At 56.1% G+C, this 57,671-nt stretch carries 49 protein-coding genes, 4 tRNA genes, 1 other RNA gene and 1 pseudogene (1 of these 55 running past the window's edge); 40 read left to right on the forward strand and 15 right to left on the reverse strand.

Going from position 1 to position 57,671, the window contains the following annotated elements; all coding sequences use genetic code 11:
- Nucleotides 1–258 precede the first annotated feature (258 nt).
- Nucleotides 259–1,191, reverse strand: a complete 933-nt coding sequence (locus tag N1689_RS21095; protein WP_222924763.1) for a sugar kinase — start codon at nucleotides 1,189–1,191, stop codon at nucleotides 259–261.
- Nucleotides 1,192–1,472: 281 nt separating this feature from the next.
- On the opposite strand from N1689_RS21095, the gene pdeH reads away from it, so the two are divergent.
- Both pdeH and N1689_RS21105 read left to right on the forward strand, forming a co-directional pair.
- Nucleotides 1,473–2,246 carry a cyclic-guanylate-specific phosphodiesterase gene (gene pdeH, locus N1689_RS21100; RefSeq protein ID WP_161733867.1) on the forward strand — a complete coding sequence of 258 codons (774 nt, stop codon included), beginning with the start codon at nucleotides 1,473–1,475 and terminating at the stop codon, nucleotides 2,244–2,246.
- A 63-nt stretch (nucleotides 2,247–2,309) separates the two neighbouring features.
- Complete coding sequence (locus N1689_RS21105) at nucleotides 2,310–4,370, forward strand: AsmA family protein (RefSeq protein WP_260060148.1); 2,061 nt, start codon at nucleotides 2,310–2,312, stop codon at nucleotides 4,368–4,370.
- Here the strand turns inward: N1689_RS21105 and ppiC are convergent, their stop codons facing one another.
- Nucleotides 4,371–4,652: a peptidylprolyl isomerase PpiC gene (ppiC, locus tag N1689_RS21110; RefSeq protein WP_008926423.1), complete on the reverse strand. Its 282-nt coding sequence runs from the start codon at nucleotides 4,650–4,652 to the stop codon at nucleotides 4,371–4,373.
- Nucleotides 4,653–4,727: 75 nt separating this feature from the next.
- Here ppiC and rep point away from each other — a divergent pair, with 75 nt between their 5' ends.
- Nucleotides 4,728–6,749 (forward strand): DNA helicase Rep, encoded by a 2,022-nt coding sequence (gene rep / locus N1689_RS21115; protein WP_161733871.1) that lies wholly within the window; start codon nucleotides 4,728–4,730, stop codon nucleotides 6,747–6,749.
- A 42-nt stretch (nucleotides 6,750–6,791) separates the two neighbouring features.
- Here the strand turns inward: rep and gppA are convergent, their stop codons facing one another.
- Nucleotides 6,792–8,276 carry a guanosine-5'-triphosphate,3'-diphosphate diphosphatase gene (gppA, locus tag N1689_RS21120; RefSeq protein ID WP_161733873.1) on the reverse strand — a complete coding sequence of 495 codons (1,485 nt, stop codon included), beginning with the start codon at nucleotides 8,274–8,276 and terminating at the stop codon, nucleotides 6,792–6,794.
- A 6-nt stretch (nucleotides 8,277–8,282) separates the two neighbouring features.
- Complete coding sequence (gene rhlB, locus N1689_RS21125) at nucleotides 8,283–9,575, reverse strand: ATP-dependent RNA helicase RhlB (RefSeq protein WP_150013289.1); 1,293 nt, start codon at nucleotides 9,573–9,575, stop codon at nucleotides 8,283–8,285.
- Nucleotides 9,576–9,691: 116 nt separating this feature from the next.
- On the opposite strand from rhlB, the gene trxA reads away from it, so the two are divergent.
- From trxA to N1689_RS21215, 18 genes and pseudogenes are all read left to right on the forward strand, one after another.
- Nucleotides 9,692–10,024 carry a thioredoxin TrxA gene (trxA, locus tag N1689_RS21130; RefSeq protein ID WP_003851963.1) on the forward strand — a complete coding sequence of 111 codons (333 nt, stop codon included), beginning with the start codon at nucleotides 9,692–9,694 and terminating at the stop codon, nucleotides 10,022–10,024.
- A 352-nt stretch (nucleotides 10,025–10,376) separates the two neighbouring features.
- Nucleotides 10,377–11,636, forward strand: a complete 1,260-nt coding sequence (rho, locus tag N1689_RS21135; protein WP_003851960.1) for a transcription termination factor Rho — start codon at nucleotides 10,377–10,379, stop codon at nucleotides 11,634–11,636.
- Nucleotides 11,637–11,916: 280 nt separating this feature from the next.
- Entirely contained in the window at nucleotides 11,917–12,996 is a 1,080-nt protein-coding gene (wecA, locus tag N1689_RS21140) for a UDP-N-acetylglucosamine--undecaprenyl-phosphate N-acetylglucosaminephosphotransferase (protein WP_161733875.1), read from the forward strand.
- A gap of 5 nt (nucleotides 12,997–13,001) precedes the next feature.
- A complete protein-coding gene (gene wzzE, locus N1689_RS21145; protein ID WP_256497782.1) occupies nucleotides 13,002–14,075 on the forward strand; it encodes an ECA polysaccharide chain length modulation protein in 1,074 nt (357 codons plus the stop codon).
- Nucleotides 14,076–14,085: 10 nt separating this feature from the next.
- The gene (wecB, locus tag N1689_RS21150; RefSeq protein WP_161733877.1) at nucleotides 14,086–15,216 is read left to right on the forward strand and encodes a non-hydrolyzing UDP-N-acetylglucosamine 2-epimerase; all 1,131 of its coding nucleotides are present in this window, start codon (nucleotides 14,086–14,088) and stop codon (nucleotides 15,214–15,216) included.
- The gene (gene wecC, locus N1689_RS21155; protein WP_222924761.1) at nucleotides 15,213–16,472 is read left to right on the forward strand and encodes a UDP-N-acetyl-D-mannosamine dehydrogenase; all 1,260 of its coding nucleotides are present in this window, start codon (nucleotides 15,213–15,215) and stop codon (nucleotides 16,470–16,472) included. Before wecB ends, wecC begins: the two co-directional genes overlap by 4 nt.
- 84 nt (nucleotides 16,473–16,556) lie before the next feature.
- A pseudogene (locus N1689_RS21160) lies at nucleotides 16,557–16,676 on the forward strand (glucose-1-phosphate thymidylyltransferase 2 RmlA2); the annotation flags it as partial.
- Complete coding sequence (gene rffC / locus N1689_RS21165) at nucleotides 16,654–17,361, forward strand: dTDP-4-amino-4,6-dideoxy-D-galactose acyltransferase (RefSeq protein ID WP_222924758.1); 708 nt, start codon at nucleotides 16,654–16,656, stop codon at nucleotides 17,359–17,361. The pseudogene N1689_RS21160 and the gene rffC, both read left to right, overlap by 23 nt.
- Nucleotides 17,348–18,478, forward strand: a complete 1,131-nt coding sequence (gene rffA / locus N1689_RS21170) for a dTDP-4-amino-4,6-dideoxygalactose transaminase (protein WP_033784417.1) — start codon at nucleotides 17,348–17,350, stop codon at nucleotides 18,476–18,478. Before rffC ends, rffA begins: the two co-directional genes overlap by 14 nt.
- Complete coding sequence (gene wzxE / locus N1689_RS21175; RefSeq protein ID WP_161733884.1) at nucleotides 18,478–19,728, forward strand: lipid III flippase WzxE; 1,251 nt, start codon at nucleotides 18,478–18,480, stop codon at nucleotides 19,726–19,728. The genes rffA and wzxE overlap by 1 nt, the downstream gene beginning before the upstream one ends.
- Nucleotides 19,725–20,792 (forward strand): TDP-N-acetylfucosamine:lipid II N-acetylfucosaminyltransferase, encoded by a 1,068-nt coding sequence (locus N1689_RS21180; protein WP_260060155.1) that lies wholly within the window; start codon nucleotides 19,725–19,727, stop codon nucleotides 20,790–20,792. The genes wzxE and N1689_RS21180 overlap by 4 nt, the downstream gene beginning before the upstream one ends.
- On the forward strand, nucleotides 20,789–22,132 hold the full coding sequence (wzyE, locus tag N1689_RS21185; RefSeq protein ID WP_260060157.1) for an ECA oligosaccharide polymerase: 1,344 nt from the start codon (nucleotides 20,789–20,791) through the stop codon (nucleotides 22,130–22,132). The genes N1689_RS21180 and wzyE overlap by 4 nt, the downstream gene beginning before the upstream one ends.
- A 25-nt stretch (nucleotides 22,133–22,157) precedes the next feature.
- A complete protein-coding gene (wecG, locus tag N1689_RS21190; RefSeq protein WP_260060158.1) occupies nucleotides 22,158–22,898 on the forward strand; it encodes a lipopolysaccharide N-acetylmannosaminouronosyltransferase in 741 nt (246 codons plus the stop codon).
- Nucleotides 22,899–23,056: 158 nt separating this feature from the next.
- Nucleotides 23,057–23,133 (forward strand) — tRNA-Arg (locus N1689_RS21195).
- A gap of 98 nt (nucleotides 23,134–23,231) precedes the next feature.
- A tRNA-His gene (locus N1689_RS21200) sits at nucleotides 23,232–23,307 on the forward strand.
- A gap of 16 nt (nucleotides 23,308–23,323) precedes the next feature.
- Nucleotides 23,324–23,410, forward strand: a tRNA-Leu gene (locus N1689_RS21205).
- 20 nt (nucleotides 23,411–23,430) lie between these two features.
- A tRNA-Pro gene (locus tag N1689_RS21210) sits at nucleotides 23,431–23,507 on the forward strand.
- A gap of 32 nt (nucleotides 23,508–23,539) precedes the next feature.
- A non-coding RNA gene (locus tag N1689_RS21215) (RtT sRNA) lies at nucleotides 23,540–23,669 on the forward strand.
- A 1,151-nt stretch (nucleotides 23,670–24,820) separates the two neighbouring features.
- Here the strand turns inward: N1689_RS21215 and hemY are convergent.
- Genes hemY through hemC form a run of 4 tightly spaced genes read right to left on the reverse strand, consistent with a single transcriptional unit; the run spans nucleotide 24,821 to nucleotide 28,845 of the window.
- Complete coding sequence (gene hemY, locus N1689_RS21220) at nucleotides 24,821–26,017, reverse strand: protoheme IX biogenesis protein HemY (RefSeq protein ID WP_161733892.1); 1,197 nt, start codon at nucleotides 26,015–26,017, stop codon at nucleotides 24,821–24,823.
- 2 nt (nucleotides 26,018–26,019) lie between these two features.
- On the reverse strand, nucleotides 26,020–27,153 hold the full coding sequence (gene hemX, locus N1689_RS21225; RefSeq protein WP_161733894.1) for a uroporphyrinogen-III C-methyltransferase: 1,134 nt from the start codon (nucleotides 27,151–27,153) through the stop codon (nucleotides 26,020–26,022).
- Between the two features lie 25 nt (nucleotides 27,154–27,178).
- On the reverse strand, nucleotides 27,179–27,907 hold the full coding sequence (gene hemD, locus N1689_RS21230; RefSeq protein ID WP_150013259.1) for a uroporphyrinogen-III synthase: 729 nt from the start codon (nucleotides 27,905–27,907) through the stop codon (nucleotides 27,179–27,181).
- Nucleotides 27,904–28,845, reverse strand: coding sequence for a hydroxymethylbilane synthase (hemC, locus tag N1689_RS21235; RefSeq protein ID WP_161733897.1), 942 nt, complete (start codon nucleotides 28,843–28,845; stop codon nucleotides 27,904–27,906). The genes hemD and hemC overlap by 4 nt, the downstream gene beginning before the upstream one ends.
- 317 nt (nucleotides 28,846–29,162) lie before the next feature.
- Between hemC and N1689_RS21240 the strand changes: the two genes are divergently transcribed.
- The 9 genes from N1689_RS21240 to N1689_RS21280 all read left to right on the forward strand — a co-directional run bounded on the left by N1689_RS21240 (nucleotide 29,163) and on the right by N1689_RS21280 (nucleotide 39,961).
- Nucleotides 29,163–31,721: a class I adenylate cyclase gene (locus tag N1689_RS21240; RefSeq protein WP_161733899.1), complete on the forward strand. Its 2,559-nt coding sequence runs from the start codon at nucleotides 29,163–29,165 to the stop codon at nucleotides 31,719–31,721.
- 147 nt (nucleotides 31,722–31,868) lie between these two features.
- On the forward strand, nucleotides 31,869–32,069 hold the full coding sequence (locus tag N1689_RS21245; protein WP_010257328.1) for an LPS translocon maturation chaperone LptM: 201 nt from the start codon (nucleotides 31,869–31,871) through the stop codon (nucleotides 32,067–32,069).
- 28 nt (nucleotides 32,070–32,097) lie between these two features.
- Nucleotides 32,098–32,922, forward strand: coding sequence for a diaminopimelate epimerase (dapF, locus tag N1689_RS21250; RefSeq protein ID WP_033734938.1), 825 nt, complete (start codon nucleotides 32,098–32,100; stop codon nucleotides 32,920–32,922).
- On the forward strand, nucleotides 32,919–33,623 hold the full coding sequence (locus N1689_RS21255; protein ID WP_013359688.1) for a DUF484 domain-containing protein: 705 nt from the start codon (nucleotides 32,919–32,921) through the stop codon (nucleotides 33,621–33,623). The genes dapF and N1689_RS21255 overlap by 4 nt, the downstream gene beginning before the upstream one ends.
- Nucleotides 33,620–34,525, forward strand: a complete 906-nt coding sequence (xerC, locus tag N1689_RS21260) for a tyrosine recombinase XerC (protein ID WP_161733901.1) — start codon at nucleotides 33,620–33,622, stop codon at nucleotides 34,523–34,525. Before N1689_RS21255 ends, xerC begins: the two co-directional genes overlap by 4 nt.
- Nucleotides 34,522–35,238 carry a 5-amino-6-(5-phospho-D-ribitylamino)uracil phosphatase YigB gene (yigB, locus tag N1689_RS21265; protein ID WP_161733903.1) on the forward strand — a complete coding sequence of 239 codons (717 nt, stop codon included), beginning with the start codon at nucleotides 34,522–34,524 and terminating at the stop codon, nucleotides 35,236–35,238. The genes xerC and yigB overlap by 4 nt, the downstream gene beginning before the upstream one ends.
- Nucleotides 35,239–35,392: 154 nt before the next feature.
- Nucleotides 35,393–37,555, forward strand: coding sequence for a DNA helicase II (uvrD, locus tag N1689_RS21270; protein WP_033734817.1), 2,163 nt, complete (start codon nucleotides 35,393–35,395; stop codon nucleotides 37,553–37,555).
- 302 nt (nucleotides 37,556–37,857) lie between these two features.
- A complete protein-coding gene (corA, locus tag N1689_RS21275) occupies nucleotides 37,858–38,811 on the forward strand; it encodes a magnesium/cobalt transporter CorA (RefSeq protein WP_161733905.1) in 954 nt (317 codons plus the stop codon).
- Between the two features lie 97 nt (nucleotides 38,812–38,908).
- A complete protein-coding gene (locus N1689_RS21280) occupies nucleotides 38,909–39,961 on the forward strand; it encodes an AbrB family transcriptional regulator (RefSeq protein WP_260060168.1) in 1,053 nt (350 codons plus the stop codon).
- On the opposite strand, the gene rarD is transcribed toward N1689_RS21280, so the two are convergent.
- Both rarD and N1689_RS21290 read right to left on the reverse strand, forming a co-directional pair.
- A complete protein-coding gene (gene rarD / locus N1689_RS21285; RefSeq protein ID WP_222924753.1) occupies nucleotides 39,932–40,831 on the reverse strand; it encodes an EamA family transporter RarD in 900 nt (299 codons plus the stop codon). The genes N1689_RS21280 and rarD overlap by 30 nt on opposite strands.
- Before the next feature lie 23 nt (nucleotides 40,832–40,854).
- The gene (locus N1689_RS21290) at nucleotides 40,855–41,325 is read right to left on the reverse strand and encodes a thioesterase family protein (RefSeq protein WP_013359695.1); all 471 of its coding nucleotides are present in this window, start codon (nucleotides 41,323–41,325) and stop codon (nucleotides 40,855–40,857) included.
- Nucleotides 41,326–41,519: 194 nt separating this feature from the next.
- Between N1689_RS21290 and pldA the strand changes: the two genes are divergently transcribed.
- From pldA to N1689_RS21310, 4 genes are all read left to right on the forward strand, one after another.
- Nucleotides 41,520–42,398, forward strand: a complete 879-nt coding sequence (gene pldA / locus N1689_RS21295) for a phospholipase A (RefSeq protein WP_061061281.1) — start codon at nucleotides 41,520–41,522, stop codon at nucleotides 42,396–42,398.
- Nucleotides 42,399–42,422: 24 nt separating this feature from the next.
- Nucleotides 42,423–44,252, forward strand: coding sequence for an ATP-dependent DNA helicase RecQ (recQ, locus tag N1689_RS21300; RefSeq protein WP_161733911.1), 1,830 nt, complete (start codon nucleotides 42,423–42,425; stop codon nucleotides 44,250–44,252).
- A 12-nt stretch (nucleotides 44,253–44,264) separates the two neighbouring features.
- Nucleotides 44,265–44,888, forward strand: a complete 624-nt coding sequence (rhtC, locus tag N1689_RS21305; RefSeq protein WP_150013235.1) for a threonine export protein RhtC — start codon at nucleotides 44,265–44,267, stop codon at nucleotides 44,886–44,888.
- A gap of 211 nt (nucleotides 44,889–45,099) precedes the next feature.
- Nucleotides 45,100–45,909 (forward strand): DUF1460 domain-containing protein, encoded by an 810-nt coding sequence (locus N1689_RS21310; protein WP_161733959.1) that lies wholly within the window; start codon nucleotides 45,100–45,102, stop codon nucleotides 45,907–45,909.
- A gap of 69 nt (nucleotides 45,910–45,978) precedes the next feature.
- Here N1689_RS21310 and rhtB read toward each other — a convergent pair whose 3' ends face one another.
- Nucleotides 45,979–46,602 (reverse strand): homoserine/homoserine lactone efflux protein, encoded by a 624-nt coding sequence (gene rhtB / locus N1689_RS21315; RefSeq protein ID WP_161733913.1) that lies wholly within the window; start codon nucleotides 46,600–46,602, stop codon nucleotides 45,979–45,981.
- Between the two features lie 112 nt (nucleotides 46,603–46,714).
- Between rhtB and pldB the strand changes: the two genes are divergently transcribed.
- Nucleotides 46,715–47,707, forward strand: coding sequence for a lysophospholipase L2 (pldB, locus tag N1689_RS21320; protein WP_253420678.1), 993 nt, complete (start codon nucleotides 46,715–46,717; stop codon nucleotides 47,705–47,707).
- A gap of 52 nt (nucleotides 47,708–47,759) precedes the next feature.
- Complete coding sequence (gene yigL / locus N1689_RS21325) at nucleotides 47,760–48,560, forward strand: sugar/pyridoxal phosphate phosphatase YigL (RefSeq protein WP_033784698.1); 801 nt, start codon at nucleotides 47,760–47,762, stop codon at nucleotides 48,558–48,560.
- Between the two features lie 46 nt (nucleotides 48,561–48,606).
- On the opposite strand, the gene glpT is transcribed toward yigL, so the two are convergent.
- The gene (gene glpT / locus N1689_RS21330) at nucleotides 48,607–49,947 is read right to left on the reverse strand and encodes a glycerol-3-phosphate transporter (RefSeq protein ID WP_222924750.1); all 1,341 of its coding nucleotides are present in this window, start codon (nucleotides 49,945–49,947) and stop codon (nucleotides 48,607–48,609) included.
- Nucleotides 49,948–50,321: 374 nt separating this feature from the next.
- Between glpT and N1689_RS21335 the strand changes: the two genes are divergently transcribed.
- Entirely contained in the window at nucleotides 50,322–51,185 is an 864-nt protein-coding gene (locus N1689_RS21335; RefSeq protein WP_161733919.1) for a carboxylate/amino acid/amine transporter, read from the forward strand.
- Between the two features lie 511 nt (nucleotides 51,186–51,696).
- Here N1689_RS21335 and N1689_RS21340 read toward each other — a convergent pair.
- Complete coding sequence (locus tag N1689_RS21340; protein WP_010257278.1) at nucleotides 51,697–52,176, reverse strand: DUF1456 family protein; 480 nt, start codon at nucleotides 52,174–52,176, stop codon at nucleotides 51,697–51,699.
- Nucleotides 52,177–52,259: 83 nt separating this feature from the next.
- The gene (gene metR / locus N1689_RS21345) at nucleotides 52,260–53,186 is read right to left on the reverse strand and encodes an HTH-type transcriptional regulator MetR (protein ID WP_161733921.1); all 927 of its coding nucleotides are present in this window, start codon (nucleotides 53,184–53,186) and stop codon (nucleotides 52,260–52,262) included.
- A gap of 144 nt (nucleotides 53,187–53,330) precedes the next feature.
- Between metR and metE the strand changes: the two genes are divergently transcribed.
- The gene (gene metE, locus N1689_RS21350) at nucleotides 53,331–55,601 is read left to right on the forward strand and encodes a 5-methyltetrahydropteroyltriglutamate--homocysteine S-methyltransferase (protein WP_222924748.1); all 2,271 of its coding nucleotides are present in this window, start codon (nucleotides 53,331–53,333) and stop codon (nucleotides 55,599–55,601) included.
- A gap of 50 nt (nucleotides 55,602–55,651) precedes the next feature.
- On the opposite strand, the gene N1689_RS21355 is transcribed toward metE, so the two are convergent.
- Nucleotides 55,652–56,485 carry a dienelactone hydrolase family protein gene (locus tag N1689_RS21355; protein WP_161733925.1) on the reverse strand — a complete coding sequence of 278 codons (834 nt, stop codon included), beginning with the start codon at nucleotides 56,483–56,485 and terminating at the stop codon, nucleotides 55,652–55,654.
- Between the two features lie 304 nt (nucleotides 56,486–56,789).
- Between N1689_RS21355 and udp the strand changes: the two genes are divergently transcribed.
- Nucleotides 56,790–57,551 carry a uridine phosphorylase gene (udp, locus tag N1689_RS21360; RefSeq protein WP_161733927.1) on the forward strand — a complete coding sequence of 254 codons (762 nt, stop codon included), beginning with the start codon at nucleotides 56,790–56,792 and terminating at the stop codon, nucleotides 57,549–57,551.
- 92 nt (nucleotides 57,552–57,643) lie between these two features.
- Nucleotides 57,644–57,671: the 5' end (the start) of a tetratricopeptide repeat protein gene (locus tag N1689_RS21365; RefSeq protein WP_260060179.1), read on the forward strand. Its footprint extends 1,241 nt past the window's final position; 28 of the gene's 1,269 nt are visible here — the first part of the coding sequence; its start codon is at nucleotides 57,644–57,646; its stop codon lies beyond the right edge, outside the window.

Here is a 57,671-nt window from a genome sequence, read left to right on the forward strand (position 1 = left end):
CGGGAGCGTTTTTGAACAACGCAACGCGTTGGCCCGGCAACGGGCGCACCTCAGGGATGAGGTGCGTAATCGCGCGGACCGAACGTGTCAGGGATGACATTTTTTGCGTCTTTCCGATCTGACCCGGTTTCCTGTGCAGGCTCCTTCTCACCGCGACTCAGCCAGACATAACCAGCAGCGCAAAAAAATGCGCCCAAGGGCGCATTTTCCGTCATCTATATTCGCAGATAGATCTTCACGACGCTAACTGCTACAGCATCACTCTGGCATCGCCGCTGCCGGAATAATCGCACCGCGATGCTGAATCACGGTGCTGGCGGTCAGGTGTCCGCGCTGCGCGGCGGCCTCTGCAGAAGCGCCCGTCAGACGGCGCGCCAGATACCCGGCACTGAATGAATCGCCAGCGGCCGTCGTATCGATTACTCTCTCTTTCGCCAGACGTACCGCAGGCACCTCAATCAGCGGCGCATCGCCGATAGCGACCAGACATGACTCTGCACCCCGCTTAATGACGATTTCGCTGGCACCGGCCTGACGGGTACGCGAAATAACGTCATCGAGCGGCTGCTCGCCCCACAGCAGATGTTCATCATCCAGCGTCAGGAAAGCGATATCGGTACAGTTCAGCATGGCGCGATATGCAGCCTGCGCGCTGGCGCGGTCGGCCCATAAACGCGGGCGGTAGTTGTTATCGAAAATCACCCTGCCGCCATTCGCCTGGCAGCGGGCCAGCAGCGCCATCAGCTTCTCACGACTTGCCGGCGGCAGAATCGCCAGACTGATGCCGCTGAGGTAGAGATAATCGTAGTGCGACAGCTGTTCGGCTATCTCTGCGGATTGCGGGCTGTCGAGCCAGTAACGCGCGGCAGCATCGCTGCGCCAGTACCAGAACGTACGCTCGCCGTCGGCATCGGTTTCAATCACATACAGGCCCGGCATCTTATTATCGAGGCGCTGAATCAGGTCCGTATTCACCTTCTCCTGCTGCCAGGCTGCGATCATCTGATCGCTGAACGAATCCGTCCCCAGCGCGGTGACATAATCGACCCGCAACTGCGGCTCATCAACCTGGCGGGCGAGATACACCGCCGTGTTAAGGGTATCGCCGCCAAAGCCTCGCTTAATGTTCTCACCCTTTTCGGACAGCTCAATCATGCATTCGCCGATAATGGCAATTTTCTTCTGCGTCATGGTTTCAGACCTGTAGTGAAATATCGCCTTAGTCTCGCGTCTGGTATGGCAGACGTCAATGGTTTTAAAACGGTGTTTTAATTTAACTTAAGGCGCAGAAAAGCCGCGATCCGGGCGATAAGAGCGGCTAATTTCGGCCTGTTTTACCGATTATGCTAACGAAACGGCTGGTAAACTCTCCGTTTTCATACGGCCGCCCCATTCATCTCATTATCACAGGCATTTACGATAATCGCTTGAGTCTCCCGTTTTGGGGACGTATTACCAACCAGGAAAATAGCATGGTGATGGAGAATATTAGCCAATGGCTGCCGTCTTCAACCGACCTTAATCTCCACACGGAAACGCCGCTCTTCTGGCAACAATGTCATCGACGCTATCGGTTTCAGCCGATTTATCGGGTAACAGGTCGGTTACTGGCGATTGAACTGCTGACCGCCGTTTATCATCCCATGGCGCCGGAAAGGAATCTCTCGCCTGAAGCCTGGTTTGCCGGACTCGATATCGCTCAGCGCCTGAACGTAGTGTATGAGCAGCTCGAGCTCCTCGCAGAATGGACTGCATTTTTCGAACACAATGATGTGGTCGCCTCGGTCAACATAGACGGTCCCTCACTGCTGGCCATTCAGCACCGACCCGCTATTCGTCGCCTCATTGCCAGCCTGCCATGGATACGCTTTGAACTCACCGAGCACCAGGCGCTGCCGCAGGAGGAGAAAGTAGCGAAAATACCTGAACTGGGGCCGCTGTGGCTGGATGACTTCGGTTCGGGTATGGCGAATTTCTCGGCGCTGACCGAACTGAAATATGATTACATCAAGCTGTCGCGCGACCTTTTTACTATGCTGGGCACCACCAATGAAGGGCGCAGCCTGTTTTCGATGCTGCTGGCGCTGATCAATCGCTACTGCAACGGCGTCATTGTTGAAGGCGTGGAGACGGAAGCGCAGTGGCAGCAGGTTAAAGCATCCCCCGCTATCGCGGCCCAGGGCTACTACTTTTCGCGACCTGTCCCATTTTCTGAACTGAATCATCTCACTATCCAGCTTCCCTGATGCCGTTGCTCGCCGTCTCGACTATCTTTAACGCAGACCGTGAATGTGCAAGGAGAAAGCGTAATGTCGCGTACCGGGAAAATAGTCAGCTGGGTAGCAGGAATTCTGGTGTTATTAATCGTGGTGATTATCGTCGTCATCGCCACCTTTGACTGGAATCGCCTGAAACCCACCATCAATCAGAAAGTCTCTACCGAATTAAATCGCCCCTTTGCGATACGGGGAGATTTGGGTATCGACTGGGCGAGAAATCGCGACGAGGCAGGCTGGCGGCGCTGGGTGCCATGGCCGCAGGTGCATGCGGAAGATATTATGCTGGGCAATCCGCCAGATATTTCTGACGTCACCATGGTGCATCTGCAACGTGTGGATGCCACGCTGTCACCGCTGTCGTTGCTGCATAAGGAGCTGTTCATTCCATGGATTAAGCTGCAGCGGCCCGATGCCCGATTGATCCAGACTGCAGATAAAAAGAACAACTGGACCTTTACGCTGGCCGAAAGCGACAAAGATGAGAAGAATGCCGCGCCATCGGCCTGGTCCTTCCGTCTGGATAATATTCTGTTCGATCAGGGCCAGATTCGTTATCGCGATGCCGTTAACCGTGCAGATGTGACGGTGCAGGTCAATCCGCTAGGCAAACCGGTGCCTTACGCGCAGATCGCCGGCGGCAACGACCAGCAGAAGGGCGCGGGCAACTTTGTCTTTGGCTGGAAGGCCAGTGGCACCTACAACAACGAGAATCTCAGTGGCGACGGCAAAATCGGCGGCATGCTGTCGCTGCGCAGCCAGAACACCCCGTTCCCGATTCAGGCCGATGTGCGCAATGGCTCCACGCGCGTGCAGGTTACCGGTGGTCTGCAGGATCCAATGAACCTCGGCGGGCTGAATGTGCGACTGCGCTTCTCGGGCGATACGCTGGCGAATCTCTACGGCCTGACCGGCGTCCTGTTGCCTGACACACCGCCTTATGAAACTGACGGCCATCTGATTGCTAAATTCAATGGCGAAAAAGGTGCGGTCTACCGTTATGAGAAATTCAACGGACACATTGGCGACAGCGATATTCATGGCTCCCTGATTTACACGCAGGGCAAACCCCGTCCAACGTTGACCGGTGAACTGACCTCGGAGCAACTGCGCATGGCCGATCTGGGGCCGCTGATTGGCGTGAACTCTGGCAAAGGCAGTGAAAAAACCGCACAGGCCAAAGCCCGTCGCGGTGAGAAATCGAATCAACCCGCCGACCGCGTGCTGCCGCACGATAAATTTGAGACCAAAAACTGGGACGTGATGGATGCCGATGTGAAGTTCAGCGGCAAACGAATCGAACACAGTAATTCACTGCCGTTAAGCGATCTCTACACCCACTTACAGCTGAAAAGCGGCGATCTGCTGCTGGATCCGCTGCGCTTTGGTGTGGCAGGTGGCAGTCTCAACAGCACCATCCGACTGGAGGGCGATCGCTCGCCGATGCGTGGTCGGGTTGACCTTCATGTACGTAAGCTGCAGCTGCGTCAGCTCTTCCCGACGGTGGACGCAATGAAGAACAGCCGTGGTCAGCTCAATGGCGATGCCAGCTTTACCGGCACCGGTAACTCAGTGGCCGATCTGCTGGCGACCAGCAATGGTCAGCTTAAGCTGCTGATGAATGATGGGCTGATCAGTCGCAGCCTGATGGAGATTGCCGGACTCAACGTCGGTAACTACGTGGTGGGCAAGCTGTTTGGCGATGACCAGGTGCGTATCAACTGCGCCGCGACCGATCTCAGACTGCAGAATGGTGTGGCGACCCCGAACCTGTTTGTATTTGATACCGAGAACGCGATTATCAATGTGTCAGGCAACGCCAACTTCGCCAGTGAGAGACTGGATCTGTCGGTGAATCCGGAGAGTAAGGGCATCCGCATCGTGACGCTGCGCTCCCCGCTCTACGTGCGCGGTACCTTTAAAAATCCTGATGCAGGCGTGAAAGCAGGGCCATTGCTGGCCCGCGGTGCCGCTGCTGTGGCACTGGGTGCGGTCGTCGGCCCGGCAGCGGCGCTGCTGGCCATGATCTCGCCAAGCGATAACGAAGACAATCAGTGCAGCACCGTCCTGCAGCAGATGAAGCAGAAGAAGTAACTAGTTGCGGTAGAGCACTTTGATAATGTGATAACCAAAGCCGGTCTTTACCGGCCCGTAAGGCGTCAGCAGCGGGCAGGTAAAGACCGCTTTATCAAAGGCCGGCACCATCTGTCCCTGACGGAACTCGCCCAGATCGCCCCCCTTCCGGCCGGAAGGACAGGTAGAGTGCTTCTTTGCCAGCTCCTGGAAATTGCCGCCTTTCGCCAGTTTCGCCAGAATCTCTTTTGCCAGCGCTTCCTCTTTGACCAGGATGTGTAAAGCCGCCGCGGTTTTCGCCATGTTGGTATCTCGCTTGTGTATAATTGCCGCCCAGTATAAACCCCTTTCTTTTGATTCAATCAGGCGATTTCTTTTATGCGTTTAAACCCCAGCCAACAACGTGCCGTCGAATTTGTTACCGGTCCCTGTCTGGTGCTGGCGGGCGCGGGATCAGGCAAAACCCGCGTGATTACCAACAAAATCGCCCATCTGATTCGTGAATGCGGCTATCAGGCGCGCCATATCGCCGCAGTAACCTTTACCAATAAAGCCTCGCGCGAAATGAAAGAGCGTGTGGCACAGACGCTGGGCCGCAAAGAGGCGCGTGGCCTGCTGATCTCGACTTTCCATACGCTGGGACTGGAGATCATCAAGCGCGAGACGGCGGCGCTGGGCATGAAGTCCAACTTCTCACTGTTCGACGATCAGGATCAGCTCGCCCTGCTAAAAGAGCTGACCAAAGAGTGGCTGGAAGAGGATAAGACGCTGCTACAGCAGCTCATCTCCACCATTTCGAACTGGAAAAATGATCTGATCGATCCGCAGGGCGCCGCCGCGCTGGCGCGCTCGCAGCAGGATAATATCTTTGCCCACTGCTATGCCCTCTACAGCCAGCATCTGAAGGCGTGCAACGTACTGGATTTTGATGACCTGATCCTGCTGCCGACGCTGCTGCTGCAGCGTAATCAGGAAGTGCGCGAGCGCTGGCAGCAGCGTATCCGCTATCTGCTGGTGGATGAGTATCAGGACACCAACACCAGCCAGTATGAACTGGTTAAGCTGCTGGTTGGCGCACGCGCGCGCTTCACAGTAGTCGGCGATGATGACCAGTCGATCTACTCCTGGCGCGGCGCACGGCCGCAGAATCTGGTGCTGCTGAATCAGGATTTCCCGGCGCTGGAGGTGGTGAAGCTGGAGCAGAACTACCGTTCTTCGCAGCGCATACTGAAAGCGGCAAATATCCTGATTGCCAATAATCCGCACGTCTTTGAAAAGCGCCTCTTTTCGGAGCTGGGGCAGGGTAGCGAGTTGAAAGTGCTTACCGCCAACAGCGAAGAGCATGAGGCGGAGCGGGTCACTGGCGAACTGATCGCGCATCACTTTATCAACAAAACGCAGTACAAAGATTACGCGATTCTCTATCGTGGTAACCATCAGTCACGGACCTTTGAAAAGTTTCTGATGCAGAACCGCATCCCTTATCGCATCTCTGGCGGCACCTCCTTCTTCTCACGTCCTGAGATTAAAGATCTGCTCGCCTATCTGCGTGTGCTGACCAATCCCGAGGATGACAGCGCGTTTCTGCGGATCGTCAATACGCCGCGCCGCGAGATTGGCCCGGCGACGCTGCAGAAGCTCGGTGAGTGGGCCAACCTGCGGAGCAAGAGTCTGTTTAACGCCAGCTTTGATGTCGGTCTGGGGCAGACGCTGAGCGGCCGTGGTCTGGAGCATCTGCAGCGCTTCACCCACTGGCTGAATGAGATTATCCAGCTGAGCGAACGTGAGCCGGTGAATGCCGTCCGCGATTTGATTCGCGGCATCGACTACGAAAGCTGGCTATTCGAAACCTCCGGCAGCCCGAAAGCCGCCGAAATGCGGATGAAAAACGTCAATACGCTGTTTCAGTGGATGACTGAAATGCTGGAAGGCAGCGATATTGATGAGCCGATGACGCTGGCGCAGGTGGTAACGCGCTTTACCCTGCGCGACATGATGGAGCGCGGTGAAAGTGATGAAGAGCTTGATCAGGTGCAATTGATGACGCTGCATGCCTCTAAAGGTCTGGAGTTCCCCTATGTATTCCTGGTGGGCATGGAAGAGGGACTGCTGCCGCATCAGAGCAGTATCGATGAGAACAACATCGAAGAGGAGCGTCGCCTGGCTTACGTGGGGATCACGCGGGCGCAGAAAGAACTGACTTTCACCCTGTGTCGCGAGCGCCGGCAGTATGGCGAGTTAATCCGGCCTGAACCAAGTCGTTTCCTGCTGGAGTTGCCCCAGGACGATCTGCAATGGGAGACCGAGCGCAAAGTGGTCAGTGCGGAAGAGCGGATGAAAACCGGGCAGAGTCGGGTCGCCGGGTTGAGAGCAATGCTCGATAAGGCGAAGAAGAGTTAAACCTCGCAGGAGGCGAAGGAGATTCGCCTCACGCGGGTGCCATTACGACAGGGTTAACAACCAGTGGACGTAAGACTGATAGTGGCTTTCCTGCTCCAGCAGTTCGCTGCGCAGCGGATGCGCCTCCAGCCAGCCTGCGGGCAGGGTCAGATGCAGGGCATCATCGTCTGCCAGTAACCGCACTGCAGGCAGAGTGTCGTCGCGACGGCGGGTGGAGAAAATAATCGCCAGCCGCAGCAGACGGCACATCCTTTCCGCCAGGCGCGGCGGCAGCGCGTTTTGCTGAGTCAGCAATGCCAGATCGATGCTGCCGCTCTGATTTTGCAGTAAACAGGCCAGCAGCTTCTTCTGTGCCGGTGTGAAGCCGGGAAGGTCGAGGTGACGCACCAGATACGCCGCGTGCTGCGGCGCATGACGGAAGTCGACGCTCAGGCCAATTTCGTGGATCGCGCAGGCGCTGAGCAGCAGCTCACGACAGCGCTGATCCAGCTTCCACGGCGTGGAAACCTGACCGAAAAAGCTCTCTGCCAACTGACGCACGCGGTCTGCCTGTTCGACATCGATGCTGAAACGGCGCTGAACGTTGTGCAGCGTGCGGGTACGGATATCGCGGTCAATCGGCAGATGCAGCATGCCGTAAACCAGTCCTTCCCGCAGTGCACCACCTGCCAGCGTCATGCTATCAATGCTGAGCGCCTGGAAGATAGCGATCAGGATCGACAGGCCGCTGGGGAACACCAGTGCCCGTTCCAGCGTCAGTCCTTCAATTTCCAGCTCTTCCAGTTTGCCGCACTGTATAGCGCGCTGCTTCAACTGCTGCAGTTTATTCAGCGTGATGCGCTCATCCATACCCTGCGCCACCATAATCTCCTGCAGCGCCTGAACCGTGCCGGATGCCCCGACACAGGCCTGCCAGCCCTGCGCACGCAGTTGCGCGGCAATCGGCTGGATCATCTCACGGGCCGCCTGTTCAGCCTGGTCGAAGTTCTCTTTTGCCAGATGACGATCGCTGAAGAAGCGCTCCAGCCACGTCACACAGCCCATCGACAGGCTGAACAGCACTGATGCGTGTGAACCGTCGCCGGTAGCCAGTTCGGTACTGCCGCCGCCGATATCGACCACTAAGCGCTGGTCGGAACCGCCGGTAGTGTGGGCCACGCCCTGATAAATCAGGCGCGCCTCTTCTTCACCGCTGATGACGTTGATGGTACAGCCGAGAATCTGCTGGGCGGTGTTGAGGAAGGTCTGCGCATTGGCAGCCAGACGCAGCGTGGCGGTCGCCACCACGCGAATCTGATCGGGGGGAATATCCTGCAATTGTTCAGAGAAGAGTCTGAGGCATTGCCAGCCACGCGACATCGCATCGGCTGACAACAGGTTATTTTTATCCAGACCGGCAGCAAGGCGAACCTTGCGCTTAATTTTTGCGACGGTCTGAATACTGCCAGAAACTTCGCGCACCACCAACATATGAAAGCTGTTAGACCCTAAATCGATCGCTGCATAAAGTGACGACGCGCTGAGCATGGTGGCCTAACCTGAACGTTTGCGGTTATTGTTGCGTGGAGCACCGCGACGATTGGCGTTATTCCCTCCGCGACGCTGGCCATTGCCGGTACGGCTGCGTTGCAGACGTTTAGGCGGCGGTAAATCGGTTAACAACGCCTCGCTGCTGTACTTGCTGACAGGAATGCTGTGGCCAATGTACTCTTCAATTGAAGGCAGGTTCAGCGCGTACTCTTCACAGGCCAGGCTGATAGAGTGTCCGCTGGCGCCTGCACGACCGGTACGGCCAATACGGTGAACGTAATCTTCACAGTCATCTGGCAGATCGTAGTTAAAGACGTGCGTCACAGCCGGAATGTGCAGACCGCGAGCGGCCACATCGGTGGCGACCAGAATATCCACATCACCTTTGGTGAAGTCATCCAGAATGCGCAGGCGTTTCTTCTGAGCCACGTCGCCGGTCAGCAGACCAACACGGTGTCCATCGGCAGCCAGGTGGCCCCAGATATCTTCACAGCGGTGCTTGGTATTGGCGAAGATAATGGCGCGATCGGGCCACTCTTCTTCCAGCAGGGTCTGCAGCAGGCGCATTTTCTCTTCGTTAGACGGATAGAAAAGCTCTTCCTGAATGCGATGGCCGGTTTTTTGTTCCGGTTCCACTTCCACATATTCAGCACTGTTCATGTGCTCAAACGCCAGTTCACGGACGCGATAAGAGAGCGTCGCCGAGAACAGCATACTCAGACGCTGCGTAGCAGGCGGCATGCGACGGAACAGCCAGCGGATATCTTTAATAAAGCCGAGATCGAACATGCGATCGGCTTCGTCCAGTACCATGACCTGAATGGCACCGAGGTTGACATGATTCTGCTTCGCGTAATCGATCAGGCGGCCGGTGGTTGCCACCAGAATATCAACGCCCTGTTCCAGCACTTTCAGCTGTTTGTCATAACCGTCTCCGCCATAGGCGAGACCCAGTTTCAGGCCGGTTGAGGCGGTAAGGGGTTCGGCATCCGCATGAATCTGCACAGCAAGTTCACGCGTCGGCGCAAGAATTAAAGCCCGTGGCTGGTTAACCTGACGACCTTCCGCCGCAGGATGTGAGAGAAGATGATGAAACGTTGACGTCAGAAACGCCATCGTTTTGCCGGTACCGGTTTGCGCCTGGCCTGCAACATCACGCCCTGAAAGCGTAAAAGGCAGAGCTAACGCCTGAATCGGCGTGCAGTATTGAAAGCCTTTACTATCAAGGGCTTCCACCACTTTTGGGTGCAGGGCGAAGTCGGAAAACTTCTGTTCAGTTAAGTGTGTTTTGCTCATAGTGTGGTAGAATATCAGCTTACTATCGCTTTACGAAAGCGTATCCGATGAAATAAAGTCAACCAACATTGGTATATATTACGCCAATTCGCCAGGCATAATCTTTGGAGTAAAATATGAGCAGCGATAAAATCGTTCATCTGACTGATGACAGTTTCGACACCGACGTGCTGAAAGCCGACGGCGTTACACTGGTAGATTTCTGGGCTGAATGGTGTGGTCCTTGCAAAATGATCGCGCCCATCCTTGATGAAGTTGCAGAAGAGTATGATGGCAAGCTGACCATCGCTAAGCTGAATATTGATGATAACCCAGGCACGGCGCCGAAATATGGCATTCGTGGTATCCCGACGCTGCTGCTGTTTAAAAATGGCGAAGTCGCCGCGACCAAAGTGGGCGCGCTGTCTAAAGGCCAGCTGAAAGAGTTCCTGAACGCCAACCTGGCGTAATTCAGGGCTGAACGTCCGGCAGTGGTGAATTTATCTCCTGCTGCTGGACGTTCGCTTTCGGGCGTGCTAAGTTACCAATACTGCATTACGAACTTACCTTGTAGTTTGCATCTAAAAGTTTTCCCTTGTTGAACCCTGTCGCCCTGTACCTTATAAAGATAGAACGGTTCAGCAATCTTACGGTTAGCTCCAACTCTGGCATCACATTCGGACATCTGCCTGCATACCGATCGCCATTTCATACGATGATCGTCGGGAAGAGCTGAAAAGAGCCATTAACGGCATGGATTAATTGCCATACCACTCACGACAAACATTCCGAGTATTACCCCGAGTTTAAGAACCCATCACTATGAATCTTACCGAATTAAAGAATACGCCGGTTGCTGAGCTGATTACTCTCGGCGAAAATATGGGGCTGGAAAATCAGGCTCGCATGCGTAAGCAGGACATTATCTTTTCAATCCTGAAACAGCACGCGAAAAGCGGCGAAGACATCTTTGGTGATGGCGTGCTGGAGATTCTTCAGGATGGATTTGGATTCCTCCGTTCCGGAGACAGCTCCTACCTCGCCGGCCCTGATGATATCTACGTTTCCCCCAGCCAAATCCGCCGCTTTAACCTCCGCACTGGTGACACCATCTCTGGCAAAATCCGTCCACCAAAAGAAGGTGAACGTTATTTTGCGCTGCTGAAAGTTAACGAAGTTAACTACGATAAGCCGGAAAACGCGCGTAATAAGATTCTGTTCGAAAACCTCACGCCGCTGCACGCAAATAAACGTCTGCGTATGGAGCGGGGTAATGGCTCAACGGAAGATTTAACCGCTCGCGTACTCGATCTGGCATCGCCGATTGGTCGTGGTCAGCGTGGTCTGATCGTGGCGCCGCCGAAAGCCGGTAAAACCATGCTGCTGCAGAACATTGCGCAGAGTCTGGCGTACAACTACCCGGATTGCGTGCTGATGGTGCTGCTGATTGACGAGCGCCCGGAAGAAGTGACCGAGATGCAGCGTCTGGTGAAAGGCGAAGTTATTGCCTCAACCTTCGATGAGCCCGCTTCGCGCCACGTTCAGGTTGCTGAAATGGTGATCGAGAAGGCCAAGCGTCTGGTTGAGCATAAAAAAGATGTCATCATCCTGCTCGACTCCATCACACGTCTGGCGCGTGCCTACAACACCGTGGTGCCTGCTTCAGGTAAAGTCCTGACTGGTGGTGTGGATGCCAATGCCCTGCATCGTCCAAAGCGTTTCTTTGGTGCTGCACGTAATGTGGAAGAGGGCGGAAGCCTGACCATCATCGCGACCGCGCTGGTTGATACCGGTTCTAAGATGGATGAAGTCATTTACGAAGAGTTTAAAGGTACCGGTAACATGGAACTGCATCTCGCTCGTAAAATTGCTGAAAAACGCGTCTTCCCGGCGATTGATTACAACCGTTCTGGTACGCGTAAAGAAGAGCTTCTCACCTCTCAGGAAGAGCTGCAGAAGATGTGGATCCTGCGTAAAATTATTCACCCAATGGGCGAAATCGATGCAATGGAATTCCTCATCAACAAGCTGGCGATGACCAAAACCAATGATGAATTCTTCGATATGATGAAGCGTTCATAATCTGATACTGCCAGGCCGGACCACAGATTCGGCTTTTTTAGTTCAAATGCGCAGAAAATCGACCTTACGCCACGTCCCGACGTGGCGTTTTTCATTTGTGAGCTATAGGATTGAACACTGACAGGAGCATTTATAATGACTGTGGTAGTGATGGCGAATTTATGACCATTCGTCTGTCTCTTTATGCAGAATTCGGAATCCGACACAGCACCAGGCGCGCTTTTTCGCGTATTGTGGTGCGGGATGTTAGCTGAGAGCGTTTAACGTGAATTTACTCACTATGAGTACTGAGCTTGGTTTAATTTTTCTCTTTTCCCTGGCTTTCCTCTTTTTTGCTCGAAAAGCAGCTAAAAAAATTGGTTTGGTTGATAAGCCTAACTCACGTAAGCGCCATCATGGCGCGATTCCGTTGGTGGGCGGCATTTCCGTGTTTGCAGGTATCTGCTTTACGTTTGCCATTACTAATTACTATCTGCCACACGCGCTGCTCTATCTTGGCTGCGCCGGTATTCTGGTGCTGGTTGGTGCACTGGATGACCGCTTCGATATCAGCGTCAAATTCCGCGCGGTTGTGCAGGCCATTGTCGCACTGGTAATGATGTTTGGCGCAAAGCTCTATCTGCTCAGCCTGGGCTTTATCGTCGGTCCGTTCGAGCTTATCGTGGGCCCCTTCGGCTATGTGCTGACGCTGTTTGCCGTCTGGGCTGCGATCAACGCCTTTAATATGGTAGACGGGATCGATGGCCTGCTGGGCGGACTCTCCTCGGTCACCTTTGCCGCAATGGGGATTATCCTCTACTTCGACGGCCAGACGAGCCTGGCGATGTGGTGTTTTGCGATGATTGCCGCCACGCTGCCCTATATTTTGCTTAACCTCGGCTTCCTGGGGCGTCGCTTCAAAGTCTTTATGGGCGATGCCGGCAGCACCATGATCGGCTTCACCATTATCTGGATTCTGCTGGAAACAACGCAGGGTCTGAGCCATCCCATTACACCCGTTACCGCACTTTGGCTGATAGCCATTCCGCTGATGGATATGGTGGCGATTATGTATCGTCGCCTGCGCAAAGGCATGAGCCCGTTCTCGGCTGATCGTCAGCACATCCACCATCTGATTATGCGTGCCGGTTTTACCTCGCGTCAGGCCTTTGTCCTGATTACCGTTGCGGCGGCCATCCTCGCCGGTATCGGTGTACTGGGTGAATATCTGGCGTTTATCCCGGAGTGGGTGATGCTGCTGCTGTTCCTGGGCGCTTTTATGGTTTATGGCTACTGCCTGAAACATGCGTGGCGCGTGGCGCGACGCGTCCGGCGTATCAAGCGTCGTCTGAGCCATCATCGCGAAGCAAAAAATAAATGAACCCGATGCTGAAAAAGGATACCTCTGCCATGCCTGCTGACGTTGTGGACAACGAACTGGATATTCGCGGCCTGAGCTGCCGTTTATGGCGTGGTAAACGCTGGATTGTCGGGCTGGCACTGCTGTTTGCTCTGATCGCCTGGCTGGCTACGCTGCTGCTGAAACAGGTCTGGAGCACCACGGCGATCACCGATCGCCCGACGGTGAACATGCTGGGCTCTTACTATGCACAGCAGCAGTTCCTGACCAATCTGGATGTGCGCAACAATGCCCTGACGCTGGCTGCGCCGTCACCGACGGTCATGGATCAGGTTTATCAGGAGTTCACCATGCAGCTTGCCTCCTGGGATACGCGTCGGGAGTTCTGGCAGCAAACGGATTACTACAGGAACCGTAAAACCGGCAATGCGCATAACGATGCCGCGCTGCTCGACGATTTAATTGGCAACATCCTGTTCACGCCCGCTGACGCGGCACATAACCTGCCCGATAACGTCAAACTTAAAGCGGAAACCGCGGGCGACGCCAACAATCTGCTGCGTCAGTACATCGCCTATGCGAGTGAGCGCGCCGCTCGTCACCTGAATGATGAGTTAAAAGGTGCCTGGCGGGCGCGTACCGACCAGTTGCAGGCGCAGGTGAAACGTCAGGAAGATGTGGCTAACGCTGTATTCCAGCGCCAGCAGCATCGGCTGGAACAGGCGCTGAAAGTTGCGAGCCAGCAGGGTATCAACGAGAAACAGACGCGCGAAGCGGGTGAGAATCTGGCAGACAGCGACCTGTTCCTGCTGGGCCAGCCCGTTTTACAGGGACAGCTCGATACCCTGCGCGCCACCGGTCCGGGGTTTGATATCAGCTATGATCAGAACAGAGCAATGCTGACCACGCTGCAGACCGGGCCAAAACTGAATAGCCAGTTCCAGACCTACCGTTATCTGCGTACGCCGGAAGAGCCGGTATCACGGGACAGTCCGCGACGTCTGTTCATGATGATTATGTGGGGTGCCGTTGGGGCATTAACAGGCGCGGGTGTGGCGCTGGCACGTCGTCCGCGTCTGATGTCAGACACGCATGATTGAGAGAAACAGTGTGAAAGTTCTGACCGTATTTGGTACTCGTCCGGAAGCGATTAAAATGGCGCCGCTGGTGCAGGCGCTGTCGCAGGATCCCGCTTTTGAATCGCGACTGTGCGTGACCGCACAGCATCGCGAAATGCTCGATCAGGTGCTGCGTCTGTTCAAGCTGGAACCGGACTATGATCTCAATATTATGCGTCCTGAACAGGGACTGACCGAGATCACCTGCCGCATTTTAGAAGGCATGAAAACCGTCCTGCTCGACTTTAAACCGGATATCGTGCTGGTGCATGGTGACACCACCACGACGCTGGCGGCGAGCCTGGCGGCTTTTTATCAGCAAATCCCCGTCGGGCATGTGGAGGCGGGTCTGCGTACCGGCGATCTCGCCTCGCCGTGGCCTGAAGAGGGTAACCGTAAGCTCACCGGCCATCTTGCCCGCCTGCACTTCACGCCCACCACCCGCTCGCGTCAGAACCTGTTGCGGGAGAATCTGCCCGATGCGCGCATCGTCGTCACCGGTAATACGGTCATTGATGCGCTGCTGTGGGTGCGCGATCGGGTGCTGGACGACAGCAATCTGAACGCACAGCTGGCGGCGCGCTATCCGTTTCTCGACCCGGATAAGAAACTGGTGCTGGTTACCGGACATCGGCGTGAGAGCTTTGGCGGCGGTTTTGAACGTATCTGCAGCGCGCTGGCGCAGGTTGCCCGCCAGCATCCCGAGGCGCAGATTGTCTATCCGGTACATCTCAATCCCAATGTCAGCGAGCCGGTTAACCGGATACTCAGCGGCATTGAGAATATCATTCTGATTGAACCGCAGGAGTACCTGCCTTTTGTCTGGCTGATGAACCGCGCCTGGCTGATCCTTACCGATTCCGGCGGCATTCAGGAGGAAGCGCCTTCACTGGGCAAGCCGGTGTTGGTGATGCGCGACACCACCGAGCGCCCTGAAGCCGTCGATGCCGGTACCGTCAAACTGGTCGGGACGGATATTGCCAGAATCGTGGCCAGCGTCAGCGAATTGCTGAGCGACGACGAGGCCTGGCAGGCGATGAGCCATGCCCATAATCCGTATGGCGATGGCAAAGCCTGTGGTCGTATTTTACAAGCCTTAAAAGATAACCGAGCCGAATTATGAGTTTTGAAACCATCTCTGTGATTGGACTGGGATACATTGGGCTGCCGACGGCAGCCGTTTTTGCCTCAAAGGGAAAAAAAGTGGTGGGCGTGGATATCAATGCGCGCGCCGTAGAAACCATCAATCGTGGCGCGATCCACATTGTGGAACCCGATTTAGATCAGGTGGTGCATGCGGCTGTTGCGCGTGGCGACCTGCGTGCCACCACGCAGCCTGAAGCCGCTGACGCTTTTCTGATCGCCGTACCGACGCCATTCAAGGATGATCATCAGCCCGACCTGCGCTTTGTAAAAGCTGCGGCGGAGTCGATTGCACCGGTTCTGAAAAAGGGCGATCTGGTGATTCTGGAGTCGACCTCGCCGGTGGGCAGCACCGAACAGATGGCCGACTGGCTGGCTGCGGCACGTCCCGACCTGCGCTTTCCGCAGCACGGTGAGACGCCCGATATTTTTGTCGCCTACTGCCCGGAGCGCGTACTGCCGGGTCAGGTGATGGTTGAGCTGATTAACAACGACCGGGTGATTGGCGGCATGACCCCCGCCTGTTCTGTCCGCGCCAGCGAGCTTTATCGGCTATTTTTAAAAGGTGAATGCGTTGAAACTAACGCCCGTACCGCCGAGATGTGCAAGCTGACCGAAAACAGCTTCCGTGACGTGAATATCGCCTTTGCCAATGAGCTGTCGCTGATTTGTGCCGATCAGGGCATTAACGTCTGGGAGCTGATTGCGCTGGCGAATCGCCATCCGCGCGTCAACATTCTGCAGCCTGGTCCGGGCGTCGGCGGTCACTGTATCGCCGTCGATCCCTGGTTTATCGTGGCGCAGAATCCCGAATTAGCCCGCCTGATCCGCACCGCGCGCGAGGTGAATGATGCCAAGCCGCAGTGGGTGCTGGACCAGGTGAAAACCGCGCTGGCGGACTGCCTGACGCAGACCGGCAAGCGCGCCAGTGATATCACCATTGCCTGCTTTGGCCTGGCCTTTAAACCCAATATCGACGACCTGCGCGAAAGCCCGGCGGTGGGCGTGGCACAGAAGATTGCCGAATGGCACAGCGGCACCACCTGGATAGTTGAACCGCACATTGAGCAGCTTGCAGATTCTCTGGCTGACAAAGCAGAGCTGGTTTCCAGCGCGCAGGCGCTGGACCAGGCCGATATTCTGGTGATGCTGGTCGATCACCGCGCCTTCCGCGCCATTGATGCCGCCGACGTTCAGCAGAACTGGATTGTCGACACCAAAGGTGTCTGGCGATGAAGCGTTTTCTGATCACGGGCGGTGCCGGTTTTATCGGCTCGGCTCTGGTGCGCTTTATCCTTTAAACGGCTTATCTGTGTGGCCGCCTGGCGTAACAACTGGCTCAGTGATGACCAGCTGCGTGCTGCCGGTGAAGCGCTGACAAAAACCGGCTACGGCCAATACCTGCTGGATTTATTACATGTCCGTCCACGTCAGTATTAATCCCCTTAGCTGGGAAAGTGCATTCTTCGGTGTTGAGACCGTGCGGCTGGAGCCGGAAGGTGACATTCCGCTGGAGCAGGCGCTGCATCATCCCTGTGCGCTGATGCAGATGAAAGTGGCTGCCAGCGAGACGGCGTTGATTGATACGCTGCAGCAGCATCAGTTCCAGCTGGCAGAAGGCGAGGCGGACCTGACGCTGGCGATTAAAGAGACAGAACGGCAGGCGGGGATTCGCATTGCGCGCGAAGCACAGATTCCGCAACTGCGTGATGCAGCGTCACAGCTTTTCAGCCAGAGCCGTTTTCGCGCGGCCTGGTACGCACCGGACGCCAGCGGCCGTTTTTATGCGCAGTGGATTGAGAATGCGGTGCGTGGGACGTTTGACGATCAGTGTCTGGTGGCCAGTGATGCCACCGGTCAGCTGCAGGGATTTGTTTCGCTGCGCGCGGTGGATGGCGATGCTCGCATTGGCCTGCTGGGCGTAATGCCTGACGCGCAGGGTCAGGGGCTGGGTCAGCGACTGCTACTGGCGGCGGCTGACTGGGCGCGGGTAAGGCAGTTGGCTCAGCTTCGGGTGGCTACCCAGCTCAGTAATCTCACGGCGATGCGCCTCTATTTACGCAGCGGTGCCCGACTCGACAGCACCGCCTACTGGTTTTACAGGAAAGGTCATGATTCCATTTAATGCGCCCCCGATTGTGGGCACAGAAATTGAGTATATGCAGTCGGCGATGAACAGCGGCAAGCTGTGCGGCGACGGCGGCTTCACCCGTCGTTGTCAGCAGTGGATGGAGCAGCGTTTTGGCAGCAAAAAAGTGCTGCTGACTCCCTCCTGTACCGCTTCGCTGGAGATGGCAGCGCTGTTAATCGATCTGCAGCCCGGCGATGAGGTGATCATGCCGAGCTATACCTTTGTCTCAACCGCCAACGCCTTTGTGCTGCGCGGCGCGCGCATCGTGTTTGTCGATGTGCGCCCGGACACCATGAACATCGATGAAACGCTGATCGAAGCCGCCATCACTGAAAAAACCCGCGCCATTGTGCCGGTGCATTACGCAGGCGTAGCCTGTGAAATGGACACCATCATGGCGCTGGCGGCTAAGCATAAGCTGTTTGTGATTGAAGATGCGGCGCAGGGCGTGATGTCACGCTACAAAGGCCGTGCGCTGGGCACCATCGGTCATATTGGCTGCTTCAGTTTCCACGAAACCAAGAATTATACTGCCGGTGGTGAAGGGGGCGCGACGCTGATCAACGACGCCAGCCTGGTCGAGCGCGCCGAGATCGTGCGGGAAAAAGGCACCAACCGCAGCCAGTTCTTCCGGGGTCAGGTCGATAAATATACCTGGCGCGATATGGGGTCGAGCTACCTGATGGCCGACTTGCAGGCCGCCTATCTCTGGGCGCAGCTGGAAGCCGCTGAACGCATCAACCAGCAGCGGTTACGCATCTGGCAGCGTTATTATGACGCACTCCAGCCGCTGGCGGCTCAGGGCCGCATCAGTCTGCCAGTGATCCCCGCCAGCTGCGAACACAATGCGCACATGTTCTACATCAAACTGCGCGATCAGGACGATCGCCAGGCGCTGATCAACTGGATGAAAGAAGCAGAGATACTGACAGTGTTCCACTATATTCCGCTGCACAGTTCACCTGCCGGTGAGCGTTTTTCGCAATTTGTCGGTGACGATCGCTTCACCACGCTGGAAAGTGAACGTCTGCTGCGCCTGCCGCTGTTTTATAACCTGTCGGATAATAATCAGAGCACGGTTATCAGCTCGCTGCTGAGCTTCTTTTCCTGATGTCATTAGCCAGAGCCTCAGTGTGGACCGCATCGTCCACGCTGGTAAAAATTGTGTCTGGTCTGCTGGTGGTCAAACTGCTGGCAGTCAGCTTCGGCCCCGAAGGTGTTGGCCAGGCAGGTAACTTCCGGCAGTTGATCACCGTGCTGGGTGTGCTGGCGGGCGCGGGCATCTTCAACGGCGTCACCACCTATGTGGCGCAGTATCAGCAGCAGCCCGGACCACTCCGGGCAATGGTGGGCACGGCATCGGCTATGGTGCTGGGCTTCTCCGGCGTGCTGGCGCTGCTGTTTCTGCTGGCGGCAGCCCCCATCAGCACCGCGCTGTTTGGTCATGACCGCTATCAGGGCGTCATCCGCGTCGTCGCCTTTCTTCAGCTCGGCATCGCCTGGGCCAACTTTACCCTGGCGCTACTGAAGGGCTATCGTGACGCGCGTGGGAATGCGCTGGCGCTGATTCTCGGCAGCCTGACTGGCGTGGCGGGCTATCTGCTCTGCTGGTGGCTGGGCGGTTATCAGGGCGCATTGATCGGCCTGGCGCTGGTGCCAGCTTTGCTGCTGCTGCCTGCGCTACTGATGCTGAAACGCCGTGCGCCGCTACCGCTGAGCTGGCTGCGGCCACAATGGCATCCTGAGCTGGCGCGTAATCTGGCAAAATATACCCTGATGGCGCTGATCACGGCGGTGACCTTACCGGTTGCCTGGGTAATGATGCGTAACCTGCTGGCAGAGCAGGAGGGCTGGGCGCAGGTCGGGTTGTGGCAGGGTGTGACCAGCATTTCCGATGCCTATCTGCAGTTTATCACCGCGACGTTTAGCGTCTGGCTGCTGCCGACGCTTGCGCGGCTCGACAACAAACGCGACATCGCACGTGAGATTGGCCGTGCACTGCGCTTTGTCCTGCCCGCCGTGGCGGTTGCCAGCTTCGCCGTCTGGGTACTGCGTGACTTCGCCATCAGCCTGCTGTTCTCTCAGGCTTTTCGCGGGATGCGCGATCTTTTTGTGTGGCAGCTGTGCGGCGATGTTTTTAAAGTCGGTGCCTATGTTTTCGGATATCTGGTTATCGCCAAAGCCTCGCTGCGCTTTTATGTTCTGACTGAGATCAGCCAGTTTCTGTTGCTGACCCTGTTCTCACGCTGGCTGATCCCGTTACATGGCGCGACGGGTGCGGCGCAGGCCTATATGTTTACCTATATGGCTTACTTTGCCCTGTGTTGTGGCGCTTTTATTGTTTACTGCCGGAAAAAATGACTTTAATTCACGTTTTGGGATCGGACATTCCCCACCATAATCTTACGGTGCTGCGCTTTTTCAATGACGTTCTCAGCGTTGAGCAGCCTGCGGCTTTCCCACGCCATTTTATGGTGGTGACGCAGCAGCCAGAGAGCCTGTCTCCGTTCAGTGCGTTACAGATCGAGTGCTTTACCAGCAAGAAAGTGCTGGCGCAGGCGGTTTTGCAGCGGGCCAGGAATCGTCAGCAGCGTTTTTTCTGCCACGGTCAGTTTAACCCGTGGATCTGGCTGGCATTACTCAGCGGTAAGCTGCGCCGTTCCCAGCTGTTCTGGCACGTCTGGGGCGCCGACCTCTATGAAGATTCGCGCAGCCTGAAGTTTCGTCTGTTCTATCTGGTCCGCCGGATAGCACAGGGACGTGTTGCGCAGGTTTTTGCGACCCGAGGCGACCTGCATCACTATCAGCAGCGCCATCGCCGCGTTCCCGGTTCACTGCTCTATTTCCCGACCAGAATGCCGGATGCTACCGTTGAGTCTGCGCCGTCAGAGCCGTTTACGCTGCTGCTGGGCAATTCGGGCGATCCGAGTAACCGACATATTGAAGGCTTAAAGGCGATTCACGCGCAGTTTGGCGAGCAGGTGCGCATCGAGGTGCCGCTGGGCTATCCGCCGGGCAATGAGGCGTACATCAGCCAGATTCAGGCCGCAGCAAAGACGCTGTTTCCTGACGGTCAGGTGAATCTGCTGCGTGAAAATCTGGCATTTGATGATTACTTAGCGCTGCTGGCGCGCTGCCATGTCGGCTATTTTATGTTTGAACGTCAGCAGGGGGTGGGAACACTTTGCCTGCTGATCCAGGCCAACGTGCCGTTTGTTCTGACCCGCAAAAACCCATTCTGGCGTGATGTGGCTGAGCAGCAGCTTCCGGTACTCTTCAGCGAAGATACGCTGTCGCCTGCGGTGATCGCCGAGGCACGCTGGCAGCTGATGCGCTGTGATAAACAGGCTATCGCCTTCTTTGCGCCAGGTTATCTCGCAGGCTGGCGAGCCGCGTTACAGCTCAGCGAAGGGGAGTTGTCATGAGTCTTATGCAGTTTGGCGGCCTGCTGGTGGTCTATCTGCTGTCGCTGGTTTTTATTCTGACGCTGACCTGGCGGGAGTTTAAGCGCGTCCGTTTTAACTTCCATCTGTTCTTTACGCTGCTGTTTCTGCTGACCTTTTACTTCGGCTTCCCGCTGACCTCCGTGCTGGTGTTTCGCTTTAACGTGGACGTGATGCCGGTTGAGAATCTGCTGGAGGCGCTGCTGTCGGCCACAGCGTTTTACGCCATTTATTACGTCAGCTATAAAGTGCGGCTGAAACCGGCCAGCGCGCCTCCGGCTAAGCCCTGGCTGCAGATGAATCGGGTTGAAACCCACCTGACCTGTGTGATTCTGGCGCTGGTCGCGCTGGGTACCGTGACGGTGTTCTTCATTCACAACGGTTTTCTGCTGTTCCGCCTGACCGCTTATAACCAGATTTTCTCCAGCGAAGTATCGGGCGTGGCGCTTAAGCGCTTCTTCTATTTCTTTATTCCGGCGATGCTGATCCCCTACTTTTTACGGCCGACCCGCCGCAACTGGCTGCTGTTTTTGGTCGTGACGGTGGCCTTTGGTTTACTGACGTATGCACTGGTGGGCGGAACACGCGCCAATATCATTATTGCGTTTGCCCTGTTCCTGTTTATCGGCATTACCCGTGGCTGGATCACTCTGTGGATGCTGGCAACGGCGGGTGTGATGGCAATTGGGGGGATGTTCTGGCTGGCGCTGCGCCGCTATAACCTCGACGTGATGGGCGATGAAGCGTTCTATACCTTCCTGTATCTGACGCGTGATACCTTCTCGCCGTGGGAGAATCTTGCCCGGCTGCTGGATAACTACGACAAAATTGAGTTTCAGGGGCTGGCACCGCTGTGGCGTGATTTCTACGTGTTTATTCCGACCTGGCTCTGGCCCGATCGCCCGCTGGCGGTGTTGAACAGTGCCAACTACTTCACCTGGGAAGTGCTGAACAACCATTCTGGCCTGGCGATTTCACCCACGCTGATTGGCTCTCTGGTCGTGATGGGCGGCGTCTGTGCGATTCCGATCGGTGCGGTAGTGGTAGGGATGATTATTAAAGCCTTTGATGCGATCTATCAGCGTGGCTGCCTTGAGGCCAACCGGTACACCGGCGCCATCCTGCAAAGCTTCTGTTTTGGCGCGGTGTTTAACATGATCGTACTGGCACGCGAGGGCCTCGATGCGTTCGGCTCACGTGTGGTGTTTTTCTGCCTCATTTTTGCTGCCTGTCTGGGCATGGCTAAATTACTTTTCTGGTTACTGGATCGCGCAGGTTTAATTCGCGACCGCAGCAGGCGGGTGTTGCACAGCCCGCTCTGATTAACCTCTGGGATTAACGGAAGATATGACAACGTTAAATGAGACGCCGCAGTACCGTATTCGCGGCGTTGATTTGTATGGCTTCGAAAACATGCCGTCGGCGGTGAATTTTCTGATGCCGCCGCAGAGCGTACGCAGCGGTATTTTAGTGGCGATTAATGCAGAGAAGATCCTGACCGCTGAGCGGGATGAGGGATTACGCACGCTGTTAGCGCAGGCGGAATATGCGTATGCCGATGGCATCAGCATTGTGCGTTCGATTCGTAAAAAATATCCGCAGGCGTCGGTGCAGCGCATTGCGGGGGCAGATTTATGGGAAGCGCTGATGGAACGCGCCGGGCGGGAAGGGACGCCGGTGTTTCTTATCGGCGGGCGTCAGCAGGTGCTGGATGAGACCTGTAATAAGTTACGTCGTCAGTGGAATGTGAATATTGTTGGCGCGCAGGATGGCTATTTTGCGCCAGCCGATCAGGATGCGCTGTTTGCCCGAATTGCGGCCAGCGGCGCGAAGCTGGTGACCGTCGCGCTGGGATCGCCACGTCAGGAGTTGCTGATGCTGGCGTGCCGTGCGTACTGGCCTGATGCCCTTTATATGGGCGTGGGTGGAACGTACGATGTTTTCACCGGTCATGTGAAGCGCGCCCCTGAGATCTGGCAGCGACTGGGGCTGGAGTGGCTCTATCGTCTGATTCGGCAGCCGAGCCGCCTGCGCAGGCAATTAAAACTGCTTAAATATTTGCGCTATCACTGGCGCGGCGATCTCTGATATTGCTGATAAATGCCGCATTTTCAGGCATCACGAGAGTGGAAATGTACTATTTGTCGACGAAATGCACAAAGCGTAATCAAACGCGTCTTTTTATTTAAAAAGCACTAGACACGATGGGCGCTTATCTCTAGTATGCACATCCGCAACGGCGCTACGCGCCCGTAGCTCAGCTGGATAGAGCGCTGCCCTCCGGAGGCAGAGGTCTCAGGTTCGAATCCTGTCGGGCGCGCCATATCGTTTGTGCGCATGAGCTTCGGTGGTTGATTTACCGCGGTTGGCAGTAGAGATTTAAATGCTGCAGGCTTTAAACCTGTAACATTAAGAATAGTGGTGGCTATAGCTCAGTTGGTAGAGCCCTGGATTGTGATTCCAGTTGTCGTGGGTTCGAGTCCCATTAGCCACCCCAGATTTTGCTGGGAAACGCGAAGGTGGCGGAATTGGTAGACGCGCTAGCTTCAGGTGTTAGTGTCCTAACGGACGTGAGGGTTCAAGTCCCTCTCTTCGCACCAGGCAAAACAGTTAAAAAAATCGGCGAGTAGCGCAGCTTGGTAGCGCAACTGGTTTGGGACCAGTGGGTCGGAGGTTCGAATCCTCTCTCGCCGACCATTTTTAGAAACCTGTCTGAAAAGACAGGTTTTTTTTCGTCTGTAGGAAAGAGGATGAGGACCGACAGAGGAGGTTTGAGCCGAGCGTAGCGAGACAACGTTGCTTCAGCAACGGCCCGCAGGGCGCTGCTCGCAGAGCAGAGTAATCCTCTCTCGCCGACCATATTTAGAAACCTGTCTGAAAAGACAGGTTTTTTTTCGTCTGTAAAAAAGTGGATTTGAATTTCTGCTACGCACCTCATCCCTGAGGTGCGCCCGTATCCGGGCCAACGCTTTGCGTTGTTCAGAAACGCTCCCGGCGTTTTATCCGGGCGGTGGGACGCTTCCCTCCTCTGACCGTGTTCCCTGCGCGTTGGGCTTCTTCATTGCTGTAAACCCTCTGAAGCTTATGAAGTACTTAATACGTCTGCCATACGTGAAGCGAAGGGAGCATATGCCTGTAGCAAAGCATCGCGGGCCAGGGATGGGCCGCGCTGAGCCTGCCATGGATGGCGTCTTTTGCGTCTTTGCGAAAGGCGTATGCTCCCTGAAGCCCGCACAGCGGTGAGCGCGAGCCTGCGAAGGGAACACGGTCAGATCGGAAAGTCGCTAATGCCATCCATGGCCGCCCGACCCACGCGATTACGCACCTCATTCATGAGGTGCGCCCGTATCCGGGCCAACGCTTTGCGTTGTTCAGAAACGCTCCCGGCGTTTTAGCCGGGCGGTGGGACGCTTCCCTCCTCTGGCCGTGTTCCCTGCGCGTTGAGCATATTCATTGCTGTCAGAGTTACTCTGCTTTGATTCCACTAGCAATATAAGCAGGAACAACAGCGTCGTGTATTGCCGACACGTAAGTCATTGTTATTGTTAATTTCTAAGAGAGAATGACCTGACTGTCTCCATTCAGAGACAGAGAAATTTACGGCTGTCGCTTCATCCCGACACATTCTGCCGTACCTCGCTCAGGAAAGGCTTAGCCAACTTCTTAAGATATTGATTGATATAAAATTTAAAAATAAATCTTAACCTGGCACGGCTTGTGCAACACTTTTGCTGTAGATGCTCATTCCACCTCTTATGTCTGCTGATGCTACATAAACCTGGGAATGATGCAGAGCCAATTTTAGGTACCTGTTGTCTGCCTGCCTGTATCGCGTAAGCCTTACAGGGTTAACAGACACCACGTTGAGTCAGGTACCTCCCGGTTGTCTTACCGACCTGATCTTGCACCTGCCCCTGGCAGGTGTTTTTTTTTGCCTGCGCAATGCGACTGGCAGATTGCAGGCACAAAAAAGCCGGGCGAGCCCGGCTTTAACCTGTCTGACAACCGCATCAGACGTTGGGATTATTCTTCAGCGTCAGCAACAATCCTTCACGACGCATCTTTGCGGCCTCTTCCGGACGATGCAGACGATCATAGACATCTGCCAGCCATGCATAATCAAACGCATCCGGACGCTGCGCCAGCGCCTGCTGCAGCGCGTCTGCTGCCTGCTGCCATTCGCCATGACGCATCAGCAACTGTCCCAGCGTACTGTGCAGCAACGGCGTTGCGCCATGCTGTTTGATCTGCTGGCGTAATGCCTTTTCCAGCGCTTCCGGATTACCGCTTTTGATGCGAGGCATCAATAGCACCAGCCGATCGTCATAATGACGCTTGAGGCCCTCCAGCACGATCGACTGTGCGGTGTCGTGATCGTTGCACTCAATCAGATGATCCGCCATTGCCACCTGCAGGGTCGTATCCTGACGGGTTTTGCGGCTCAGCGTGCCCCACCAGCGCTTCAGGCCATCGCTGCCCTGGTCGGCCATTGCCTGATTCATCAGACCCAGCCAGGCCTGCTGCTGTAACGCATCACGATGCAGGTCATCACCGACCTGCGCTTTCTGCATAGCAGGCAGAATATCCAGCAATGCACTCCAGGCGCCCGTACGGACGTACGCCTGTTCGGCCAGGCGCAGCACTTCAGGGTGACGCGGTGCCACTTCCAGCAGGCGATCAATGCTGTGACGAGCCGCATGATCTTCGTTACGGGCCAGCTGAATACGAGCACGGGCAATTTCCACCGGAATGGTATTGCTTTCAGACAGCTCAGCAGCACGTTCAAGATGCTGATTGGCACGAATTTCATCGCCACGCTGCTGGGCGGCTTCCGCGGCCAGCAGGTAGTTCGCTACCGGTACGTCGGCGTGATCGGCATCTTTAGACAGTAATTTTTCTACCTGGCGGTGATCGCCTTCTGCCAGCTTCATCAGCGCAGACTGGGTATGACGCTGCGCGCGACGGCGTTTGCGTCCGGTAAACCAGCCGCGGGTACGCGCCCCGGTGTGCAGCACACGGCGCAGCAGCCATTCCACCGCCAGAATCACCAGCAGGCTGATGATAAGGATAATCACCAGGCCGGTAACGCTGGTTTCGATATTCCAGTTATCGGTCTGAATCAGCACGTAGCCCTGATGACCGGCAATCATCGGTCCCAGCACCACGCCCGCTATCAGCAGGATAAAGAGGATAAATACCTTAAGCATGCTTAGCCTCCCTGCTGATTAGCAGCAGCAGACGGTTGCGCCAACAGGTTCCGCACGCGGGTCTGCATAAGCTGTTCCAGCAACGGCTGACTTTCCAGGTTATCCGGCAGATCCATATTGATGTTCTGCTGGCTCAGCTCATCCAGTTGGGCAAGGAAGGCTTTGGTGGCAGCATCATTAGTGTCATACCAGGCGCGAACCCAGGCGGACACGGTATCGATAGATTGTTTATAAATCTCATCCTGATGACGTGGTACGGCCTGCGCAGCAATCAGCAGACGCGAGCGGATATTCTCACGCAGGTAAACATCCTGATTCGGGGCCAGCAGCGGCTGTGCGGTATTATCGCGGCGGCGGATAGTAATAAAGTCATCCATAAAGTTATGCCAGCTTTTCACCAGATTCTGACGCCATTCACGTACCGAACCTGAGAGTTCGCCGCCGTCACTGTCCATCGGCGTATCATCGCTGTCATTATCGGCCAGACGCAGATTATCAACGTTATTCGACAGTTGATTCAGCTTGAGGATCACGCCGTCGTAGTCGACCTGCGTAACAGAAGAGAGGTTACTGATATCCTGAGTCAGGGCGCGACGCACATTCATGACGCTGGGATCGTTCATGTCAGCCAGACTGGCATCGGCGCTTTTCAGCAATGCAGCCGCGGTAGTGACATCCTGATCGCTCCAGAGTTTGCGGCCAGCCAGTTTCACCAGATAGTCCGCCTGTGCCAGCAGCCAGCTACGCACGTCGTTGCCAGAAATCACGGCCACTTTTTCACGCAGCGTTTCCAGCGCTTTTGCTGATGCAGCCTGCTGTTGCTGTGCCCTCTGCAGGGCAGTTTCAGCGCCACTCAGTTGCTGTGTCAGCTGCTGTTTATCGCTGCTGGCCTGCTGCTGCAATGCGCTTAACTGGTCGCTCAGCTTCTGATTGGTTTGTGCCTGTAAATCAGCCTGATGTTTCCCGTTAAGGTATAAACCTGCACCCATCGCCAGCGCGATGACAATCGCAACTGCACCCAACACCATGCCACCCTTTTTCGCATTACGCGGTGGTGTGCTGTTGCTGGAAGGAGAGCGGTCAACCGCTGGGGTGGTTTCTTCAACCATGGCGGAGGAGTCTTTTTGTTCCGTCATATGTGGCACATCCCATTGTTAAAGTTCAGCGTAACGCGCGCAGCAGCGCATCGTTATCGGCACCATCGGCTACCTGAATATCCTGCCAACCCAATCCTGCGGCCAGGGTAGCCAAACGTTCACTGACGACTATCAGTCGGCAGTTGAGCAGCCATTCCTCGCGATCAACCGCGGGGAACAGCGAAAAAAGCTGTTGTAACATTTCACCACTGGTCACCACCAGCACAGAGACGCCGCGATCGCGCCAGCGGCGGCCTTCAACCGGTCCGTCATAATGCTTCTGGCAGCGCTGGTAGCAGGCAGCAAACGTTACCTCAGCACCTCGCCGGGTTAATGTTTCTGCCAGCAATTCGCGTCCGGGATCGCCACGCAGGATCAGCGCACGTTTACCGGCAACCTGCTGAAGCGTGTTTATCTGGATCAATTCCTCACTGGTTTCATGCGCATGAGGCCAGGTCACCTGCTGTCCGCTGACGGTGTGAAACGCCAGCGCGGTGCTGCGACCAATTGCATAATAGTCCAGCTCCGTGGGCCATGCTTTGATCGCGTGCTGTGCGTAGTGAATCACCTGCTGAGAAAGAATAAAGACGAGATCACCGGCACGAAGTCCGGCGAGCCTGTGAGGCAGGGAATCGAGATCAGCGCCTGGCGCAAACTCGATCAACGGCAGGCTCCACGCCTGTTTGCCAAGGGCATGCAGGCGTGACACCAGCTCTGCCGCTGCGGGTTCCGGGCGCGTCACCAGGATGGTCATGCCGGCGGCTGCCCCTGATAGACCTCTTTCAGGATTTCACGCGCGCCGCCGTTCAGCAGTTCATCGGCAAGTGAGATGCCCATCTCTTCAGCCTGAGCGCGGGGACCACGGCGTTCGCCGCTGACCATCACCCGGCCATCCGGTGCACCGACCATGCCGCGCAGCCAGAGCTTATCGCCTTCCAGCACCGCGAAACTGCCAATGGGGACCTGGCAGCCACCCTCTAAGCGGGTATTCATGGCGCGTTCCGCTCTGACACAGACTTCGGTGTCATCGTGGTTCAGTGCCCGTAACAGGTCAATCAGGACGCTATCATCCAGACGGCATTCAATGCCGACTGCACCCTGGCCCACGGCGGGCAGGGAGACTTCGGCAGGCATTGCCTGGCGAATGCGATCTTCCAGCCCCAGACGCTTCAGTCCGGCGACGGCAAGAATAATCGCGTCATACTCGCCGGCATCGAGCTTGCCGAGTCGGGTACCCACATTGCCGCGCAGCGAGCGGATCACCAGATCCGGACGGCGCGCGCTAATCTGGCACTGACGACGCAGGCTGGAGGTACCTACAACGGCACCCTGTGGCAGCGCATCAATGGAGTCATAGTGATGAGAAACGAACGCATCACGCGGATCGTCGCGCTCGCAGATGGTTACCAGGCCCAGACCTTCAGGGAAACTGACCGGCACATCCTTCATAGAGTGCACTGCCATGTCGGCACGGCCATCCTGCATTGCCAGCTCAAGCTCTTTGACAAACAGCCCTTTACCACCGACTTTTGCCAGCGGCGTATCAAGGATAATGTCACCTTTGGTGACCATAGGCACCAGCTCAACGCGCAGTCCTGGATGGGCACTCATGAGTCGTTGCTGTACATAATGTGCCTGCCATAATGCGAGCGGGCTTTGTCTTGTAGCAATTCTGAAAATTTTGTCTAACATGCTGTTAACCATTTTTATCGTTCACTGAATATCCTATCATCTCTGGGTGAATACTGTCAGTTTCAACGGATTGAAAACGGCCTGTGCGCGGTTTCAGGCCCGGTTTATCAAGCCATAGCGTGGCAACCAGTGCCGAAAAGGCGGGAAGCTGGTAAGAACGTGCTAAACTGTTAAGTAGCGCAACTTTCTTTACGGTCAATCTGCCGAGTGATAGATTGATCACGTTTCCAGCAATTATCTGCCCACTTTTTTACTTTTATAAGCGGCAGAGCGTGGAAACAGGGTGCTTAAACACTGGGACAATCAGGCGAAACGTCTTGTACCTCTACATTGAGACACTGAAACAGAGACTGGATGCAATTAACCAGCTGCGCGTTGATCGTGCGCTGGCTGCCATGGGACCCGCTTTCCAGCGCGTCTACAGTCTGCTGCCAACCTTATTACATTATCAACATCCGCAGATGCCGGGTTACCTTGAAGGTAGCGTTCCACATGGCATCAGCTTCTACACGCCTGATGAAAATCAGCGACAGCTGCTGGCCGATCTCACCGGCGACAGCGACCTGCGCCATGCCGATGCGCCGAAAGGCGAAATGCCGATCACTGCGATCTACTCTATGGGCAGTACCTCCTCGGTCGGGCAGAACAGCGTCTCGGATCTCGATATCTGGGTGTGTCATCAATCCTGGCTTGATAATGAAGAGCGGCTGAATCTGCAGCGTAAATGTACGCTGCTGCAGAAGTGGTGTGTCTCGATGGGCGTGGAAGTGAGTTTCTTCCTGATTGACGAGAACCGCTTCCGTCATAACGAAAGCGGCAGCCTGGGCGGTGAAGACTGCGGCTCCACACAACACATTTTACTGCTGGATGAGTTTTACCGTACCGCGGTTCGTATGGCGGGCAAACGCCTCCTGTGGAATATGGTGCCGGGCGAAGAAGAACACCATTACGATGACTACGTGATGTCGCTGTACGCCAAAGGCGTGCTGACCCCCAATGAGTGGCTCGATCTGGGCGGCCTCGGCACGCTGTCGGCGGAAGAGTATTTCGGTGCCAGCCTGTGGCAGCTCTATAAAAGTATCGACTCGCCTTATAAAGCCGTACTGAAAACGCTGCTGCTGGAAGCCTACAGCTGGGAATACCCGAACACACAACTGCTGGCAATGGATATCAAACAGCGCCTGCACGACGGCGAAATCATCTGCTTTGGCCTCGATCCTTACTGCATGATGCTTGAGCGCGTGACGCACTACCTGACCAGCGTGGACGATCAGCCGCGCCTTGATCTGGTGCGTCGCTGCTTCTATCTCAAAGTATGTGAAAAGCTCAGCACCGAAGATCATCAGCAACGCACTGGCTGGCGTCGCGAGATTTTATCGCAGCTGGTTAAAGAGTGGGGCTGGAACGAAGAGAAGATCGCCATTCTGGACAACCGTGCCGGGTGGAAAATCGAGCGGGTGCGCGAAGCCCATAACGAATTACTGGATGCGATGATGCAGAGTTATCGCAACCTGATCCGCTTTGCCCGTCGCAACAACTTAAGCGTCAGCGCCAGTCCGCAGGATATCGGTGTATTGACCCGTAAACTGTATGCCGCGTTTGAAGCGCTGCCGGGCAAAGTGACGCTGGTGAATCCACAGATTTCGCCCGATCTCTCTGAACCGAATCTGACCTTTATTCATGTGCCGCCTGGCCGCGCCAACCGTTCCGGCTGGTATCTTTATAACCAGGCACCGGACATGGATTCGATCATCAGCCATCAGCCGCTGGAATATAACCGCTACCTGAACAAGCTGGTGGCCTGGGCGTGGTTCAATGGTCTGCTGACCCGTAAAACCCGGCTGCATATTAAAGGCAATGAGATTTGCGACCTGGCGCGCCTGCAGGAGCTGGTTAACGATGTTTCCAGCCACTTCCCGCTGCGTCTGCCTTCGCCGACGCCAAAAGCGCTCTACAGCCCGTGCGAAATCCGGCACCTCGCGATTATTGTTAACCTTGAGCACGATCCGACGGCGGCCTTCCGCAATCAGGTGGTGCACTTCGACTTCCGCAAGCTGGATGTCTTTAGCTTTGGTCAGCAGCAGCAGTGCCTGATTGGCAGCATCGATCTGCTCTATCGCAACTCCTGGAATGAAGTGCGCACGCTGCACTTTAGCGGTGAACAGGCGATGATCGAAGGGCTGAAAACCATTCTCGGCAAGATGCATCAGGATGCCGCACCCCCGGATACGGTGGAAGTGTTCTGCTACAGCCAGCATCTGCGCGGTCTGATTCGCACGCGCGTGCAACAGCTGGTCTCTGAATGCATTGAGCTGCGCCTCTCCAGCACACGTCAGGAGCCGGGCCGCTTCAAAGCGCTGCGCATGGCAGGCGAGACCTGGGGACTGTTCTTTGAACGCATGAGTGTCTCGGTGCAGAAGCTGGAAAACGCCGTGGAATTTTATGGCGCGATCTCCAACAACAAGCTGCATGGGTTGTCGATCAAAGTCGAAACGAATCAGACGCCGCTGCCACCGGTAGTGAACGGCTATGCCAGCGAAGGCATCATTCAGTTCTTCTTTGAAAACACCACGGATGAGCGCGGCTTCAACATCTATATCCTTGATGAGACCAATCGGGTTGAGGTCTATCATCACTGTGAAGGCAGCAAAGAGGAGCTGGTGCGCGACGTCAGCCGCTTCTACTCCTCATCGCACGATCGCTTCACCTATGGGTCGAGCTTTATCAACTTCAACCTGCCGCAGTTCTACCAGATTGTGAACACCGGTGATCGATTCCAGGTGATTCCATTCCGGAGTCAGACGCTGACGCAGCTCTGTACGACGCAGCCTGACAACGACAACAGCGACTATCAACCGCGCTATCAGGTGCATTGATGCTGACGGGCTGCCTGCGCTCTGCAGGTGGCCGCTATCTTCCTGGCCTGTCACCCGGTTCACGCTATTTGCGGGGATTTCCTGTTGCTTTTCCACCTTCAACTGCGATGATAAGCATCCAGGTAAAGGACATAAAGAGCATAAAGAATGAAGAAAGTAATAAGCCTGTTGGCCATGACACTGGCAGTAATCAGCCTTGCAGGTTGTGGTCTGAAAGGACCGCTCTACTTCCCGCCGAAGGACCAGCCGAAGAAACAACAAGCCCCAACCGACCGCCAGAAAGCGGATGCCTCTAAAGCCGATGTCGGCGGGCTGGTGACCGGCAATTCAGGCGTAAAAGCGAACTAATCTGATGGCTTATCCGGCGGAGCAAAAAATGCAGTTCTCCAAAATGCACGGTCTCGGCAACGATTTTATGGTTGTGGATGCAGTGACACAAAACGTCTTCTTCTCGCCGGAATTGATCCGCCGGCTGGCCGATCGTCATCTGGGGATCGGTTTTGATCAGCTGCTGATTGTTGAACCGCCTTACGATCCCGATCTCGATTTTCATTATCGAATTTTCAACGCTGACGGCAGTGAAGTGGCGCAGTGCGGCAACGGTGCACGCTGTTTTGCTCGCTTTGTTCAGCTGAAAGGGCTGACCAACAAAAGCGACATCCGGGTCAGTACCCAGAATGGCCGCATGGTGTTAACCGTGACGCCTGACGATCACGTGCGCGTGAACATGGGTGAGCCCAACTTTGAGCCTCAGCAGGTGCCGTTCCGCGCCAATAAAGCCGAGAATCTCTATCTGCTGCGCGTGGCCGAACAGACGGTGATGCTGGGTGCAGTGTCGATGGGGAATCCCCACTGCGTCATTCAGGTGGAAAGCGTTAAAACCGCGCAGGTTGAACTGCTGGGCCCGATTCTCGAGAGCCACGAGCGTTTCCCGGATCGCGTCAATGTCGGTTTTATGGAGATCATTAATCCCGAACATATCCGGCTGCGCGTCTACGAACGTGGAGCGGGTGAAACGCAGGCGTGCGGCAGCGGCGCCTGTGCTGCCGTTGCATGCGGCATTCAGCAGGGCATTCTGGCACCGAAAGTGCGTGTCGATCTGCCTGGCGGGACGCTGCATATCTCCTGGAAAGGTGCCGGTCAGCCGCTCTACATGACCGGGCCTGCGACACACGTCTACGATGGGTTTATTCATCTATGAAAAATATCGAAGAGCAGGCTGACAGTTCGGTTCTGCTGGACGATCAGGCCGTCAGTGATTATCTGCGGCAGAATCCCGATTTCTTTATCCGTAATGCCCGCGAAGTTGAACAGATGGCGGTGCCGCATCCGGTGCGCGGCAGCGTGTCACTGGTCGAGTGGCATATGGCGCGGCAACGCAACCACATCCAGCGGCTGGAAGAAGAGATCACCCTGCTGATGGAGCAGGCCAGCGCTAACCATGAGCTGTTTGATCGTCTGCTGTCGCTGGAAAGTCATCTGGCCGCGGCAGATTCGCTGCAGGATATGCTCAACCGTCTGCATCGCTGGGCGCGAGAGTTAGGCCTGGCGGGCGCCAATGTGCGGCTGTTCAGTGATAAATGGCTGCTGGGCGCGCCCTCCGATTTCTTCCAACTGAGCCTGTCGCGTCAGGCGTTTGAACCGCTGCGTATTCAGCGCTTCGGCAACCAGCATCATTATCTCGGTAATATCAATGGGCCGGAACTGCTGCTGCTGCTGCCGCAGGCCAAAGCAATTGGCTCGGTTGCGATGTCGCTGATGGGCGAAGAGGGCGATCTCGGCGTGCTGGTATTCAGCAGCCGTGACAGCCAGCACTATCAGTCGGGCATGGGAACGCTGCTGTTACAGCATCTTTCACAGATGATGCCTGGCCTGCTTTCCCGTTGGGTAGAGCGCGCATGAGCAGCGCGCTGCAGGAGGCGGTCGACGGATTTCTGCGCTACCTGAAAGTGGAGCGCCAGCTGAGTCCGTTAACCCAGAGCAGCTATGCGCGCCAGCTGACCGCGCTGGTTGCAATTGCGGATGAGATGAAGCTCGGCAGCTGGGCGCAACTGGAACCTGCGCAGGTGCGCAGCATGGCGGCGCGCAGTCGTCGCGCCGGACTCTCTGCCAGCAGCCTCGCGTTGCGTCTCTCCGCCCTGCGCAGTTTTCTCGACTGGCAGGTGAGCCAGGGGTTGCTCTCCGCTAATCCGGCCAAAGGGGTGATGACGCCACGTAAAGCGCGCCATCTGCCTAAGAATATTGATGTGGATGAAGTGAACCAGCTGCTGGAGATCGACCTTAACGATCCGCTGGCGGTGCGCGACCGCGCAATGCTGGAAGTGATGTATGGCGGCGGGCTGCGTCTCTCCGAGCTGGTGAATATGGATTGCCGCCACGTCGACCTCGATTCCGGCGAAGTGTGGGTCGTGGGTAAGGGCAGTAAAGAGCGCCGGGTGCCGATTGGCCGCACGGCGGTCACCTGGATCCAGCACTGGCTGCCGCTGCGTGAAACCTTTGGCGGCCAGGATGATGCACTGTTTCTGTCGACGCGTGGCAACCGCATCTCGCCCCGCAACGTGCAGAAACGCTTTGCCGAATGGGGCATCAGACAGGGTGTGGCGAGCCATATCCATCCGCATAAGCTGCGACACTCTTTTGCCACGCATCTGCTGGAGTCCAGCGGCGACCTGCGTGCCGTGCAGGAGTTACTGGGTCATGCGAACCTCTCGACTACCCAGATCTACACCCATCTCGACTTCCAGCATCTGGCTTCGGTGTATGACGCTGCGCATCCCCGCGCCAAACGAGGAAAGAACGAATGAAGTTTTATCGTCCGCTGTCGGCCATAAAAGCCATGACCTTCGATCTTGATGACACGCTCTACGATAACTATCCAGTAATCCGTCGCACCACGCTGGAGTCTCACGCTGCTTTGCAGGCTTTTCATCCGGCGCTGCGTGACTTCACGCCGCAGGATTATCAGCAGTTGCGCGATCAACTGCTGCAGCGCGAGCCTGAGATCTATCATGACGTTTCAGAGTGGCGACGCCGTTCGGTAGAGCTGGCGATGCTGAATATCGGCCTCTCTGCTGCGGAAGCGACCGCGGGCGCGGCAGAGGTCATGGCGGTGTTCCATCAGTGGCGGAGTCAGGTCGAGATGCCGGACGAGACGCATCAAACGCTGAAGGCGCTGGCGGAAAAAATCCCGCTGGTGGCGGTAACCAATGGCAACGCCAGCCCGGAAAAAATGGGCATCGCTGAATATTTCCGCTTCACGTTGCGGGCCGGACCTGACGGGCGTGCTAAGCCGTGGCAGGATATGTATCAGCTTGCCGCGCAACGCCTTGATATTGCGCCACAACACATTCTGCATGTGGGCGACGACCTGACTACCGATGTCGCCGGCTCACTGCGCTGCGGCATGCAGGCCTGCTGGGTTAACCTGCGGCAGGGCAACCTGATGCATATCCCGGATGCGCGCCTGTTGCCGCATGTCGAAATTTCGCGGTTGGCATCACTCACCTCACTGCTATAATGGCTGTAAATTTATCCAGTCGTCTCCCTTTTTTCTGCCAGGCCGCTGTACTTTATCCGGCGTCCGTGGCGCAGCCTGACTGGCCGCGACAATGCCTTACGGCAGGCGCAGTAAACAGCGCGGCGACGGCGTTTTTCTCTGGTAAACGGTGCTTATGGACGTTTCTGAACTGCTCGACGGTTTGAATGACAATCAGCGCGCGGCCGTTGCGGCTCCGCGCAGTAACCTGCTGGTGCTGGCAGGCGCGGGCAGTGGTAAAACGCGGGTGCTGGTGCATCGCATTGCCTGGCTGATGTCAGTCGAGAACTGCTCACCTTATTCAATCATGGCGGTGACCTTTACCAACAAAGCGGCAGCAGAGATGCGTCACCGTATCGAACATCTGATCGGCACCAGTCAGGGCGGGATGTGGATCGGGACTTTCCACGGTCTGGCGCATCGCTTACTGCGTGCCCACCATCTTGACGCCGGTCTGCCGCAGGATTTTCAGATCCTCGACAGTGAAGACCAGCTGCGTCTGCTCAAGCGCCTGATCAAATCGATGAACCTTGATGACAAGCAGTGGCCTGCGCGCCAGGGCATGTGGTACATCAACGGCAAAAAAGATGAAGGCCTGCGGCCAAAGCACATTGAAAGTTATGGCAATCCGATTGAGCAGACCTGGCTGCGCATTTATCAGGCTTATCAGGAAGCCTGTGACCGCGCCGGTTTGGTCGACTTCGCCGAGCTGCTGCTGCGCGCCCATGAGCTCTGGCTCAACAAGCCGCATATCCTGAATCACTACCGCGAACGCTTTACCAACGTGCTGGTGGATGAGTTTCAGGATACCAACAACATTCAGTATGCCTGGATTCGGATGCTGGCGGGTGACAGCGGCCGTGTGATCATCGTGGGGGATGATGATCAGTCGATCTACGGCTGGCGCGGTGCGCAGGTTGAGAATATTCAGCGCTTTCTGCAGGATTTTCCTGGCGCGGAAACGATCCGTCTGGAGCAGAACTATCGCTCAACCAATAATATCCTGAAAGCGGCCAACGCCCTGATCGCCAACAACAATGGCCGTCTGGGTAAAGAGCTCTGGACCGAAGGCAGCGATGGCGAACCGATCTCTATCTACTGCGCTTTTAATGAGCTGGATGAAGCACGCTTCGTGGTCAACCGCATCAAGGTCTGGATGGAGAACGGCGGTGCGCTCAACGACTGCGCCATTCTCTATCGCAGCAACGCCCAGTCGCGTGTGCTGGAAGAGGCGCTGCTGCAGAGCAGCATGCCGTACCGTATTTATGGCGGCATGCGCTTCTTTGAACGCCAGGAGATCAAAGATGCGCTCTCCTATCTGCGTCTGATGGCGAACCGCAATGACGACGCCGCCTTTGAGCGCGTGGTGAATACCCCGACGCGCGGCGTGGGCGATCGCACGCTCGACGTGGTGCGTCAGACGGCGCGTGAACGTCAGATGACGCTGTGGCAGGCTACGCGCGAACTGCTACAAAGTCGCGCACTGGCTGGCCGCGCCGCGTCTGCACTGCAACGCTTCTGTGAGCTGGTCGATTCACTGGCTACCGAAACTGCCGAATTACCGCTGCATGTTCAGACCGACCGGGTTATCAAAGACTCTGGCCTGTGGCTGATGTATGAGCAGGAAAAAGGCGAAAAGGGTCAGGCGCGTATCGAAAACCTTGAGGAGCTGGTGACGGCAACCCGTCAGTTCAGCTATCAGGATGAAGATGAAGATCTGATGCCGCTGCAGGCCTTCTTATCCCACGCGGCGCTGGAAGCGGGCGAAGGTCAGGCAGATAAATGGCAGGATGCGGTTCAGCTGATGACGTTGCACTCAGCAAAAGGGCTGGAGTTCAGCCAGGTTTTTATCGTCGGCATGGAAGAGGGCATGTTCCCAAGCCAGATGTCGCTGGATGAAGGCGGGCGGCTGGAAGAGGAGCGTCGTCTGGCGTATGTCGGTGTGACCCGCGCGATGCTCAAGCTGACGCTGACCTACGCTGAAACCCGCCGACTCTATGGTAAGGAAGTGTATCACCGGCCTTCCCGTTTTATCGGCGAACTGCCCGAGACCTGCATCGAAGAAGTGCGTCTGCGCGCCAGCGTCAGCCGTCCGGTCAACCATCAGCGTATGGGTGCCCCGGTGACCAAAAATGACAGTGGATTCGCGCTGGGCCAGCGTGTTCATCACGCAAAATTTGGCGAAGGCACCATCATTAATCTGGAAGGCAGCGGTGAGCACAGTCGCCTGCAGGTGGCGTTTCAGGGTCAGGGAATCAAGTGGCTGGTGGCGGCTTACGCGAAGCTGGAAACGCTTTAGCACGCGGTTGACGGCTTTTTCGTCTCAGCGTAACATGCGCCCACTATTATCATGAGAGGACAATGCCTTGGACACGCCCAGTCGATGCTGGCTCAATGACCTGAATATCAGGCATAACATCTAAGGCTACCTCTTTACGCGGGTAGCCTTAGCGGTTATCAGCGACCTCCCTTTTTGATTCCGTCGCGCGAGTCAGCACTGATTTATCTTTGAAACTCTGTTTCCGTGTTCAGGCTGCCTGTTCCCTTTAAAGGAACGGCGGACCGCTTTGTCCCATTTAGTCTGCAATGGGGAGTATTGCTATGCTGAGCGCATTTAAACTGGATCACAGCCGCCTGACGCGACTGGAGCTGGAAGACGAAACCGACAAACTGACCAACTCTGTCTGGGTCGATCTGATCGAGCCGGAAGAGGGCGAGCGTGACCGGGTGCAAACGGAGCTGGGCCAGAGCCTGGCAACACGGCCAGAGCTGGAAGATATCGAGGCCTCGGCACGCTTCTTTGAAGATGAAGATGGTCTGCATATCCACTCCTTCTTCTTCTATGAAGATGCTGACGATCATGCCGGTAACTCCACCGTGGCGTTCACCATTCGTGAAGGCCGACTCTACACGCTGCGCGAACGTGAACTGCCCGCTTTCCGCCTCTATCGTATGCGCGCCCGTAACCAGACCCTGATCGATGGCAATGCCTTTGAGCTGCTGCTCGACCTGTTTGAAACCAAAATCGAACAGCTGGCGGATGAAATCGAGAACATCTATAGCGCACTGGAGAAACTGAGCCGGGTGATCATGGAAGGTCAGCAGGGCGAAGAGTACGATCAGGCGCTGTCGCGGCTCGCCGAACTGGAAGATATCGGCTGGAAGGTGCGTCTCTGTCTGATGGATACCCAGCGCGCCCTGAATTTCCTGGTGCGTAAAGCGCGTCTTCCGGGTAATCAGCTGGAGCAGGCGCGGGAAATTCTGCGCGATATCGAATCGCTGCTGCCGCATAACGAATCGCTGTTCCAGAAGGTCAACTTCCTGATGCAGGCGGCCATGGGCTTTATCAACATTGAGCAGAACCGCATCATCAAGATCTTCTCAGTGGTTTCCGTGGTGTTTCTGCCGCCGACGCTGGTGGCCTCCAGCTATGGGATGAACTTTGAGTTTATGCCGGAACTGAAGTGGAGCTTTGGTTATCCGGCCGCGATCGGCCTGATGATTCTGGCCGGACTGGCGCCTTATCTCTATTTCAAACGTAAAAACTGGCTTTAAAAAAGCCACGGGCCATCTCAGATGGCCCGTTCTGCTGGCTCCTGTCCCCATTTCTGCGTAATCTTACCCTCCTGTTTTTACAAATTATTAACTTTTTATGGACGCTTTTTCGTTGCGCGCGCAGTGGACGCTACTGCTGCTGATCTCGGTACTACTGGGCGCGGTGCTGCACTATTTTCATGTACCCGCCGCGCTGCTACTGGGACCGATGATTGTAGGTGTGGTGATGGGCCTGTCAGGAGCCACACTGCGAATTGATAAACGATTCTTCCTGCTTGCTCAGGCGGTGCTGGGTTGCATGATTGCGCAGAGCCTGTCGCCTTCGATTCTGACACCGCTGGTTCAGGAGTGGCCAATCGTGCTGGCGGTGCTGCTGCTGACGCTGGCCGCCAGCGGCCTGTCGGGTTTTCTGCTGGTTCGCTTCAGTCATCTGCCTGGCCCGACCGGCGCATGGGGCTCGTCACCGGGCGGTGCTTCGGCAATGGTAGCAATGGCGGGGGACTTTGGCGCTGACGTGAGACTGGTGGCGTTTATGCAGTATCTGCGGGTGCTGTTTGTCGCCTCGGCGGCCGCGCTGGTCGCGCGCATCGGGCTGGGCGATGAAGCGCACAGCGTTTCGCTGCTCTGGTTTCCCGTGCTGAATTATGGCTTTGCGATTACGCTGATGGTGATGCTGGCCGGCGCGTGGCTGGGGACACGACTGCGCATTCCTTCTGGCGCGCTGCTGTTGCCCGCGCTGGCGGGGGCGGTATTGAACAGCAGCCATATCGCAGTGTTACAGGTGCCGGAGTGGCTACTGGCCGTGGCCTATGCGCTGATTGGCTGGAGCGTGGGATTGCGTTTCACTCGCCCGATCTTTCTGCTGGCACTGCGCACGCTGCCGCAGATGCTGGCCTCAATCTTCGGGCTGATGCTGTTGTGTGGCGGGCTGGCGTGGATATTGACGCGCATGCTGGATATCGATCTGATGACGGCCTATCTCGCCACCAGTCCAGGCGGGCTGGACACAGTGGCGATTATTGCTGCGGGAACCCAGGTCAACATGGCATTTGTGATGGCGATGCAGACGTTGCGTCTCTTTACCATCCTGTTGACCGGCCCGGCTTTAGCGCGCTTTATTTCACGCTATGCGCGCGCGCGAACGGAATGAAAACGCTACCGCATCGCAGACAAACACCAGCAGCGCCAGCCAGATAAAGCCGAAGGTTACCATCTTGTCTGGCGTGATGGTTTCACCGTAAAACACCACCGCCAGCACAAACATCAGCGTCGGGCCGAGATACTGAAAGAAACCGACCGTAGAGAGGCGCAGCCGGCTGCAGGCCGCCGCAAACAGCATCAGTGGAATGGTGGTCACAATGCCCGCTGCGATCAGCTTCAGGTTGAGACTCAGCGGGTTCGCCGATAAATGACTGGTGGCGCTGTCGGCAAAGCCAAACAGATAAATGGCTGCCAGCGGAAACAGCCACAGGGTCTCAATCAGCATGCCGCTCTGTGCATCGACCTGGATCTTTTTGCGCATCAGACCATAAACGGCAAAGCTCAGGGCCAGCCCCAGCGCGATAACTGGCAACGATCCAAACTGCCACAGCTGCACCAGCACGCCGACGGTGGCCAGCAGCACGGCGAGCCATTGCAGGCGGCGAAACCGTTCGCGCAAAAACAGCATGCCGAAGACCACGTTGATCAGCGGGTTAATAAAGTAGCCCAGGCTGGCTTCCAGCATATGCTGATTGTTGACTGCCCAGATAAACAGCAGCCAGTTGCCGCCGATAGTCACGGCCGTCAGCGCCAGCAGCAACACTTTTTTAGGCTGACGCAGCACGCCTCGCACGCCGGGCCAGCTTCGGCTCAGGGTAATCAGCAACACCATAAAAAGTGCCGACCAGATTACCCGGTGCGTCATGATTTCTGTGGCGGGAACCTGTTTGACCAGCTTGAAATAGGCGGGCGCAATGCCCCAGATAAAGTAGGCGCCCAGTGCAAAGCCAATGCCCTGGCGGGTTTGTTGCGTATCCATATGCGATCCATTCAGTGGCATAGTTAGCCGATAAGATAGGTGGCGGTAGCCGTGGCGATGTAATCGCCCTGTTGATTATGCAGTTCCACGCGTGCCACGGCGACTTTGTTACCGGCACGCAGCAGGCTGCTGGTGGCGGTGAAGCGTTCGCCGCGTCCGGGACGCAGATAGTCAACGCGCATATCGATGGTGCCCATACGTGACAAACGCTGGCGCAGATCCGCTTCGCTGATGCTCTCCTGACGGGTTAACGCATTGCTGACGCAGACCATCCCCGCTGCCACATCGAGTACCGACGCAATAACACCACCATGCAGAATCTGCTGGGCCTGGTTGCCCACCAGCATGGTTTTGTTATTGAAGCTGATCTCTGCGTAGTCTGCGTCAAGGCGCATCAGCTCCAGGCCTAACGCCTGATTAAATGGCATGTGATAAACAAAAATTTCGCCGACCAGCTGGCGAGCGTCCTGCGGTGTCAGCACGGGTGATGACATGATGATGTGTCCTGAAAAAATCGGGCCAGAGGGGCGCGGAACATGAATGAGTTGTGTATTCTATGCCGCCTGCGAGGGTGTTTCCAGTTTAAGAAAACAGCACTCATGCTCGCTGCCATTTGCGTGTAGAATGGCCTGCTTTTTACAACACCCTTTCAGTTATTCTGATACGCAGCTGTTCACCGGAGAATTTTATGCGTAAGCATCGCGCCTTGCTGGCGGCAATGTTGATATTTCCTGCGCTGGCGCAGGCGGATGAAGCCCGGATTAAAGAGGTTCATGACGCGCCACAGGTTCAGGGCAGCATTATTGCTAACCTGCTGGAGAAGCATGATAACCCGTTTGTTCTCTATCCTTACGAGAACAACTATCTGCTCTACACCTATACCAGCGACCTCAATAAAGAGGCGATCTCCTCCTATAACTGGGGTGAAAACGCTCGCAAAGATGAAGTGAAATTCCAGCTCAGCCTGGCGTTTCCGCTGTGGCGCGGTATTCTGGGCGACAACTCGGTGCTGGCAGCCTCTTACACCCAGCGTTCCTGGTGGCAGCTGTCAAATAGTGCTGAGTCATCACCTTTCCGTGAGACCAACTATGAGCCGCAGATTTTTCTGGGCTGGGCGACCGACTACTCGCTGGGTGGCTGGACGCTGCGTGATGTCGAACTGGGTCTGAATCACCAATCTAATGGACGAAGTGACCCGACTTCACGCAGCTGGAACCGTGTCTATGCGCGTCTGATGGCGGAGAACGGTAACTTCCTGGCGGAAATCAAACCCTGGTATCGTATCCCTGAAGGGGCGAGCAGCGATGATAATCCCGACATCACCAAATATATGGGTTACTACCGCACCCGGCTGGGCTATAAGTTCGGCGACAGTATCTTCAGCGTAGAGGGCAACTATAACTGGAACAGCGGTTATGGCGGCGCGACAATGGGCTGGAGCTACCCTATCAGTGAACACGTCCGCTTCTATACTCAGGTGTTTAGCGGCTACGGTGAATCACTGATCGATTACAACCATCGCCAGACACGTCTGGGTGTGGGTGTAACGCTTAACGACTTGTTCTAATCCCTAACGTAAGACAGGAATCGCGTGGCAACCTCGGCAGTTCTTAATCAGGAAACGCTGGCGCAGCAGGTATTGCAGGACACCTTCGGCTACCAGCAGTTTCGTCCCGGTCAGCAGACGATCATTAATCAGGCGCTGAGCGGGCGCGACTGTCTGGTGGTGATGCCCACTGGCGGCGGTAAATCGCTCTGTTATCAGATTCCGGCGCTGGTGCGCGAAGGGCTGACACTGGTGGTGTCGCCGCTGATCTCACTGATGAAAGATCAGGTCGATCAGTTGCTGGCGAACGGCGTGGCGGCAGCCTATCTCAACTCCACCATGACGCGCGAGCAGCAGCAGACGGTGATGGCTGACTGTCGTACCGGCCGGGTTAAGCTGCTCTACATCGCCCCTGAACGCCTGATGATGGATAACTTCCTGGACAGTCTGGCGCACTGGCAACCGGCGATGCTGGCGGTGGATGAGGCGCACTGTATTTCACAGTGGGGCCACGATTTCCGTCCGGAATATGGTGCACTCGGGAAGATGCGTCAGCGCTTCCCGGAATTACCGGTCATGGCATTGACGGCGACGGCGGACGAAACCACCCGCAACGACATCGTTAATCTGCTGCACATGCAGGATCCGCTGATTCAGATCAGCAGCTTTGACCGCCCCAATATTCGCTACACGCTGGTGGAAAAATTCAAACCCACCGATCAGCTGCTGCGCTACGTTCAGGATCAGCGCGGCAAATGCGGCATTATCTACTGCAACAGTCGGGCGAAGGTGGAAGACACCGCCGCGCGACTGCAAAGCCGTGGATTCAGCGTCGGGGCGTATCATGCCGGAATCGACAGCGAACAGCGTGCCCGCGTGCAGGAAGCGTTCCAGCGTGACGATCTGCAAATCGTAGTGGCAACTGTGGCTTTTGGCATGGGCATCAACAAGCCCAACGTCCGTTTTGTGGTCCACTTTGATATTCCGCGCAACATCGAATCCTATTATCAGGAAACCGGACGAGCCGGACGTGATGGTCTGCCCGCCGAAGCGATGATGCTTTACGACCCGGCCGATATGGCCTGGCTGCGTAAATGCCTGGAAGAAAAAGTGCCCGGGCCGCTGCAGGATATTGAGCGCCACAAGCTCAACGCGATGGGCGCGTTTGCTGAAGCGCAGACCTGCCGCCGCCTGGTGCTGCTGAATTACTTTGGCGAGGGTCGCCAGCAGCCGTGTGACAACTGCGATATCTGCCTTGATCCGCCAAAACGGTATGACGGCCTGGTTGAAGCGCAAAAAGCGCTTTCCGGCATCTATCGCGTGGGCCAGCGGTTCGGCATGGGCTATATCGTTGAGGTGCTACGCGGGTCCAACAACCAGCGTATCCGTGAGCAGGGCCATGACAAGCTGCCGGTCTATGGACTGGGCAAAGATCAGAGCCACGAACACTGGGTCAGCGTGTTACGTCAGTTAATCCATCTGGGGCTGGTAACGCAGAACATCGCTATGCATTCGGCTTTGCAACTGACCGAAGCAGCACGACCGGTCCTGCGCGGTGAAGTGCCACTGATGCTGGCGGTGCCGCGTTTAATTACCGCGAAAACAAAGAGCAGCGGTCCGGCGAAGTTTCACGGTGGTAACTACGATCGCAAACTGTTCGCCAAACTGCGTAAGCTGCGAAAAGCAATCGCCGATGAAGAGAATATTCCGCCTTACGTGGTGTTCAATGACGCCACACTGATAGAGATGGCAGAACAGATGCCGGTCAGCGCGTCCGAGATGCTTAGCGTCAACGGCGTGGGTCACCGCAAACTGGAGCGCTTTGGCAAACCCTTCCTGGTGATGATCAAAGAGCATCTTGATGATGAAGAGTAAAGGACACTAATCATGCTGATGTTATTCGCAACCGTGGCGCTGGTACATCTGGTGGCGCTGATGAGCCCCGGCCCCGACTTCTTTTTTGTCTCACAGACCGCCGCCAGCCGATCGCGCAAGGAGGCGATGATGGGTGTGCTGGGCATTACCCTGGGTATTGTGGTCTGGGCAGGCGTGGCGCTGATGGGCCTGCATCTGATACTGGAAAAAATGGCGTGGCTGCATCAGATTATTATGGTTGGCGGTGGCCTCTATCTGCTCTGGATGGGCTGGCAACTGATGCGCTCGGCGCGTCAGCGTCATAGGCAGCCGCAGCAGGATGAGCCGGTGGTAGAGCTGCCGAAACGCGGCATGAGCTTTCTCAAGGGCCTGCTGACCAACCTGTCGAATCCTAAAGCGATTATCTACTTCGGCAGCGTCTTCTCGCTATTTGTGGGTGATGATGTCGGCTCAGCAGAGCGCTGGGGTCTGTTCCTGCTGATTGTCGGTGAAACCTTTGCCTGGTTTACCCTGGTGGCGGCTATCTTTGCGCTGCCATGGATCCGCGCGAAGTATCAGCGGCTGGCGAAGTGGGTGGATGGTATGGCTGGCGTGCTGTTCGCCGGTTTTGGTATCCACCTGATTATTTCGCGTTAAGCCCTTATGCCGGAGGGCGCGCTGCGCATCCGGCAGTCATTCCACCTCCTGCCGCTCCCTCTGAACGTCATCTGCGTGACGACTGTCACAATCTGCACCCGATGATGCCTCTCTGTTGCAACTGCAGATAAATAGTCACCATTCGTTAATTAATGAAACCATCACCTCCGGTATGGTCGTACCAACGGACTATTTTTTCATGGAGATGATGATGCGAGTAAAATCCCTGTTGCTGTTTTTCATCACCGCCTGTATCAGCGCCTGCGCCTCGCCTGATGCTGCCCATTACCGTGCCCCTGATCCGGCGAAAGTAGAGAGTGTCCCGGCTATTCTGGCGCAGATACCTCCGGCGTCAGAGCAGCCGCAGGGCGAGAGGATTAGCCAGATTTCCGCCGCGTTTCTCGGTACGCCCTACCAGGCCGATACGCTGATCGGATCGCCCGATACGCCGGAAGCGCTGGTGATCAATTTCAACGGTGTGGATTGCTTTACACTGCTTGATTACGTCCAGGCGCTAAGCCGCAGCCACGACCGCGCCAGCTTTGAGGCCAGCCTGATTCGGACCCGCTACGCTGGCGGTGAGGTCAGCTACCTGCAGCGTCGCCACTTTTTTACCGACTGGTCTGCCGTTAGCCCACGCAATGCCGATGACGTAACCGGCACCCTTAGTCCGAATGCGGTAACGGTAGTGAAGCAACTGAATCGTCAGGCCAGCGGAAAAGAAAGGCTGCCCGGTCTGGGTGTGATTCCTCGCCGCATTACCTATATTCCGGCCCGGGCAATCACACCAAAGGTGCTGAAGCAGATCCAGACTGGCGATTACATTGGGGTTTACACGCCCGCTCAGGGGCTGGATGTCTCGCATGCCGGGATTGCCGTCCGGCATGATGGGAAATGGTGGTTCAGGAACGCTTCATCACTGGCCGCTAATCGCAAAGTTGTCGATGTGCCGTTCAGGGAATATATGCAGTCGAAGTCGGGCATCATTGTATTACGTGCGGTGCCGCTGACTGCGCCTTAATGGTGCCCGGGAAGAAGGGGTTAAACAGGGAGTGTTCGCGCCGACCTCAGTGTGTCGGCGCGAAAAGTGTTAAGCGATTTTTCTGGCGCTGGCCAGCAGTGCGCCCACCGCCATAAACAGTCCACCAAAAATGCGGTTCATTAACTTCATCTGCTTTGGCCCTTTAATCCAGCCAGCAATGTGTGTGGCCAGCGTTGCGTAGCCAATCATTACGATGATATCGACCACCACCGTGGTCACACCCAGCACCAGATACTGCATAAACAGCGGCTGATGTGGCTGGATAAACTGCGGGAACAGGGCAGCCAGAAAGACGATGCTTTTCGGGTTGGTCAGGTTAACCAGCACGGCGCGTTTGAACAGGCGACGACGCGGCATCGCTTTGGCGACCGCATCAAGATCGATGCCACCCGCTGAGCGCCACTGCTGAATACCCAGCCAGACCAGATAGGCCGCACCGGCCCACTTCAGGATTTCAAACGCCAGCAGCGACTGAGAAAACAGCGCACCCAGTCCGATGCCGACCAGCACGATGTGCAGCGCCAGGCCAACCTGCAAACCCGTGATCGAGGCTACCGTGCCGCGATAGCCATGGCTGATACCGGTACTCATGGTATTGATTGCGCCGGAACCGGGCGACAGGCTGAGAATTGTGGTGGTAAGCAGGTAGGTCAGCCACCATTCGATGGTCATGGGTCAGGCTCTCTTTAGTCGCGGATTTGTGACACAATACGCCAGAAATAAGCGCGGCGCTATGGCATGCGCAGGGCATTCAGGACTCTGTATCCGGTCATCAGGAGGGCGAATGAATCAACACAAAGCCAGTTGGCTGCGACGAGAAAAAGCCTTTGCTGCCTTCGCCACCGGGCCGCTGCTCGATTTCTGGCACAGTCGTGAGGAGCTAGAGTTTACCGGCGTGGGTAATCTGACACTGCGCTATGTCCGCTTCACATCGCCGCAACATAAGCGTGTGATCCTGATTGTGCCGGGACGCATCGAGAGTTACATAAAATATCCTGAGCTGGCGTACGATCTGTTTCACTGCGGATTTGATGTGGTGATCCTCGATCATCGCGGTCAGGGGCGTTCCGATCGCCTGCTGGAAGATTCACACCGTGGTCACGTGGCGGAATTTACGCATTACGTGGACGATCTTGAAACGCTCTATCTGAAAGAGATTGTCAGCGGTCACTACCAGCAGCGATATGCGCTGGCTCACTCAATGGGTGGCGCAATTTTAACGCTGTTTCTGGCGCGTCAGCCGCAGGCATTTCATGCAGTGGCGCTGGTGGCACCCATGTTTGGCATCGCTTTACCGCTGCCCTCTTTTCTGGCCCATCGGATCCTGGACTGGGCGGAGAAACGTCCAGCCTTACGTGATGGCTATGCGCTCGGTACCGGACGCTGGCGCGCGCATCCGTTTGGCATTAACCGGCTGACCCATAGCGCCGAGCGTTACCGGCGTAACCTGCGTTTTTATGCGGACGATCCGGCGATTCGTGTGGGTGGGCCGACCTACCATTGGGTACGTGAAGGCATCCATGCGGGGCGCAACATCATCAGTCAGGTTGATAAGATCACGACGCCGCTGCTGTTGTTACAGGCCAGCGATGATCGGGTGGTCGACAATCGTTCGCAGGACCTGTTTTGTGCCGCGATGGCTGCTGCGGGTTATCCGTGTGAAGGTAATAAACCACGGGTGATCGACGGCGCGCGTCACGAGATCCTGTTTGAAAAAGATGAGATGCGTGCCGAAGCACTCAATGCAGTGGTCGACTTTTTTTCATCGCATCACTGACGTTATTTATCCGACCGGTAAAAACCGGCAGAACCAGATACCCGAGGTTTTCATGTATCACATCGTTGCATCCGATCTGGATGGCACGCTGCTTTCTCCCGAACATCGCCTGACCCCTTTTGCACGTGAAACGCTGCAGCAGCTGGTCGCTAAGGATATTCACTTTGTCTTCGCCACCGGTCGTCATCATATCGATGTCGGACAGATGCGCGACAGCCTGGCGATTCCGGCCTATATGATTACCTCAAACGGTGCGCGCGTGCACAATGCAGAGGGCGAGCTGGTGTTCAGTCATAATCTGGATGAGGATATCGCCAGCGACCTGTTTGGCCTGCAATATCATCACAGCGATATTCTGACCCACGTTTACCGCGACGATGAGTGGTTTGTCAGCCGTTCAAGTCCGGCTGAGCAGGACTATTTCCGCGAGTCCGTGTTCAACTATCAGGTCTACGAGCCAGGTCTGCTGCCAACCAGCAACATCAGCAAGGTCTTTTTCACCTGCGAAAACCCTGAGCATCTGATCCCCATGGAGCAGGCAATTGAAGCGCGCTGGGGCGATCGGGTTAACGTCAGTTTCTCGCTGCCAACCTGTCTGGAAGTCATGGCGGGCGGCGTGTCGAAAGGCCATGCGCTGGAAGCGGTTGCGAAAACGCTGGGCCATTCACTGGAAAGCTGCATTGCCTTCGGCGACGGTATGAATGATGTGGAGATGCTGAGCATGGCAGGTAAGGGCTATATCATGCAGAACGCCCATCAACGGTTGAAAGATACGCTGCCGGAGCTGGATGTGATCGGTTCAAATGCTGATGATGCGGTGCCGCAGACGTTGCGCACGCTCTATCTGGCTTAAGCCGTTAGCGTAAAAAGGGCCGGTATCCGGCCCTTTTTTATTGCCGTCAGGCAGGGGTCTTTTTGTGTTTGTGTTCGCTGACCATGGTCAGTAACAGCAGAATAACCGCCAGCACACAGCCCGCAATCATCACCATGAAGCCGCCATCCCAGCCGAAGTAATCGACGGTGTAACCGACAATGGCGCTGGCCGCGACCGAACCGCCGAGATAGCCGAACAGGCCGGTGAAGCCCGCCGCTGTCCCCGCCGCTTTTTTCGGTGCCAGTTCCAGCGCATGCAGACCAATCAGCATCACCGGACCGTAGATCAGGAAGCCAATCACGATCATGCAGGCCATGTCGACGCCAGGATTGCCCGCGGGGTTGAGCCAGTAGATCACGGTCGCGATGGTCACCAGCGTCATAAAGAACACCCCGGTCGCACCGCGATTACCGCGAAACACTTTGTCCGACATCCAGCCACACAGCAGCGTTCCCGGAATCCCCGCATATTCATAGAGGAAGTAGGCCCACGACGACTTATCCAGCGTGAAATGTTTGACTTCGCGCAGGTAGGTTGGTGACCAGTCGAGGATGCCGTAGCGCAGCAGATAGACAAACACGTTGGCCAGCGCGATGTACCACAGCAGCTTGTTCGGCAGCACATACTTCATGAAGATCTGTTTTGCCGTCAGCTCCTCTTCGTGACTGGCATCGTAGTCGGGCGGATAGTCGTTTTTGTACTCTTCAATCGGTGGCAGACCACAGGATTGCGGCGTGTCGCGCATTAGCGCAAAGGCCAGAATCGCAATGGCAATCGCGCCAAACGCGGGCATGTAAAGTGCCGCTTTCCAGTCGTTGAACCACGCCATACCGAGCAGGAACAGCAGAGGCGGAATACCGCCGCCCACGTTATGCGCACAGTTCCAGACCGAGACAATCCTTCCTCGCTCCTTCTGCGACCACCAGTGAACCATGGTTCGTCCACACGGAGGCCAGCCCATGCCCTGGAACCAGCCGCAGATAAACAGCAGCACAAACATCACCATGATGCTGGAGGTCGCCCAGGGGACGAATCCCATGATCAGCATCACAGCTGCGGCGAGAATCAGGCCTGCCGGTAAGAAGACGCGCGGGTTTGAGCGGTCAGAGACCGATCCCATGATGAATTTTGAAAAGCCGTAGGCAATGGAGATGCCGGACAGGGCAAAACCGAGATCGCCACGTGAAAAACCCTGCTCCACCAGATAGGGCATGGCGAGTGCGAAGTTTTTTCTGACCAGATAGTAGGCGGCGTAACCAAAGAAGATCCCGATGAAAATTTGCCAGCGCAGACGACGGTAGAGCGGATCAACGTGATCCTCCGCCACCTGAGGCTGACGTGGTGCAGGTTTAAAAATGCTCAGCATCAGTGAGGCCCTCCAGGGCACATTATGGTTTTTAATTCCCGGCAGGTTGGAGCAGGAAAGTGCAGAACAAAATGGATGCATAATGTTCCATTTCGCGCAAAGAATAGTGTTAGTTGCGCAACGTTACTGTGATGAATGACACATTTGTTACAGTTTTATTACAATGAGGAGCGGAAGCGATCATCTGATGGATCATTTCGCGCATTTTATGTGGCTGAAAACCTATTCTTTCGACTTTTATGTCAGGAAGTGTAAGCAGGCTGTCCGGGAGGCTTTTTAATTGCCTGGTTTATAATCAGATGTCAACCAGATTTCACAGCCTGACGGCGGCACATTGTTTACACTGACGGCCTGTTAATTTCGGGGTCGTCGCCGTGTTTTTATTGATTATTACCACCATTCTGTGGGCATTTTCGTTCAGCCTGATTGGCGAATATCTCGCTGGCCAGGTGGATAGCTGGTTCTCTGTGCTGATGCGGCTGGCGCTGGCTGCGCTGGTGTTTTTGCCTTTCCTGCGCTGGCGTGGTCATCGCCTTTCAACGCTGCTGCTTTATATGCTGGTGGGGATGCTGCAACTGGGGGTGATGTATCTGCTGAGCTTCGAAGCCTATCTCTACCTTAGCGTGTCAGAATTCCTGCTGTTTACGGTGATGACGCCGCTTTATGTGACGCTGATTTACGATCTGATCAGCCGTCGTCCACTGCGCATCGGCTATATCTTCAGTGCACTGCTGGCGGTGGCAGGTGCGGCCATTATTCGCTATGACAAAGTCAGCGATCATTTCTGGTTTGGTTTGCTGTTAGTGCAACTGGCAAACATCTGCTTTGCGGCGGGAATGGTGGGCTATAAGCGTCTGCAGGAGACCCGCCCGATGCCGCAGCACACGGCCTTCTCCTGGTTCTACCTGGGGGCGGTGTTGATTGCGGTGATCGCCTGGTGTGCCTGGGGCAATCCGCAGAAATTGCCGACCACCTCATTGCAGTGGGGCATTCTGGTCTGGCTGGGCATTGCGGCTTCCGGTCTTGGCTATTTTATGTGGAATTATGGTGCGACCCAGGTTGATGCCGGTACGCTGGGCATTATGAATAACATGCACGTGCCTGCCGGACTGCTGGTGAATCTGGCTATCTGGCAGGAGAAACCACACTGGCCGAGCTTTATTGCGGGCGCGCTGGTGATTCTTGCCTCGCTGTGGGTCCATAAGCGCTGGGTGGTGGGGCGCGGTGACCTGTCATAAACAGGGCTGTTGCATGGGTGCGGCATCCCGAGCTGGCGCGTCCGATCGCGAAGGAATCTCACATCCCTGTGGATCGGCCGGGCCATTCCTGGCCCGGACGCTTCGCTCTTCAGACGCGCCAGCCCTGGAGACTTAACAGCATCATCGCAGTAGAACCAGGGGCTCAGAGCGAATATGAAGGAGGGGATGGGTCGCTGAAACGTAGAGCATTCGCGATGGAGCTGGCGTATGCGATCGCGAAGGAATCTTACAGGATGGTTCAGAAATGCCCCCGGCGCTTTTTCCCCCTGCGACGAACGCTCCACCGATGACCCGCTTTCACTCCCCAGAGCTGGCCTGGTGTTGCTGATTAAAAAGCCATGAAGAAGCTTGAGGGAAGAGGTGGCGCAACTGAGGAGCAAAGCGTCCGAGCCAGGGATGGAGAGGCCGTGCTGCATGGATGCAGGCTTTCTTTGCGATCAGATGCGCCACTTCTGACCACGCAGGTACCCGAAGCGATCAGCCACAGACGTTAAGCAGGCTTCTCACTCTTAGGGCGCTGAATCATCGCCAGCCCTTTCAGGAAGTTACGCAGAATCTGATCGCCGCATTCGCGGTAGTTCTTATGATCAGGTTTGCGGAAAATCGCACCAATCTCAGCCTGTGAAACGGTAAAATTCACGCGCTTCAGTACATCAGGAATGTCGGTGGTTTTCAGATCAAAAGCGATACGCAGCTTTCTCATGAAGATGTTATTGGTCATCTTGCGCTCAATCGACGGCGCGGGCGCATCTTCACTTTTGCCGCGACGGTAGAAGATCAGGCCATTCAGAAAATAACCCATCAGCACATCGGGGCAGGGACGGAACGCAGCATCGTCATCTTTTTTCAGCCACGCCTGAATATCCGCCAGCGGCACGTCACATTGTGCCAGCGCAAAAATCTCCACCATTTTGGCATCGCTCAGGTTGAGCATGTAGCGCACGCTGCGCAGAATATCATTGTTAGTCATGGTGAGATCTTCTCATGGTCAGTCGACAGGCTGCGCATTATAGGGGATTTTGCCCGCGTTCGCGCAGGTTTGTGTCCGTCGGATTACCGCTGTAACACGGCACCAGGCCGCGCGGCGTCACGCACAAACGGCAGATGCTCACAGGCGTGCTGTCGGGCAAAGCGGATAAAGGCTTCCAGCACCGGCTGACGCTGTTCTCCTTCGCGTACGGCTGCATAAAGACGGCTCCAAAGTCCATCACCTAGTGTGCGCGTGACGACCAGACCCTGCTTCTCAAAACTCTCTACCACCCAGTGCGGCAGTGCGGCAATCCCCATCCGTGCCGACACCATCTGAATCATCAGCAGGGTATTATCCACACTTTTCAGGGCCGGGCTGACGCCAGCGGGCTGCAGGAAGTGACGCCAGATATCCAGACGCTGACGCTGCACCGGATAGATCATCAGCACTTCATCGGCTAAATCTTCCGGCGAAATCTGCTCAACCTGGGCCAGCGGGTGATCCGTCGCCAGTACCAGCCGTACTTCATAATCAAACATCGGTGAGTAGAACAGGCCCGAGCGCGCCAGAATGTCGGAGGTCAGCACCACATCCAGCTCACCCTGCTGCAGAGCAGGCTGCGGATCAAAGGTCACGCCCGATTTAAAATCCATCACCACCTGCGGCCAGCTCTGACGGAATTTATCCAGCGCCGGGGTCAGCCACTGAATGCAGCTGTGACACTCAATCGCCACCCGCAGCGTGGTCTGATGCGGCTCATGGCAGGCCTGCAACGCCTGCTGAATCTGCGGCAGCACCTGCTCTGCCAGCTGCAGCAGAATATCGCCCTGCGGCGTAAAGCGCAGTGGCTGACTTTTACGGACGAACAGGCGGAATCCCAGCCGCTGCTCCAGATCGCTGAACTGGTGAGACAACGCCGACTGCGTCTGATGAAGCTGGGCTGCCGCCGCCGCCAGCGATCCCGTATTGCGCAGAGCCTGAAGCGTCCGCAGGTGCTTGAGTTCGATCATGAGAGTCCTTCACATCGAAAATGAACATATTGCGCTTGAGCAACATACAGTACCCGCAGAGTATAGCAGTGTAAACATCTGGACGGCTAAACATCTTTGGCTGCCCATTTAAGCCAAAGTGAAAGATTATCTGGAGAACAGCACATGACTATCCTCAACCATACCCTCGGCTTTCCCCGAATTGGCCTGCGCCGTGAACTGAAAAAAGCACTGGAGCGTTACTGGGCAGGCGACAGCACGCAGCAGGCCTTACTGGAGACGGGCCGCGAGCTGCGTGCGCGACACTGGCAACAACAGAAAGAGGCGGGCGTCGATCTGCTGCCGGTCGGCGATTTTGCCTGGTATGATCATGTGCTGACTACCAGCCTGCTGCTGGGCAACATACCCACGCGTCATCAGAACAAAGAGGGGACCGTTGATCTCGACACGCTGTTTCGTCTGGGGCGCGGTCGTGCGCCGACTGGCGAGCCTGCGGCGGCGGCAGAAATGACGAAATGGTTTAACACCAACTATCACTACATGGTGCCGGAATTTACTCAGGACCAGACCTTTAAACTTACCTGGACTCAGCTGCTGGATGAGGTGGATGAGGCGCTGGCGCTGGGCCACAACATCAAACCGGTGCTGCTGGGACCGGTGACGTATCTGTGGCTGGGTAAAGTTAAAGGTGAGCCCTTTGAACGTCTGTCGCTGCTGGAAAGGATTCTGCCGGTTTACCAGCAGGTGCTGGCAGAACTGGCGAAGCGCGGGATCGAATGGGTACAGATTGATGAACCCGCCCTGGCACTGGAGCTGCCGCAGACGTGGCGCGAAGCCTTCCAGCCGACGTATGACGCGCTGCAGGGTAACAGTAAGCTGCTGCTGACCACCTATTTTGACAGTATCGGACAGAACATTGATGTGATTCGTGCGCTGCCGGTGCAGGGCCTGCATATCGATCTGGTTCATGGCCGCGATGATATTGAGCAGCTGAATCAGCAACTGCCCGCCAGCTGGCTGCTGTCGCTTGGCGTGATCAACGGACGTAACGTCTGGCGTGCCGATCTGAGCCGCTGGTTCAGTCGCCTGCAACCGCTGACCAGAGCGCGTGAACAGGTGTGGATTGGCTCCTCCTGCTCGCTGCTGCACAGTCCGATCGATCTCGGCGTCGAGACCCGGCTGGATGATGAAGTCAAAAGCTGGTTCGCCTTTGCGCTGCAAAAATGTACAGAGCTCTCGCTGCTGAGTCAGGCACTCAACACGAATGATCCCGCCTCGCTGGAGGCCTGGAGCGCACCGGTGCGCGCCCGTGCTTATTCCCGCCGTGTGCATAATGCCGCGGTAGGCCAGCGTCTTCAGGCCATTACGCCACAGCACAGTCAACGTCTGAGCGCCTACCCGGTGCGGGCACTTCTGCAGCGTCAGCGTTTCAATCTGCCCGCCTGGCCCACCACGACGATCGGTTCTTTTCCACAGACCACTGAAATTCGCGGCCTGCGCCTCGATTTTAAGCAGGGCCGTCTCGACAGTAATCATTACCGCACCGGCATCGCGGAGCATATTAAACAGGCGATCATCGAACAGGAGCGGCTGGGACTGGATGTCCTGGTTCACGGTGAAGCAGAACGTAACGACATGGTTGAGTACTTCGGCGAGCATCTGGAGGGATTTGTCTTTACCCAGAATGGCTGGGTACAGAGCTACGGTTCCCGCTGTGTGAAACCGCCTGTGATCATCGGCGATGTCAGTCGCCCAGAGGCGATTACCGTCGAGTGGGCCCGATATGCTCAGTCGCTGACTGACAAGCCGGTAAAAGGAATGCTGACCGGCCCGGTGACGATTCTCTGCTGGTCATTCCCGCGTGAAGATGTGCCACGGGAAACTATCGCAAAGCAGATCGCGCTGGCGCTGCGTGACGAAGTGGAAGACCTGGAGAAAGCAGGCATTGGTATTATTCAGATCGATGAGCCTGCACTGCGTGAAGGTCTGCCACTGCATCAGTCTGAGTGGGCAGACTATCTGAACTGGGCAGTGGAGGCGTTCCGGCTGAATGCGGCGGTGGCGCGGGATGAAACCCAGATTCATACGCATATGTGTTACTGCGAGTTCAACGACATTATGGACGCCATCGCTGCGCTGGATGCTGATGTGATCACGATTGAAACCTCACGGTCTGACATGGACTTACTGGAGTCGTTCGAACACTTCGACTACCCGAATGAAATCGGCCCCGGCGTCTATGACATTCACTCGCCTAATGTCCCCAGCGTGGCGTGGATAGAGGCGCTGTTGCTGAAGGCGGCGAAACGGATTCCGGAAGCGCGTCTATGGGTAAACCCGGACTGCGGTCTGAAAACGCGTGGCTGGACGGAAACACGTCAGGCGCTGGCCAATATGGTGACGGCGGCAAAGAAATTGCGTGGTGAGACGGCGTAGGAATGGGACCGGATGGCAATAAACAGGGGCGCCGAAGCGCCCCTGTTTATTTATTTTGATGCCACGCCATACTGCCTGAACCAGGCCAGCATCCGCTGCCAGCCATCATTGGCTGATTCAGCATGATAGCTTGCACGATAGTCAGCATTAAAGGCATGGCCCGCTTCGGGATAGACGATGATCTCGGCGGTTGCATTGGCGGCATGGAGTGCCTGACGCATCTGCTCGACGCTCTCCAGCGGGATACCCTCATCCTGGCCACCATACAAACCTAATACTGGCGCATTCAGGTCGATCGCAATATCAATAGGATGCTTCTGCTGCTTCAGCGTGCGCTCGCCGGTCAGTCGCCCATACCAGGCAACCGCGGCGCGTAGCTGTGGGTTATGCGCGGCGTAGAGCCAGCTGATGCGGCCACCCCAGCAAAAACCGGTGATGCCCATGCGACGGATATCGCCGCCGTTGCGTGCCGCCCAGTTAGCGGCATGATCGAGATCGGCCAGCACCTGGGTGTCAGGCACTTTGCTGACCAGCTCGCTGAACAGCGTCGGGATATCGTTATACTCAGTCGGGTCGCCTTCGCGGAAATAGAGCTCAGGCGCAATCGCCAGATAGCCTTCCAGCGCCAGACGGCGGCAGATGTCCCGGATGTGCTCATGGACACCAAAGATCTCCTGCACCACCAGCACCACAGGCAATGGGCCTTCCGCTGAGTGCGGTTTTGCAAAAAATGCCGGCATGTTTTCGCCCTGGCTGGGCACTGAGGTTTCACCTGAGTGAATGGCCGGGCTTTCGGTAATAATGGTGGTAGAGGCGGTGGGCTGCACGGCAGGGGCAAAGCCGCCCGTCGCCGGTTTTTGTGCCATATTGTCACTGGGTTTCATTATTCTCTCCGTGCAAGCATTTACGCAATCACGTAACTATAGCCTGGCCGTAAAGCGTCTGCGTCCAGGTGTCGGTTAACACAATCAACAGCGAATAAAATCATCCACCTCTTTAACATTGCGCCGACCCTGACACAGCCTCGCTGAGGGCTATCCGGATGAATAAGACGTAATTATGTGATTAAAATCACATTTTATGTTCCGGGAAATGTAACTTTCATTTTCTTAAGTGAATTTTGTCACATATTTATCGGGCGTGCTGGCGTAGAGTGGCGCGCTACCTTCCCTTAACAGGAGTCTGAAAATGACACAGTCTGACGTTTTCCATCTTGGCCTGACAAAAGCCGATCTGCAGGGCGCGACCCTGGCGATTGTGCCGGGTGACCCGGAGCGTGTGAAGAAAATTGCCGGACTGATGGAAGATGCCACGCATCTCGCCTCACATCGTGAATTTACCTCCTGGCTGGCTAAACTTGATGGCAAGCCGGTCATTGTCTGCTCAACGGGCATCGGCGGTCCTTCTACATCGATTGCGGTCGAAGAGCTGGCGCAGCTTGGCGTGCGTACCTTCCTGCGAGTCGGTACCACAGGTGCTATCCAGCCACACATTAACGTCGGCGATGTGCTGGTGACCACCGCGTCCGTTCGCCTGGACGGAGCAAGCCTGCATTTTGCCCCGATGGAATTCCCGGCTGTCGCTGACTTCGCCTGCACCACCGCACTGGTTGCCGCCGCTGAAGCCTGTGGCGCGAAAACCCACATTGGCATCACCGCCTCTTCTGACACCTTCTATCCGGGCCAGGAGCGCTACGACACTGTTTCAGGCCGTGTCGTCAGTCGTTTCAAAGGATCGATGAAAGAGTGGCAGGAGATGGGCGTGCTTAACTATGAGATGGAATCTGCAACGCTGTTAACCATGTGCGCCAGCCAGGGTCTGCGGGCCGGCATGGTCGCGGGCGTGATTGTGAACCGTACTCAGAAAGAGATTCCGGATGCGGTCACCATGAAGCAGACAGAAAGTGACGCAGTGAAGATTGTGGTCGAAGCGGCGCGTCGTTTATTATAATGACCGCGTCGGGCAACAGGTTTTTTGTCCAGACTCAAAACCTGTTGCCGGTAGTTAACGGCGCGTAACATCAGTGAAACCTGAGAGTGTTTATGCGCAATACGATTCCTGTCCGACGTC

The organism is Pantoea sp. XY16, from assembly GCF_025153065.1.
GTDB lineage: Bacteria > Pseudomonadota > Gammaproteobacteria > Enterobacterales > Enterobacteriaceae > Pantoea > Pantoea alfalfae.

Bases quoted from the DNA above. Each gene is read 5' to 3' on its own strand.
- N1689_RS21280 (WP_260060168.1), top strand. From the start codon at position 38,909: ATGGACGCTTTTTCGTTGCGCGCGCAGTGGACGCTACTGCTGCTGATC.
- ppiC (WP_008926423.1), bottom strand. From the start codon at position 4,652: ATGGCGAAAACCGCGGCGGCTTTACACATCCTGGTCAAAGAGGAAGCG.
- metR (WP_161733921.1), bottom strand. From the start codon at position 53,186: ATGATCGAACTCAAGCACCTGCGGACGCTTCAGGCTCTGCGCAATACG.
- trxA (WP_003851963.1), top strand. From the start codon at position 9,692: ATGAGCAGCGATAAAATCGTTCATCTGACTGATGACAGTTTCGACACC.
- dapF (WP_033734938.1), top strand. From the start codon at position 32,098: ATGCAGTTCTCCAAAATGCACGGTCTCGGCAACGATTTTATGGTTGTG.
- rffA (WP_033784417.1), top strand. From the start codon at position 17,348: ATGATTCCATTTAATGCGCCCCCGATTGTGGGCACAGAAATTGAGTAT.
- N1689_RS21310 (WP_161733959.1), top strand. From the start codon at position 45,100: ATGCGAGTAAAATCCCTGTTGCTGTTTTTCATCACCGCCTGTATCAGC.
- N1689_RS21105 (WP_260060148.1), top strand. From the start codon at position 2,310: ATGTCGCGTACCGGGAAAATAGTCAGCTGGGTAGCAGGAATTCTGGTG.
- N1689_RS21355 (WP_161733925.1), bottom strand. From the start codon at position 56,485: ATGAAACCCAGTGACAATATGGCACAAAAACCGGCGACGGGCGGCTTT.
- wecA (WP_161733875.1), top strand. From the start codon at position 11,917: ATGAGTACTGAGCTTGGTTTAATTTTTCTCTTTTCCCTGGCTTTCCTC.
- yigL (WP_033784698.1), top strand. From the start codon at position 47,760: ATGTATCACATCGTTGCATCCGATCTGGATGGCACGCTGCTTTCTCCC.
- wzyE (WP_260060157.1), top strand. From the start codon at position 20,789: ATGAGTCTTATGCAGTTTGGCGGCCTGCTGGTGGTCTATCTGCTGTCG.
- N1689_RS21095 (WP_222924763.1), bottom strand. From the start codon at position 1,191: ATGACGCAGAAGAAAATTGCCATTATCGGCGAATGCATGATTGAGCTG.
- N1689_RS21255 (WP_013359688.1), top strand. From the start codon at position 32,919: ATGAAAAATATCGAAGAGCAGGCTGACAGTTCGGTTCTGCTGGACGAT.
- hemY (WP_161733892.1), bottom strand. From the start codon at position 26,017: ATGCTTAAGGTATTTATCCTCTTTATCCTGCTGATAGCGGGCGTGGTG.
- gppA (WP_161733873.1), bottom strand. From the start codon at position 8,276: ATGCTCAGCGCGTCGTCACTTTATGCAGCGATCGATTTAGGGTCTAAC.
- wzzE (WP_256497782.1), top strand. From the start codon at position 13,002: ATGCTGAAAAAGGATACCTCTGCCATGCCTGCTGACGTTGTGGACAAC.
- xerC (WP_161733901.1), top strand. From the start codon at position 33,620: ATGAGCAGCGCGCTGCAGGAGGCGGTCGACGGATTTCTGCGCTACCTG.
- pdeH (WP_161733867.1), top strand. From the start codon at position 1,473: ATGGTGATGGAGAATATTAGCCAATGGCTGCCGTCTTCAACCGACCTT.
- N1689_RS21180 (WP_260060155.1), top strand. From the start codon at position 19,725: ATGACTTTAATTCACGTTTTGGGATCGGACATTCCCCACCATAATCTT.
- hemX (WP_161733894.1), bottom strand. From the start codon at position 27,153: ATGACGGAACAAAAAGACTCCTCCGCCATGGTTGAAGAAACCACCCCA.
- rhtC (WP_150013235.1), top strand. From the start codon at position 44,265: ATGCTGATGTTATTCGCAACCGTGGCGCTGGTACATCTGGTGGCGCTG.
- wecC (WP_222924761.1), top strand. From the start codon at position 15,213: ATGAGTTTTGAAACCATCTCTGTGATTGGACTGGGATACATTGGGCTG.
- rho (WP_003851960.1), top strand. From the start codon at position 10,377: ATGAATCTTACCGAATTAAAGAATACGCCGGTTGCTGAGCTGATTACT.
- wzxE (WP_161733884.1), top strand. From the start codon at position 18,478: ATGTCATTAGCCAGAGCCTCAGTGTGGACCGCATCGTCCACGCTGGTA.
- N1689_RS21245 (WP_010257328.1), top strand. From the start codon at position 31,869: ATGAAGAAAGTAATAAGCCTGTTGGCCATGACACTGGCAGTAATCAGC.
- rarD (WP_222924753.1), bottom strand. From the start codon at position 40,831: ATGGATACGCAACAAACCCGCCAGGGCATTGGCTTTGCACTGGGCGCC.
- hemD (WP_150013259.1), bottom strand. From the start codon at position 27,907: ATGACCATCCTGGTGACGCGCCCGGAACCCGCAGCGGCAGAGCTGGTG.
- rhlB (WP_150013289.1), bottom strand. From the start codon at position 9,575: ATGAGCAAAACACACTTAACTGAACAGAAGTTTTCCGACTTCGCCCTG.
- N1689_RS21290 (WP_013359695.1), bottom strand. From the start codon at position 41,325: ATGTCATCACCCGTGCTGACACCGCAGGACGCTCGCCAGCTGGTCGGC.
- rffC (WP_222924758.1), top strand. From the start codon at position 16,654: ATGTCCGTCCACGTCAGTATTAATCCCCTTAGCTGGGAAAGTGCATTC.
- glpT (WP_222924750.1), bottom strand. From the start codon at position 49,947: ATGCTGAGCATTTTTAAACCTGCACCACGTCAGCCTCAGGTGGCGGAG.
- pldA (WP_061061281.1), top strand. From the start codon at position 41,520: ATGCGTAAGCATCGCGCCTTGCTGGCGGCAATGTTGATATTTCCTGCG.
- udp (WP_161733927.1), top strand. From the start codon at position 56,790: ATGACACAGTCTGACGTTTTCCATCTTGGCCTGACAAAAGCCGATCTG.
- wecG (WP_260060158.1), top strand. From the start codon at position 22,158: ATGACAACGTTAAATGAGACGCCGCAGTACCGTATTCGCGGCGTTGAT.
- yigB (WP_161733903.1), top strand. From the start codon at position 34,522: ATGAAGTTTTATCGTCCGCTGTCGGCCATAAAAGCCATGACCTTCGAT.
- pldB (WP_253420678.1), top strand. From the start codon at position 46,715: ATGAATCAACACAAAGCCAGTTGGCTGCGACGAGAAAAAGCCTTTGCT.
- rhtB (WP_161733913.1), bottom strand. From the start codon at position 46,602: ATGACCATCGAATGGTGGCTGACCTACCTGCTTACCACCACAATTCTC.
- metE (WP_222924748.1), top strand. From the start codon at position 53,331: ATGACTATCCTCAACCATACCCTCGGCTTTCCCCGAATTGGCCTGCGC.
- hemC (WP_161733897.1), bottom strand. From the start codon at position 28,845: ATGTTAGACAAAATTTTCAGAATTGCTACAAGACAAAGCCCGCTCGCA.
- corA (WP_161733905.1), top strand. From the start codon at position 37,858: ATGCTGAGCGCATTTAAACTGGATCACAGCCGCCTGACGCGACTGGAG.
- N1689_RS21340 (WP_010257278.1), bottom strand. From the start codon at position 52,176: ATGACTAACAATGATATTCTGCGCAGCGTGCGCTACATGCTCAACCTG.
- rep (WP_161733871.1), top strand. From the start codon at position 4,728: ATGCGTTTAAACCCCAGCCAACAACGTGCCGTCGAATTTGTTACCGGT.
- uvrD (WP_033734817.1), top strand. From the start codon at position 35,393: ATGGACGTTTCTGAACTGCTCGACGGTTTGAATGACAATCAGCGCGCG.